The organism is Spirillospora sp. NPDC048911 (assembly GCF_043198015.1).
Lineage (GTDB): Bacteria > Actinomycetota > Actinomycetes > Streptosporangiales > Streptosporangiaceae > Spirillospora.
Window position 1 is genome coordinate 1 of record NZ_JBICUD010000016.1, and the last position, 57,671, is coordinate 57,671.

Annotated in this window: 44 protein-coding genes and 1 pseudogene (1 of these 45 running past the window's edge); 21 read left to right on the forward strand and 24 right to left on the reverse strand. The window is 70.0% G+C overall.

Annotated elements, in window-relative coordinates:
• Together ACGFNU_RS47310 and ACGFNU_RS47315 are read right to left on the reverse strand one after the other, a co-directional pair.
• Positions 1-155: pseudogene (locus ACGFNU_RS47310) on the reverse strand (ABC transporter); the annotation flags it as partial.
• Between the two features lie 170 nt (positions 156-325).
• Positions 326-1,069 carry a CPBP family intramembrane glutamic endopeptidase gene (locus tag ACGFNU_RS47315; protein ID WP_392603318.1) on the reverse strand — a complete coding sequence of 248 codons (744 nt, stop codon included), beginning with the start codon at positions 1,067-1,069 and terminating at the stop codon, positions 326-328.
• A gap of 428 nt (positions 1,070-1,497) precedes the next feature.
• Between ACGFNU_RS47315 and ACGFNU_RS47320 the strand changes: the two genes are divergently transcribed.
• The 9 genes from ACGFNU_RS47320 to ACGFNU_RS47360 all read left to right on the forward strand — a co-directional run bounded on the left by ACGFNU_RS47320 (position 1,498) and on the right by ACGFNU_RS47360 (position 11,489).
• Entirely contained in the window at positions 1,498-2,853 is a 1,356-nt protein-coding gene (locus tag ACGFNU_RS47320; protein ID WP_392603319.1) for an MBL fold metallo-hydrolase RNA specificity domain-containing protein, read from the forward strand.
• 53 nt (positions 2,854-2,906) lie between these two features.
• Positions 2,907-3,281 (forward strand): hypothetical protein, encoded by a 375-nt coding sequence (locus ACGFNU_RS47325; protein WP_392603320.1) that lies wholly within the window; start codon positions 2,907-2,909, stop codon positions 3,279-3,281.
• A gap of 126 nt (positions 3,282-3,407) precedes the next feature.
• Complete coding sequence (locus ACGFNU_RS47330) at positions 3,408-4,511, forward strand: 3-oxoacyl-ACP synthase III family protein (protein ID WP_392603321.1); 1,104 nt, start codon at positions 3,408-3,410, stop codon at positions 4,509-4,511.
• Positions 4,495-5,373 carry a 3-oxoacyl-[acyl-carrier-protein] synthase III C-terminal domain-containing protein gene (locus ACGFNU_RS47335; protein WP_392603322.1) on the forward strand — a complete coding sequence of 293 codons (879 nt, stop codon included), beginning with the start codon at positions 4,495-4,497 and terminating at the stop codon, positions 5,371-5,373. Before ACGFNU_RS47330 ends, ACGFNU_RS47335 begins: the two co-directional genes overlap by 17 nt.
• 97 nt (positions 5,374-5,470) lie before the next feature.
• Positions 5,471-6,880, forward strand: coding sequence for a wax ester/triacylglycerol synthase family O-acyltransferase (locus tag ACGFNU_RS47340; protein WP_392603323.1), 1,410 nt, complete (start codon positions 5,471-5,473; stop codon positions 6,878-6,880).
• Positions 6,877-9,279, forward strand: a complete 2,403-nt coding sequence (locus tag ACGFNU_RS47345; protein WP_392603324.1) for a glycoside hydrolase family 65 protein — start codon at positions 6,877-6,879, stop codon at positions 9,277-9,279. The genes ACGFNU_RS47340 and ACGFNU_RS47345 overlap by 4 nt, the downstream gene beginning before the upstream one ends.
• Before the next feature lie 178 nt (positions 9,280-9,457).
• Positions 9,458-9,859, forward strand: coding sequence for an Hsp20/alpha crystallin family protein (locus tag ACGFNU_RS47350; protein WP_392603325.1), 402 nt, complete (start codon positions 9,458-9,460; stop codon positions 9,857-9,859).
• Positions 9,856-10,536, forward strand: a complete 681-nt coding sequence (locus ACGFNU_RS47355; RefSeq protein WP_392603326.1) for a CBS domain-containing protein — start codon at positions 9,856-9,858, stop codon at positions 10,534-10,536. Before ACGFNU_RS47350 ends, ACGFNU_RS47355 begins: the two co-directional genes overlap by 4 nt.
• A gap of 245 nt (positions 10,537-10,781) precedes the next feature.
• Positions 10,782-11,489 (forward strand): 4'-phosphopantetheinyl transferase family protein, encoded by a 708-nt coding sequence (locus ACGFNU_RS47360; protein ID WP_392603327.1) that lies wholly within the window; start codon positions 10,782-10,784, stop codon positions 11,487-11,489.
• On the opposite strand, the gene ACGFNU_RS47365 is transcribed toward ACGFNU_RS47360, so the two are convergent.
• The 3 genes from ACGFNU_RS47365 to ACGFNU_RS47375 are packed head-to-tail and all read right to left on the reverse strand — an operon-like array spanning position 11,486 to position 26,217.
• A complete protein-coding gene (locus ACGFNU_RS47365) occupies positions 11,486-17,029 on the reverse strand; it encodes a carboxyl transferase domain-containing protein (protein ID WP_392603328.1) in 5,544 nt (1,847 codons plus the stop codon). The genes ACGFNU_RS47360 and ACGFNU_RS47365 overlap by 4 nt on opposite strands.
• 1 nt (position 17,030) lies before the next feature.
• On the reverse strand, positions 17,031-24,530 hold the full coding sequence (locus ACGFNU_RS47370) for an SDR family NAD(P)-dependent oxidoreductase (protein ID WP_392603329.1): 7,500 nt from the start codon (positions 24,528-24,530) through the stop codon (positions 17,031-17,033).
• 16 nt (positions 24,531-24,546) lie between these two features.
• Positions 24,547-26,217 (reverse strand): acyl-CoA dehydrogenase family protein, encoded by a 1,671-nt coding sequence (locus ACGFNU_RS47375; RefSeq protein WP_392603330.1) that lies wholly within the window; start codon positions 26,215-26,217, stop codon positions 24,547-24,549.
• Positions 26,218-26,607: 390 nt separating this feature from the next.
• Between ACGFNU_RS47375 and ACGFNU_RS47380 the strand changes: the two genes are divergently transcribed.
• The 3 genes from ACGFNU_RS47380 to ACGFNU_RS47390 all read left to right on the forward strand — a co-directional run bounded on the left by ACGFNU_RS47380 (position 26,608) and on the right by ACGFNU_RS47390 (position 27,518).
• The gene (locus ACGFNU_RS47380) at positions 26,608-26,826 is read left to right on the forward strand and encodes a hypothetical protein (RefSeq protein WP_392603331.1); all 219 of its coding nucleotides are present in this window, start codon (positions 26,608-26,610) and stop codon (positions 26,824-26,826) included.
• A gap of 3 nt (positions 26,827-26,829) precedes the next feature.
• Positions 26,830-26,997 carry a hypothetical protein gene (locus ACGFNU_RS47385; RefSeq protein ID WP_392603332.1) on the forward strand — a complete coding sequence of 56 codons (168 nt, stop codon included), beginning with the start codon at positions 26,830-26,832 and terminating at the stop codon, positions 26,995-26,997.
• A gap of 194 nt (positions 26,998-27,191) precedes the next feature.
• The gene (locus ACGFNU_RS47390) at positions 27,192-27,518 is read left to right on the forward strand and encodes an anti-sigma factor antagonist (RefSeq protein WP_392603333.1); all 327 of its coding nucleotides are present in this window, start codon (positions 27,192-27,194) and stop codon (positions 27,516-27,518) included.
• A 551-nt stretch (positions 27,519-28,069) separates the two neighbouring features.
• On the opposite strand, the gene ACGFNU_RS47395 is transcribed toward ACGFNU_RS47390, so the two are convergent.
• Both ACGFNU_RS47395 and ACGFNU_RS47400 read right to left on the reverse strand, forming a co-directional pair.
• Complete coding sequence (locus ACGFNU_RS47395) at positions 28,070-29,869, reverse strand: SulP family inorganic anion transporter (protein WP_392603334.1); 1,800 nt, start codon at positions 29,867-29,869, stop codon at positions 28,070-28,072.
• A gap of 14 nt (positions 29,870-29,883) precedes the next feature.
• Entirely contained in the window at positions 29,884-30,228 is a 345-nt protein-coding gene (locus tag ACGFNU_RS47400) for an ArsR/SmtB family transcription factor (RefSeq protein WP_392603335.1), read from the reverse strand.
• An 818-nt stretch (positions 30,229-31,046) separates the two neighbouring features.
• Between ACGFNU_RS47400 and ACGFNU_RS47405 the strand changes: the two genes are divergently transcribed.
• Positions 31,047-31,373: an STAS domain-containing protein gene (locus ACGFNU_RS47405; protein ID WP_392603463.1), complete on the forward strand. Its 327-nt coding sequence runs from the start codon at positions 31,047-31,049 to the stop codon at positions 31,371-31,373.
• Here ACGFNU_RS47405 and cydC read toward each other — a convergent pair.
• The 4 genes from cydC to ACGFNU_RS47425 are packed head-to-tail and all read right to left on the reverse strand — an operon-like array spanning position 31,280 to position 37,577.
• Positions 31,280-33,373 (reverse strand): thiol reductant ABC exporter subunit CydC, encoded by a 2,094-nt coding sequence (gene cydC / locus ACGFNU_RS47410; protein ID WP_392603336.1) that lies wholly within the window; start codon positions 33,371-33,373, stop codon positions 31,280-31,282. The genes ACGFNU_RS47405 and cydC overlap by 94 nt on opposite strands.
• Positions 33,370-35,061 carry a thiol reductant ABC exporter subunit CydD gene (gene cydD, locus ACGFNU_RS47415; protein WP_392603337.1) on the reverse strand — a complete coding sequence of 564 codons (1,692 nt, stop codon included), beginning with the start codon at positions 35,059-35,061 and terminating at the stop codon, positions 33,370-33,372. The genes cydC and cydD overlap by 4 nt, the downstream gene beginning before the upstream one ends.
• Positions 35,058-36,173 (reverse strand): cytochrome d ubiquinol oxidase subunit II, encoded by a 1,116-nt coding sequence (cydB, locus tag ACGFNU_RS47420; protein ID WP_392603338.1) that lies wholly within the window; start codon positions 36,171-36,173, stop codon positions 35,058-35,060. Before cydB ends, cydD begins: the two co-directional genes overlap by 4 nt.
• A 15-nt stretch (positions 36,174-36,188) precedes the next feature.
• Entirely contained in the window at positions 36,189-37,577 is a 1,389-nt protein-coding gene (locus tag ACGFNU_RS47425; RefSeq protein ID WP_392603339.1) for a cytochrome ubiquinol oxidase subunit I, read from the reverse strand.
• 220 nt (positions 37,578-37,797) lie between these two features.
• Here ACGFNU_RS47425 and ACGFNU_RS47430 point away from each other — a divergent pair, with 220 nt between their 5' ends.
• Together ACGFNU_RS47430 and ACGFNU_RS47435 are read left to right on the forward strand one after the other, a co-directional pair.
• The gene (locus ACGFNU_RS47430; RefSeq protein ID WP_392603340.1) at positions 37,798-38,235 is read left to right on the forward strand and encodes a pyridoxamine 5'-phosphate oxidase family protein; all 438 of its coding nucleotides are present in this window, start codon (positions 37,798-37,800) and stop codon (positions 38,233-38,235) included.
• A 139-nt stretch (positions 38,236-38,374) separates the two neighbouring features.
• A complete protein-coding gene (locus ACGFNU_RS47435) occupies positions 38,375-39,094 on the forward strand; it encodes a DUF6544 family protein (protein WP_392603341.1) in 720 nt (239 codons plus the stop codon).
• A gap of 59 nt (positions 39,095-39,153) precedes the next feature.
• Here the strand turns inward: ACGFNU_RS47435 and ACGFNU_RS47440 are convergent, their stop codons facing one another.
• From ACGFNU_RS47440 to ACGFNU_RS47465, 6 genes are all read right to left on the reverse strand, one after another.
• Entirely contained in the window at positions 39,154-40,125 is a 972-nt protein-coding gene (locus ACGFNU_RS47440) for an Acg family FMN-binding oxidoreductase (RefSeq protein WP_392603342.1), read from the reverse strand.
• Between the two features lie 161 nt (positions 40,126-40,286).
• Positions 40,287-40,451, reverse strand: a complete 165-nt coding sequence (locus tag ACGFNU_RS47445; RefSeq protein WP_392603343.1) for a hypothetical protein — start codon at positions 40,449-40,451, stop codon at positions 40,287-40,289.
• 17 nt (positions 40,452-40,468) lie between these two features.
• Complete coding sequence (locus tag ACGFNU_RS47450; RefSeq protein ID WP_392603344.1) at positions 40,469-41,674, reverse strand: NAD(P)/FAD-dependent oxidoreductase; 1,206 nt, start codon at positions 41,672-41,674, stop codon at positions 40,469-40,471.
• Positions 41,675-41,875: 201 nt separating this feature from the next.
• A complete protein-coding gene (locus ACGFNU_RS47455; protein WP_392603345.1) occupies positions 41,876-42,247 on the reverse strand; it encodes a type II CAAX prenyl endopeptidase Rce1 family protein in 372 nt (123 codons plus the stop codon).
• Entirely contained in the window at positions 42,202-42,507 is a 306-nt protein-coding gene (locus tag ACGFNU_RS47460) for a hypothetical protein (RefSeq protein WP_392603346.1), read from the reverse strand. The genes ACGFNU_RS47455 and ACGFNU_RS47460 overlap by 46 nt, the downstream gene beginning before the upstream one ends.
• A gap of 8 nt (positions 42,508-42,515) precedes the next feature.
• Positions 42,516-42,716, reverse strand: coding sequence for a DUF1918 domain-containing protein (locus ACGFNU_RS47465; RefSeq protein ID WP_392603347.1), 201 nt, complete (start codon positions 42,714-42,716; stop codon positions 42,516-42,518).
• Between the two features lie 215 nt (positions 42,717-42,931).
• On the opposite strand from ACGFNU_RS47465, the gene ACGFNU_RS47470 reads away from it, so the two are divergent.
• The 3 genes from ACGFNU_RS47470 (at position 42,932) to ACGFNU_RS47480 (ending at position 47,667) form a co-directional block, all read left to right on the forward strand.
• Positions 42,932-43,642, forward strand: coding sequence for a CBS domain-containing protein (locus ACGFNU_RS47470; RefSeq protein WP_392603348.1), 711 nt, complete (start codon positions 42,932-42,934; stop codon positions 43,640-43,642).
• 48 nt (positions 43,643-43,690) lie between these two features.
• Entirely contained in the window at positions 43,691-44,683 is a 993-nt protein-coding gene (gene gap, locus ACGFNU_RS47475) for a type I glyceraldehyde-3-phosphate dehydrogenase (RefSeq protein ID WP_392603349.1), read from the forward strand.
• A 281-nt stretch (positions 44,684-44,964) separates the two neighbouring features.
• Entirely contained in the window at positions 44,965-47,667 is a 2,703-nt protein-coding gene (locus ACGFNU_RS47480; RefSeq protein WP_392603350.1) for a cation-translocating P-type ATPase, read from the forward strand.
• A gap of 69 nt (positions 47,668-47,736) precedes the next feature.
• On the opposite strand, the gene ACGFNU_RS47485 is transcribed toward ACGFNU_RS47480, so the two are convergent.
• From ACGFNU_RS47485 to ACGFNU_RS47500, 4 genes are all read right to left on the reverse strand, one after another.
• Positions 47,737-48,567 carry a universal stress protein gene (locus tag ACGFNU_RS47485; protein WP_392603351.1) on the reverse strand — a complete coding sequence of 277 codons (831 nt, stop codon included), beginning with the start codon at positions 48,565-48,567 and terminating at the stop codon, positions 47,737-47,739.
• Between the two features lie 292 nt (positions 48,568-48,859).
• Positions 48,860-49,537: a phosphoribosyltransferase gene (locus ACGFNU_RS47490; RefSeq protein WP_392603352.1), complete on the reverse strand. Its 678-nt coding sequence runs from the start codon at positions 49,535-49,537 to the stop codon at positions 48,860-48,862.
• 178 nt (positions 49,538-49,715) lie between these two features.
• Positions 49,716-49,979, reverse strand: coding sequence for a DUF1876 domain-containing protein (locus ACGFNU_RS47495; RefSeq protein ID WP_392603353.1), 264 nt, complete (start codon positions 49,977-49,979; stop codon positions 49,716-49,718).
• A 23-nt stretch (positions 49,980-50,002) separates the two neighbouring features.
• Positions 50,003-50,701, reverse strand: a complete 699-nt coding sequence (locus ACGFNU_RS47500) for a hypothetical protein (RefSeq protein WP_392603354.1) — start codon at positions 50,699-50,701, stop codon at positions 50,003-50,005.
• Between the two features lie 233 nt (positions 50,702-50,934).
• Here ACGFNU_RS47500 and ACGFNU_RS47505 point away from each other — a divergent pair, with 233 nt between their 5' ends.
• Both ACGFNU_RS47505 and ACGFNU_RS47510 read left to right on the forward strand, forming a co-directional pair.
• A complete protein-coding gene (locus ACGFNU_RS47505) occupies positions 50,935-51,084 on the forward strand; it encodes a polysaccharide deacetylase family protein (protein ID WP_392603355.1) in 150 nt (49 codons plus the stop codon).
• A 303-nt stretch (positions 51,085-51,387) separates the two neighbouring features.
• Positions 51,388-52,527 (forward strand): site-2 protease family protein, encoded by a 1,140-nt coding sequence (locus tag ACGFNU_RS47510; RefSeq protein WP_392603356.1) that lies wholly within the window; start codon positions 51,388-51,390, stop codon positions 52,525-52,527.
• Between the two features lie 35 nt (positions 52,528-52,562).
• Here the strand turns inward: ACGFNU_RS47510 and ACGFNU_RS47515 are convergent, their stop codons facing one another.
• The 3 genes from ACGFNU_RS47515 to ACGFNU_RS47525 all read right to left on the reverse strand — a co-directional run bounded on the left by ACGFNU_RS47515 (position 52,563) and on the right by ACGFNU_RS47525 (position 55,935).
• Complete coding sequence (locus tag ACGFNU_RS47515) at positions 52,563-53,591, reverse strand: hypothetical protein (protein ID WP_392603357.1); 1,029 nt, start codon at positions 53,589-53,591, stop codon at positions 52,563-52,565.
• 495 nt (positions 53,592-54,086) lie between these two features.
• Positions 54,087-54,974, reverse strand: a complete 888-nt coding sequence (locus ACGFNU_RS47520; RefSeq protein ID WP_392603358.1) for a universal stress protein — start codon at positions 54,972-54,974, stop codon at positions 54,087-54,089.
• A 91-nt stretch (positions 54,975-55,065) separates the two neighbouring features.
• Positions 55,066-55,935, reverse strand: a complete 870-nt coding sequence (locus ACGFNU_RS47525) for a universal stress protein (protein WP_392603359.1) — start codon at positions 55,933-55,935, stop codon at positions 55,066-55,068.
• A gap of 224 nt (positions 55,936-56,159) precedes the next feature.
• On the opposite strand from ACGFNU_RS47525, the gene ACGFNU_RS47530 reads away from it, so the two are divergent.
• Positions 56,160-57,671, forward strand: the 5' portion of a protein-coding gene (locus ACGFNU_RS47530; RefSeq protein WP_392603360.1) for a heavy metal translocating P-type ATPase. 867 nt of this gene lie beyond the right edge of the window; 1,512 of the gene's 2,379 nt are visible here — the first part of the coding sequence; its start codon is at positions 56,160-56,162; its stop codon lies beyond the right edge, outside the window.

Below are 57,671 nucleotides of genomic sequence, written 5' to 3' on the forward strand. Positions count from 1 at the left end.
CCGTGCACCTCCCCGGTCGAGACGGTCAGGTCCAGACCGTCGAGCGCCCGGGTCCGCCCGAACGTCTTCACCAGCCCGGAGATCGCGATGGCGGCGGAAGGCTTGACGGAGGCCAGGCTTCCCGACTCGGATCGCGAAGAGGATCTTCTCAACATGAACCCAAAGATCCGCCGCCGCCGGGACCGCTGCAAGAGACCTTGGTCCCGAGATCACGCCTTGAACCCGCACCGAGGTTGATCCAGACGATCGGTCAACGGAAGGAGCCTCGTCATCGCGCCGCCCGACTTCATCGTTCTGGCCGACATCGAGGGCAACGGCTTCTGCGTCATTGATTGTGGCCATTGACCGCACGCCGGTCATCCGCTGAGCAGGAGCGGTGAATTGCCCACCGCATGGCGACGATGCACGGAATCAGGTTACGGGTCACCACGTACAGGACCGTCGTCAGCACGGTCCCTACCGCGACAACGGTCAGGGCGCTGGCCCAGCCCGATCCCGGGATGTGGCTGGCGACGAAGACGGTATAGGAGGCGGCGGCGGCGAAGGCGGTGCTGCCGGTCAACTCGGTGACCCGTTCGATGAGAAGCCCGCGGAAGAACAGCTCCTCGACGATCGCCGCATTGATGATCAGATGAGCGAGTTGCCAGGTGTTGAGCGACTCGATGATCTGGTCGGTCCTGGTGGACTCGTCAGTCCCTCCGCCGGTCAGCAGGCTGTGCAGGATGATGCCCACCATCATGACCGGCAACGCCAGCGACGCGGCGATCAGCAGATGCTTTCTACGCGGCTTCCGTATGCCCAGCGACGACAGCGGGCGCCGCTCGATGGTCAGCACGAAAACCAAGAGCAGCGCGGCGGCGACCCACCGCAACACCAGCGTGGCGACGAACCACGCGGCGTCGCTGGTGTCGTCGGCCAGCAGGCCCATGCTCCGCAGCGCTTCGGCGATCGGGTCGGTGAGCGGTTGTCCGATTGTCGGTACGAACCACAGCAGCACGCCCACGGCGACAGCCGCCGCAGGCCAAATCCGGGAGCGGGCCGGCTCATCATCGGCATCCGGTACCGACATGCGGCACCCTCCTGGCTCTGGCAACGTGATCGCCCACCATAGAGAGCACGGGCGCCACCAGGACAGGCCATTGGCATAACCCGGCCAGTCAGGGCCGCCACCCCCTGCGGCTGACGCTGCTTATCGTCCCGCGACCCCGGGCCACGGGGATCCCTCTCACCCGATCCTGACCCCACGGCCGCTCGGAGAAGATCTCTCGTGGCCCGGGTGTTGCGAGAGCGGGCCGAAGGTCCTTTGCGGCTCAGGCCTCTCGTCCCTGTCCTTGGTGATCGTTCAAGGGCGATGGTGGAAGTGCCTAGGGAGGCGGGACATGCAGAAGAGACAGCAGGTGAGCGTCAGCTCGAACGGACCGACGGACCCGGTCGCGGAGTTGCGGCGCGCGGACGCAAGGGTGCGGCCAGGCCAAAGAGTTCTCCTGGCGGTCTGACATGAGCACGCTGACATTCCTTGGCGCCACGGGTGCCGTCACGGGTAGCAAGTTCCTGTTCGGCGACGTGCTCTTGGATTGCGGGCTGTATCAGGGGGCGATGCGGCGCGAGAACTGGCGGCCGCTCGGCGTACCGGTGGACGCGATGAGCGCCGTGGTGCTCAGCCACGCCCACCTGGACCACTGCGGATACCTTCCCGTTCTTGTGCGCGATGGGTTCCGTGGTCCGGTCTACGCGACGGCGCACACGTCCGAGCTGGCCGCGATCGTCCTGCGGGACAGCGCCAAACTCCTGGCTGACGAGGCCAGGCTGGCCAACAGGCAGGGGTGGTCCAAGCATCGTCCGGCGCTTCCCCTCTACACCGAGGACGACGTGGCGCGAGCCCTCGCACGCATCGTGCCCATCGAGGTGGGCGACACAGAAGCGCTGCAAGGCGGCGGAAGCCTGCACCTTCATCACGCCGGGCACATCCTCGGGTCGGCCTGGACGGAGGTCACCGCGCCCGACGGCCGCAGGATCGTGCACAGCGGTGACCTCGGCCGCCCCGGCCATCCGCTCCTGCGGCCACCGGAGCCGTTCGAGGGAGCGGACGCTCTCCTTGTTGAGTCCACCTACGGTGACGGGCGTCACGACGACGAGACCGGGGAGCGTGTATTCGCCGAGGCCATCACCCGGACACTCGATCGTGGTGGGTCGGTGGTGATCCCGGCGTTCGCCGTGGACCGGACCGAGGTCGTGCTGTTCCATCTGAACCGGATGCGCAGGGCAGGACAGCTCCCCCAGGTGCCGATCTACGTCGACAGTCCCATGGCGCTGGCCGCCCGCGAGGTCTATCTCAAGGCCATCAGCGAGGGCGCGCCAGAGTTGCGCGAGGGCCTCGGGCCGGAGGTGCTGATCCCCGAACCCCTGTACGAGCTGCACACCGCGGACGAGTCGTGCCTGGTCAACCGCCCGGGAGTGCCATCGATCATCATCTCGGCCTCGGGCATGGCCACCGGCGGCCGCGTCCTGCATCATCTCGCCGCGTTGCTGCCCGACCCGCGCACCACCGTGCTCATAGTCGGCTTCGCCGCGGTGGGCACCCGGGCCCGCAGCCTCGTCGAGGGCGCCCGGTCGGTGAAGATCCACGGCAGGTACGTACCGGTCCGCGCCGAGGTGGTGAACGTGCCCGGCTTCTCCGTGCACGCCGACGCCGACGAGATCATCGGCTGGCTCCGGCAGGCCACCGAACCACCGGCGACAACCTACGTGGTGCATGGAGAAACCGGCTCGTCCGCTCGACTGCGCGATCGGATCATCGACGAGCTCGGCTGGCACGCCGTCGTCCCACGGCTCGGCGAACGGGTCCTGGTGTGAAGCGACCAGTTCGCCACCCTCATCCGAAACAACTCACTAGATCAGGAGATCCCATGCGACACCATGCGCAAGCCTCGCGCCCGGCCCGCGACGTCATTGAGGCGCCGACGCCGATCACGTTCACTCTGACCGGTGACGTCACCGAGGAGGAGGTCGACCGGGCCCGCGAGGTCTTCAACCGGGTTCTGGCCCACGCCCACGAGCCGGTCCTGTACGTCCGGGTCACGCTGACCAAGCTCGCCGAGCCCGCTCCCCCGCGAGGTGCCCTGGCGTCGCTGCGGGCCGACGTCAACGGCCGGGTGCACAACGCCCACGCCGCCGCCGGCAACCTGCACGAGGCGATCGCGATGACCGCCGACCGGCTCGCCATCCGGCTCGAGCGGACCTCGCGTGACTGGGAGGCCCGGCGCGGCCACCATCATCGCTGAAACGGAGGCATGACCCCGCCGGCGCGGGCCGGTGGTCGCGCCACGCGGGGACCTTTGGCCCTGACCCTCGCCCGTCCGGATCCGCATGCTCGAAGTAGTGGACCTCGGAAATGTAGGGACAGAGCGATGCCGACAACCTGGCTCATGATGGAACAGGGAGCCGCCGGGCTGGCCGCGCCTCACATTGCCAGATTCGAGAGCGTGGGCCGCTGCCTGCCCGGCACCCGGCTGGCGACCAGCGAGCTCATGGCCTCCACCCGCCACCGCACCGGCATCGATCTCGAACGGCTCACGGGTATCCGTGAACGCCGGGTCTCCGGCGGGCACGAGACCTCGCTGTCGCTCGCGATCGGCGCCGCCGCCGACTGCCTTGCGCGATCACGTCGGCGAGCGGAGGATCTGCAGGCGGTCGTGAACTGCAGTATCACCAAGTACGGCGACGGCCTGACACAACGGGTCGAACCGGCCATGAGCCTGGCCGTCGCCCGCGCGATCGGCGCCGAGCATGCCGTCACCTTCGACATCTCCAACGCCTGCGCGGGCATGCTCACCGGGGTCTTCGTGGTGGCCAACCGGATCCGGCGGGGTGAGATCGACTGCGGCATGGTCGTGAGCGGCGAGTACATCTCGCGGCTCGGGGTCAACGCGGCGGCTCACGTGCGCAACATCATGAGCCGTGAGCTCCCGTCGCTGACGCTCGGGGACGCCGGAGCGGCGGTCATTCTGGGCCGCGCTCCGGAGGGCTGCGACGGCATCGAGGCGATGGGGTTCACCACCGTGGCCAGGCACAGCAGGCTCTGCCTCGCCTCTCCCGCCAAGCACGACCCTGGTGCCCGGATGTTCACCAAGGCTCGAAGCCTCCAGCGCGCCGCGATCGCGGACGTTCCCGTGCTTTTGCAGGAGGCGCTGGACTCGGTCGGCCTGAGCGTCGGGGACGTCCAGCACCTCATCCCGCATCAGACGTCGGTGCGCGCCATCCGCAAAGGGATGCGGGTGATCCGTGAGTCGCTGGGCGGTGAGCCCTCGAAGCAGACGGTGGTCACGGTCGACCGGTACGGCAACACCGCCTCGACCACACATTTCGTCGCGCTCGCCGAAGAACTGCGGGCGGGTCGTATCGAAGCGGGCGACAGGGTGGCTCTGGTGGCTTTGGCCTCAGGGCTGGAAATCGGGTTCGCCCTGTTCACCGCGGACGAGGAACTGGTGAAGAGTCATGGCGACGACGATTGAAGCCGCCGCGTTCGTCCCGGGACGCCGGCACACTTGGCGAGGACAGCGGGAGCTGGCCGACACGGCCATCAAAAGGTCGGTCTCGCAGGCCGGCCTGGTCCCCGGCGACGTCGACCTGCTGATCAACACGGGTCTCTACCACGAGCGCAACCTGGGCGAACCGGCCATGGCCGCCCTGATCCAGCAGGATGTCGGCGCGAATCCGGAGGACCCGCACGCGGGCGGCCACGGGACCTTCTCGTTCGATGTGGCCAACGGCACCTGCGGGCCCCTCACGGCTTTGCAGATCGCCGACGGCTTCCTCCGCGCCGGGACGATCAAGCACGCGGTCATCGTGGCCGGCGACGCCAGGCCGGACCGCCGGCCGCGCAGCCGCTTCCCGTTCAGGGCGGGCGGTGCCGCCGCCGTGTGCCGATGGGCCGCCGACGGTACGGGGGTGGCCGGGTTCCACTGGGAGAACGCTCCCGAGGGCGATGATCTGTTCCGCGCCGACGTGGTGTTCGAACGAGGTCGCAACGCGCTGCGGATCGAGCACGATCCGCGCTTCGGCGACCAGGCGGCGGCGTTGGCAGCCAAGGCGGCGAGCGCGCTGCTCGCCGAACTGGACACCGGGATCGGGACGATCGATCTCGTGGTGCCGAGCCCGCTCGCTCCACCCTTTCTGTACGCCCTCCCGGCGTACCTGGGGATCGCCCCGGAGCGTCTCGTCAATCCTCCAGGCGGGAGCGGACACCATACGGCGAGCCTGCTGATCGCCCTGGCGGCGGCCGAAGCGACCGGACGCCTGCGCGACGCCCACCGCGTCCTGCTGGTGTGCGCCTCCGCCGGGATCACCGCGGGAGCCGCACTGCTGGTCAGGTGACCAAGGGTCCCGAAGGACAGGGCCTCCGTCCCTACGCGGCGGAGCCGCGCAGGGCGACCCTGAAGGCAGGACGACAGCGGCCGGAAGGTGGCCAGCCATGGAACGCATGAACGCACTGGACGCAGGCATGTTCTTCGCCGAGACCGAACGCGCGCCTCTGAACATCGCGTCGATCACCGTGCTGGAGGGACCACCGCCGGCCTACGACGACCTGGTGGACACCATCCGGGCCCGGATGCCGCGGTTGCCCCGCTACCGGCAACGGGTCCGGACGGTACCGTTCAATCTCGGCCTTCCGGTCTGGATCGACGATCCGGATTTCCGGCTTTCCCACCACGTCCGGCACACCGCCCTGCCCCGGCCCGGCGGGCGCCGGGAACTGGGCAGCCTGGTCGGGCGGATCATGTCCCAGCGGCTGGACCTCTCCCGGCCGCTGTGGGAGATGTGGATGGTCGAGGGGCTCGCCCACGGCCGCTGGGCCGTGATCAGCAAGGTCCATCACTGCGTGGTGGACGGCGTCGGTGCCAGCGACCTCATCGGTGAGATCTTCGATCTGGAGGCCCGCCCTCCGGAACCGCGGCGTATCCCCGAGGTGAAGAGCGAACCTCCTCCGTCCGCCCTCGCCCTGACGCTGGACGGGCTGGGCCAGGCCGCCGTACGACCGGTGAGAGCGATTGCACGGCTTGCCCTGCGACCGTCTCCTTCCAGAGCCTTCGGCACGCTACGTGAGGTCCGCGACTTCACCGAAGGGCTTCCTCACACCGTCGAGCAGATCACCCACCACGGCGTGGCCTCACTGTCCGGGCCCGCCGGGCGCCATCGCCGCTGGTCCTGGCTGGAGGTCGACCTCGACGAGGTCAAGGCGATCCGCGTCGCCTTGGGCGGCACCGTCAATGACGTGGTGCTGGCGGCCGTGACGCATGGATTCCGTGCGCTGCTCTCGGCGCGCGGCGAGTTGACCGATCAGACGCTGGTGCGTTCTCTGGTGCCGGTGTCCGTCCGCGGCTCTGACGAGCAGGGCGACCTGGGCAACCACGTGTCGGCATTGATCGTCACGCTGCCCTGCGGGGAACCGGATCCGGCCCGGCGTCTGGAGGTCCTGCGGACCGAGATGGACACGCACAAGCACACTCACCAGGCGGTGAGCGCCGACGCGGTGGTCCGGCTCGCCGGGTCGGCGCCCACGATGTTGTCGCCGGCGACCCGCGTCATCATGAGCGCGCTGACACCGATGTTCCAGACCGTCACGACGAACGTCCCGGGTCCGCAGTTCCCCCTGTACGCGCTGGGGCGCAAGGTGGTCGCCCTCTATCCCTACGTGCCCCTCGCGGCGGGGGCCGGCATCTCGGTCGGGGTCTTCTCCTACCTGGGACGCCTGTACTTCGGCATCACCGGCGACTTCGACACCGTCCCCGATATCGAGACGCTGACCGCCGGTATCGAGGCGGGTTTCTCCGAGCTCACCGACCTCGCCGCGCCGGCCGAGACCGAGGGAGCGGCCCGATGACACGCTGGCGTCTCACTTATGACGGGTACGCCCCGGAGGCCGAGAGGCTGCGGGAAGCGCTGTGCACCCTGGGCAACGGCCACTTCGCCACGCGCGGCGCCGCGCCGGAGTCGGCCGCCGGCGACGTGCATCACCCGGGCACCTACCTTGCCGGATGCTATGACCGGCAGCTGTCGGAGGTCGCCGGGCGCGTCGTCGACAACAATGACCTGGTCAACGCGCCAGATTGGTTGCCGTTGACATTCCGGATAGAGGAGGGCGGCTGGTTCTCGCTCGACTCCGCTCTGGCGGAGAGGCGCCTGCATGTCTACCGGCAGGAACTCGACATGCGACGCGGTGTCCTCACTCGCCTTTTCCAGTACTCCGATGCGGACGGGCGCACGACGCGGGTGAGCCAGCGGCGCATCGTCTCCATGGAGGATCCTCACCTCGCCGCACTCGAGACCACGTTCGTCGCGGAGAACTGGCACGGACGGTTGGAAGTGCGATCCGCCCTGGACGGCCGAGTCTCCAACACCGGCGTGGCCCGCTACCGCGACCTCAACGAGCGTCACCTGACACCGGAGGCCGCTGAGGAGAGCGTCCCCGAGACCATCTGGCTACGCTGCCGTACCGCATCCTCCGGGGTCAGCATCGCGGTCGCCGCCCGTACCCGGTGCACCCTCCCCGCGAAGCGGACCGTGCTCGTCGAGACCGGCTGGATCGCCCACGACCTCGGCATCGACGTCGCTGAAGGAGCGCAGGTCACCGTGGAGAAGATCGTGTCGATCTTCACTTCGCGCGACCGGGCCATGGAGGAGTGCTCCCATGCCGCCCGGGTCCGGGTCGAGCGTGCGGACGACTTCGACCGGCTGCTGCAACGGCAGACTCTGGCCTGGGACCGGCTGTGGCACCGTTGCCAGATCGGCGTCGACCACGACGATGTGCAGACGGTGCTCAACCTGCACATGTTCCACCTGCTGCAGACGGCTTCAGAGCACACCGTGGAACTCGACGCCGGCGTACCGGCACGCGGCCTTCACGGCGAGGCCTACCGCGGGCATGTTTTCTGGGACGAGTTGTTCATCCTTCCGTTCCTGGCCATGCGCTTCCCCGAGATCGCCCGAGCGCTCCTCCTCTACCGCTGGCGGCGGCTCCCAGAGGCACGCTGGGCGGCTCGCCAGAACGGCTGCCGTGGCGCCCTGTTCCCCTGGCAGAGCGCCGGTGACGGCCGCGAAGAGACCCAGCGGATGCATCTCAACCCGCGATCGGGACATTGGCTGCCCGACAACTCCCACCTGCAGCGCCATGTCGGCCTCGCCATCGCCTACAACGTCTGGCGCTTCTACGAGGCGACCGGGGACCTGGAGTTCCTGGCCGAGTACGGCGCCGAGACGCTCCTGGAGATCGCGCTCTACTTCGCCGACATCACCACCTACAACCGGACACTGGACGCCTACGAGATCCGCGGTGTGATGGGGCCGGACGAGTACCACGACGGCTATCCCGACCGTTCCGAGCCCGGCCTGGACAACAACGCCTACACCAACGTCATGGCCGTATGGGTGATGCGGCGCGCACTCGAGGTGCTGGACGTGCTGCCCTCCTATCGCACCGCCGAACTGCGCGAGCAGCTCGAAATCGGCCGCGAGGAGATCACCCGTTTCGAGGACGTCAGCCGCAAGATACGGGTGCCGTACCACGACGGGGTGATCAGCCAGTTCGACGGCTACGGGGAGCTCGCCGAGCTCGACTGGGAGGGATACCGGCGCACCTATGGCGACATCCGGCGGCTCGACCGCATCCTCGAGGCCGAGGGAGACACCCCGAACCGTTACAAGGCGTCCAAGCAGGCCGACGTGCTCATGCTGTTCTACCTGCTGACGCATGACGAGCTGAAGAGCATCTTCCAACGCCTCGGCCACCCGTACGAATCCGAGTTGATGCGGCGCACCATCGACTACTACATGGCCCGCACGAGCCACGGCTCGACGCTGAGCGCGCTGGTGCACGCCTGGCTCCTCGCCCGCACCGACGGCGAGGACTCCTGGCGGTTGTTCCTCGACACCCTCCACAGCGATCTGATGGACACCCAGCACGGCACCACCGCCGAGGGCGTCCACCTGGGCGCCATGGCCGGCACCGTCGACCTCGTCCAACGCTGCTACGCCGGGATCTCCACCCGCGGCGACACGCTCCTCATCAACCCGCGCCTTCCAGTCGGAATCGGCGAGCTCGAACTCGGCCTGCGCTATCGCGGGCACTGGGGCATCGACGTCACCTGCCAGCGCGACCTTCTCCGGGTGACCCTCCAAGCGGGAGCCGCCAAGCCCATCGAGCTCAAGCACGACGGCCTCACGGTCACGATCCCGCCGGGCGGCACCTGGGAAACCCCTCTCGTGGACGGCCATACTCCGTGAACTACACGTCTCTGGCCCTCCGCCTCGGGCGGAGGTCAGCACATCGGAGATCTGGCGCATTGCCGCGAGCCATGGTTTCGGGACCGAAGGTCCCCTTGACGAGGACGTCGGGCCCTATCGACGGGACCGTTAAAGGCGTGCACTAGAGGTGTAAGGGTTCCACTCTTGAGGAGACATGATGAGCACGCTGGAATTCCTGGAGCCCCGTAGCCTGCTGCCTGAGACGGCCGGTTGTCTCGAAGCGCCGTTCGCCGTGCTCCGGACTCCCGCCGGACTGCCGGTTCGCCTGGAGCACCGCACCGAAGGCGGGGACTACGTGATGCGCGCCGAGCTCTGCGGCCTCGTCCCGGAGGACCTGGAGATCACCGTCACCGACAACGTGCTGGGGATCCACGCCGAAGACCACGTGCCCGAGCATGAAGGATTTGGACCTGAGGCCGGTTTCGGCTCGTTCACCTGGTCGCTGGTCCTTCCCACCGGCATCGACGTCGACGCCGTCCGGGCCAAGTACGACCAGGGCGTGCTGACCGTGAAGGTCGCCGTCGCCGACACGGTCGCGCCGTACGGAGGCATCCGATGACTACCACCGTTGAGGCGGTCATGACCGCCGACGTCGTCGTGGTACCGGAGACCGCGTCGTTCAAACAGATCGTTCACGTGCTGCGCGTCTACGGCGTGAACGCCGCGCCGGTGCTGGGAGCGGACGGAACGGTGACCGGGGTGGTGTCGGCGACCGACCTGCTGCTCAAGGAGGCCGACCCCGACGCCGCCGAGGACTCGCCTCTGTTCGCAGGACCGCGTCGCCGCAAGGAGATCCGCAAATCGGCCGGCACGGTCGCGGCCGACCTCATGACCTCTCCCGCGATCACCATCGCCCCCACGGCGCCGGTCGAGCAGGCGGCGCGGGTCATGCGGCGCGAGCACGTCAGCAGGCTGCCCGTCATCGATCAGAAGAGCGGCCGGCTGGTGGGAATCGTGAGCCGCGCCGACCTGCTGCGTGTCTACAGCCGTCCCGACCGCGACATCCACGACGACGTTGTCAGGAACGTCATCGTCGGGCGGTTCGGGTGGGAGGCCGAGCGCTACGCCGTCACCGTCAAGCAAGGACAGGTCACGGTCGAAGGCGACCTCGAGCGGCGTTCGCAGATCCCGGCGTTGCTCCACGCGATCCGCCGTGTCGAGGGCGTGGTCGCGGCCGAGGCTCGCTTGAACTGGACAGTCGACGACACCTACATCCAGCACTACCCCATGTATTGAGGCCGGCATGCGAGAACCCTCTACATTGACCGCTGACACATACGATCCGGCAGCGTGGCTGTCCGACCCCATCAAGTGCGGTTGGCGACCCCCGGGCCGCTTTCGCTCTTCGCCGCAGGCCACGCTGACGTACACGGTGGTGACTCTGGAGCAGTTGCGGCGCAGCCACCTTGCGGCGCTGGCGGCGTACAGGTCCGAGCAGCGCGAGCATCAGGCGGGCCGTCGCCGCTGAGCCGGAGGCCACGATGCAGCTGAGCTGGCTCGCGCGGGGACGGGTTCACCTGCCCTCGGGCGAAGGTTGGTTGTCGGAAGGAGAGCTCCGGCGCGCGCGCGGGATGCGCTTCACCAAACGGCGCGATGAATTCCTCATCGCGCGGTGGACGGCCAAGCAGGCCATCGGGCGGATCTGCTCGTCCGGCACCGAGCCCGCACGCATCGAGATCCGCCATCATCGGAGTGGTGCTCCTGAGGCGTACGGAAACGGGTGCCCGCTCGACGTCAGCATCTCGCTCACCGACCGGGCCGATTGGGCGGTCTGCCTACTTGGCCCGCCTCACGTGCGCATCGGCTGCGACCTCGAACTCGTTGAGGCGCGCAGCACTGCGTTCGTCCAGGATTACTTCACCGGTGCCGAACGGCGTCGCATCGCGGGTGACGACTTGGCCGCCAACCTCTTCTGGTCGGCGAAGGAGAGCGCGCTGAAGGTGCTGCGGACGGGACTGCGCCGGGACACTCGATCGGTGGAGGTCACCGTCGATGATCCGCCGTCCGGCGGCGGCTGGGCGCCGCTCACGGTGCGGGCCGTCGAGGGAAGGGTCTTCCCCGGGTGGTGGATCCGATTCGGCGACTTCCTGCTCACAGTCGCCGCTGACCAGGAGACACCACATCCCTGTTCCCTCGATGAGCCGCCGGCCCTCGCCTCCGCAGTCCCGACCCACGGCTGGCTTTCCTAGCGGTGCCCCATCCGTGCGGCCGCCCAGGCCGCGATTCCGCGTTCGACGGCGTCGATGATGTAGGGGCGCAGGTTGCGGGCCTTGATGATGCGGTCCACGGAGCCGACGTCCAGGGCTCTGCGGATGCTGTGCGTGCGGTCGAACTCGGTGGCCACCTCGCGGAGCTTCTCGGCTCGTACCGCCTCGTAGGTCTCGTGCAGCTCGGCGCGGGAGACACCGGCGGCGTGCTCACGCAGCACGGCGACGCGCGGGTCGTGTTCGGTCCGGGACCGGACGTCGCGGGCGAACACCACGGCCGCCGCGGGGGCGCCGCCGATGACCGAGGCGTACGAGCCCTCGACCGCGGCGATCTCCAGTCCCGGGTTGAGACTCTTGGAGAAGACCACGAAGGCTCCGCCGTGGTAGCGGGAGACGACCACGAAGACGATCGGGCCGGCGAAGTTGGTGACCGCACGGCCGATCTCGGCGCCGTACTCCAACTGCCACCGCCGCATCGACTCTGGCGAGCCGTCGAAGCCCGAGAGGTTGGCCAGGACGACGACGGGCCGGTTGCCGCTGGCCGCGTTGATCGCGCGGGCCGCCTTGCGGGAGGACTGCGGGAACAGCGTCCCGGACGTCCAGGCGGTCGGCCCATCGGCCGGTACGAAGCCGTGCCGGGTCACGGAGCGCGACTCCAGCCCGAGCATGCAGACCGGGGCGCCGCCGACGTGGACGTCCCAGACTACGACCGTTTCGGCACCGGACCAGCGTCCCCAGCGTTCCAGGGGCTCGGCGTCGGTGTCGGCGACGGCGCGCATCACCGAGCGGATGTCGAAGGGCTTCTTGCGTTCGGGATTGTGCTCGGCGGAGAAGATGTCGCCCACGGTGGCGAACTCCGGGCCGGAGTGCGGCGTGGTTCGGACGTCTCTGTCGGTGGGGTCGGCGGTAGGGCGCCGCCGGGGGATCTGCTCGCTGGGCACGATGTAGGTGTGCTCGTAGTGCCGGAGCAGGATCCGGCAGGCGTCGGCCAGGTTGCGGGCGCCGTACTGGGCCTGGCCGTTGGGGCCCATGATGCGCTCCAGGCCGCCGATGCCGGTGTTGTCGTCGGCGGAGACGCCGCCGGAGAAGTCCAGCGCCTGCTTGCCGGTCAGCACCATGGCACTGCCCGGGATCATGATGAGGACGCCGCGGGTGTGCATCAGCATTGTGGCTTCGGCGTTCCAGTACGGCTGGGCGCCGACGTTGACGCCGGTGACGACGATGTTGATCTCTCCCCCGGCCTGCGTGAACTCGATCAGCCGGCGCAGCACCGCGCCGATCCAGTCCATGTTCTCGGTGCCGCTGTCCATGGCGATCCGCGCGCCGGAGGAGAGGGCGAACCACTCCACCGGGACGCGCAGGCGTTCGGCCAGGTCCAGCGCGGCCAGGATGCGGGTGCATTCGGGTTCGGCGAGCGAGCCGAGGCTGCGGGTCGGATCGCCGAGGATCGCGACCCGGGTCATCCCCTCGGGGGTCTCCGGTGTGCGGTTGGTGATCAGGCCGACGACCAGGTTGGCGGTGTTGTGCCCCTCCGGCCGGTCGACCGGGACTAGGACGCCGTCCCCGTTCAGGTCGTGCTCGGCGAAGTCGCCCGGCGGAAAGTCCGCGGGCGTGCCCTCCGGAGGCGCGAGCATGCGGATGATCTCGAACGGGTAAGGCGCGCCGAACCGCCGGGCCCGCAGCACCTTGCGCCGGTATTCGGTGAGCGGTCTGATCGGCGCCTCCTCGACGCGCAGCTCTCGCACGGTGAGATGGTCGTCGTCCAGGCCCTCGATGTGCAGGACGGCCTCACGCAGCCCGTCACCATCAGGGATACGGACGCGGAGCAGGACCTTCTCCAGCCCGACGCCCGTGGCAAGGGGCACGAAGGGCCGGGCCAGATCCCGCCAGCGTTCCTTCGGCACGTCCCACGGCGGCCGTACATAGAGCACGATGCGATTGGACTGCGGACGTTCACGTGCTGGCAGTCCCGCCATGGCCGCGCGCATGGCGGCGAGCGCCTGCAGCCCGATCCGTTCGAGCCGCGGCAGTGAGACCACACGGCCGCCGTCGAGGACGGGGGTGAGGTCGCGGACTTCGGCGAGGGCGAACAGCCGGACGTCGGCCGGGTTGTCGTGGGCGACGCCGCGGAAGAGGTAGACGTCCTCGGCTGACCGGAGGCGTTCCAGCGCGAAGTTTGAGAGCCGCCACAACTCGGCGCGTTCGGCGATCATCGGATGCAGGTTGCGGTAGAGCCGGTCCTCCGCGAATCCACCCGCGGTGTCCGGGCGATACGAGAAGTGCTGGGTCCGGCTGTGCTCGGCGGCCCGGCCGCGCTCGCTCGTCACCGTGATGTCCAGGCGATCCAGCGGGCGCCCGAAGTCGCACCGGGCGAGAAGTGCGGCAAGCTCGACCGCCATCGCGTCCGCGCCGGGTCGTTCGCCCGGCCGCCAGGTCACGAGGTCCACGATGATCTGCCGGTCGCCGCCGGCATCGCGCAGGTGCGCGGCGATGCCGGCGGCGGCGGCCGGAAGATCGGACAGCGGGAGGTACGCGACGACCAGATGGAACGGGGAACCTTCATGGATGAAGTCGGCCGATCCCAGCAAGGTTCCGCTGTGGTCGCCGAAGCGGATCTCGTCCAGTTCGCGGGTCCGGTAGAAGCGGCGGATGTAGACCTCGACGAGCGTCTCGCGGAACCGCGGTCCTGCCTCGGCCCAGCGGCGGAGCAGCGGACCGCGCATCGGCTGCGGGCAGCGAACCAGCCGTTCGACGAGTACGTCACGGTCGGATCGATCGGGCTCGGCCGCGAGCTCGTCGAGATGGCCCTCCATCTCGACGTACACGGCCGCCAGCGCCCTCTCGTGCAGCGGTTCGTCGAAGTGACGGAAGCGCACGTCCCTGGCCAGGTCCGCCACAATCGGATATCGCGTCTGCGCGGCGGCGGCCAGCCGGTCCAACAGCTCCCGTGCGGCGGGCTCGCGCGCGCCGGGATCGGTTGCGTCCAGCCGGCGTTCGAGCAGCGCCAGGACCGCGGGAACGAGTTCGTCCGCGCGGTGGAAGGACCGGAACATCCAGACGACGGCCTCCTCCAGCCGCCGCGTCCGGTCCAGCGAGGTCACGCCGTACCTGCCCAGGACCTTCGCGAGCCGCCCCCGGAAATCGGGTGGCAGGCCCGCGCGGTCGGGGTCGAGCCACTGCAGATACGACAGCACGTACTCCTGGGCGCTCGCGCTCTCCAACCCGTCGGTCACGGGCTCCGGCTGCGGCCGGTAGAGACCGCTGACGTCGGCGAAGAGGTCGAGGAAGGCGTCCTCGGCGGCGCGCAGGTCGGGATCTTCCGGCACCGCCCGGCCGCTGACGGCCCGCTGGTCCGCCATGACGCGGCGTACGGCCTCCGAAGGCAGGTCGAACCCCAGCAGGTAGCCGCGCAGCGTGTCGTACACCGAACGATGGTCGCGGCCGTCGGCTGCCCCGGCCGGGCCTGCCAGCGTGGAGAAGTCCAGAAGAGGAATCTCGTCATCGGCGTCCGGGGACGCGGTGCCGGTTCCGGTCCGGGTCAACCGGACGAGCGGCTGACCCGCCATCACCTGGGTGTTCTCGGTGACCTCCACGCCCGACACCTGGCCCGCGTGGGGCGCGGTGAGCACCGACTCCATCTTCATGCTCTCCAGCACGACGAGCGGCGCGCCCCGCTCGACCTGGTCCCCCGGCCGTACTCGGACGCCGACCACGAAGGCCGGGAACGAGGCGCGCACGAGCCCGCCGTCGTCCCGCTCGACGCGGTGCGCGCCGTCCCTGACGTCGATCAGGAACGATCCGCTCTGCGGAACGGCGAGGACGCGGTGCCGTTCTCCGCCCGCCGCCAGCCGCCGCTCGAATGGCCCGAACCGTTCCACTCGGGCCTCGACCTCGCCGGTCCCGGTGGCGAGCCGGTACACGCCCGGCCGTGTCCGGAAGACCGTGAGGGCGTACGACCGGCCGCGGTAACGGAGGCGGACCCGGTGGCCCGCGTCGTCGGGCGCCTCCGGCCGCCCGCGTGCCGCCATCGCGCGGAACGAGGCGACCTCGGCGGCGTGCGCCTCGTCGTAGGCCTCCACGGCGGCCTGAACGACGGCGAGCGGGGCCGGTTCGGGCACATGGCGACTCTCGGCGACGGCGCGATCGAGCCAGCGGTTGTCGAACGTACCGTCGCGCACCTCCGGTGTGCCGAGCAGCCACAGCAGGAACGACCTGTTGGTGGTGCCGCCCTCGATGACGACCGCGGACGAGGCGAGCGCGCGCCGCAGCCGTGCCAGCGCCTCATCGCGGTCCCGGCCCCAGGCGACCACCTTGGCGATCATGGAGTCGAACGCGGCGGCCACCGTGTCCCCCTCTATGATCCCGGTGTCCACCCGGATGCCGGGACCGGCGGGCGGGCGCCACAGCAGGACCCGGCCCGGGGCCGGGGCGAACCCGCGCTCGGGGTCCTCGGCGCACAGCCGCGCCTCAACGGCATGGCCGCGCGGGCGCGGCGGAGCGCCGGTCAGGCGGCCGCCCCGGGCGACGTGCAGCTGGAGTTTGACGAGGTCGATCCCGGCCGTCGCCTCGGTGACCGGGTGCTCGACCTGGAGGCGGGTGTTGACCTCCATGAACAGGAACCGGCCCGTCTCCGGATCGACCAGGAACTCCACGGTGCCGGCGCTGCGGTACCCCGCTGCCGAAGCGATCCGGACGGCCGCCGCCTCGATGGCATCACGGTCCGCCGGGCGCAGGACGGTGGAGGCCGACTCCTCGATGACCTTCTGGTTGCGCCGCTGGACGCTGCAGTCGCGCAGCCCTGCCGCCCAGGTCGTGCCATGCCCGTCGGCGATGATCTGCACTTCGACGTGCCGGGCCCGCGGGAGCAGCTTCTCCACGAACACCGCCGGGTCACCGAACGCCAGCGCGGCCTCCTCCCGTGCCGCGGCGAGCGCCGTGGCGACCCCGGACCGTTCAGTGACGATCCTGATGCCGCGGCCGCCGCCGCCCGCCGCGGCCTTCAGCAGCACCGGGTAGCCGAGCCGGTCGGCGTGGGCCGCCGCCTCGGCGGCGTCGGCCACCGGCCCGCCACTCCAGGGCAGCACCGGCACGTCCGCCTTCTCGGCCAGGCGCTTGGCCGCGATCTTGTCGCCGAGCAGCCGGATCGTGTCGCTGCCCGGTCCCACGAAGACGACGCCCGCTTCCTCGCAGCGCCGCGCGAACGAGGCGTGCTCGGCGACGAAGCCCCAGCCGACCCACGCGGCGTCGGCCCGCGCTCTCTTCATCGCCTCGACGACCCGTTCCTCGTCGAGGTAGGCCGACTTGCGGTGCCCGTCGGCCGGGTCGGTGAACGTGGCGGGGCCCAGGCACACCGCCTCGTCGGCCATCCGGACGAACCAGGCGTCGGCGTCCAGGTCGGTGTACAGCACGATCGCGGTGACCGGGTCCCCCGCGCCGTCGCGGTTGAGCTCCGCGACGGCGTCGAGGGCCCGCTTGGCGGGCTCGCCCCGGTTGACGATCGCCAGGCGCCGGATCTGGGCCATCTCAGCTCACCGGACCCAGCCGGCTCCGCAACTCAGCGGAGATCTCGCCCGGCAGCGCGATGGTGCGGTATCCCTCCACGCGCAGGACGACATCGCCCTCCGCGTCCAGAACGACGCAGTCGAAGCCCAACTGCTCAGGGTCGCCCGGCCGGGGAACGATCCTTGCGTGAAGCGGTCCGGGAAGGCCGATCCGGAACATGCGAATCCGTCCGACCCGGTGAGGCAGCGCCAGGCGCCCATGCGACCCGGCCTCCCAGAGCCCGGCCGCCTGGAAGCACAGCTCGACCAACCGCGGCGACAGGGTCAGGTGCGGCTCATCCTGATCGGTCACGGCAGGCAGGTCGCCGGCCATGCGGGCCGCCGCGCCTTCCCCGTGCCGCCAGGCGGCGAAGACCACCTGGAACGCTGGACCGTGGAAGTACAGGTCGTAGACGTCCTCCTTGTGCACGACGGTCTCGCCATCCTGCACCGGGTCCTCCTGTTCTGGATCCGGTGCATGCTCGGTGAGCCGTACTGAGCCGGTGAAGTGGACGGTGCGCTGCGGCTCGTCGGAGCCATGCAGGGCGCGCTCGGCCGACAGCGTGCACCTGGCGACCAGGTCGGCGCCGTCGGGACCCACGACCGCGGTGAGCGTCAGTGTCCTGGGCTCGTCCCGGTAGAACTTCAGAGGCGCCAGGAACGCGACGTCCTCCACGGCGGTGACGTGCCATCCGGGTGCGGCCAGCCGCGCCAGCTCGGCGAAGCCCTCGATGCCCATCACCCCTGGCAGCACCGGAGTGCCGTCGATGCGATGGTCGTCGAGGAACGGCTGCCGCGCCGGATCGAGGATCGTCCTGGCCACCAGGCCGGTGTGGACACCGGCCGACTCGACCGTTCCGATCATCGGACCGGTGCCGGTGACCGCCGCCGGGTCGAGCCCGCCCGCCGGGTCGTACTCGCGGCCCAGGACGCCGAGCTCACCGGCGACCAGCACCTCGCCACGTCCGCCGGAAACGAGTTCCTGGCGGATCCAGGGCACGGCGGTCGCCGCGGGCAGCATCTCGATGCCGGCCATCTCCATGATCTTCGGGATGGAACCGCGCGAGGCCATGCCGATGCCCGCCCAGGCGGTCCAGTCCAGCGCGATCGCCCGGGTCTCGGGCCGGGCGCGCCGCAGGCCGCTGGTCAGCTTGCAGAGCAGGTCGTTGGCGGCGCTGTAGTCGGCCTGCCCCGCATTGCCGAACCGTCCGGCGACCGAGCTGAACGCGACAGTGGCGCCGATCGGCAGATCCGCGGCCGATCGCATCAGGTTGAACCAGCCGTCGGCCTTGACGTCGAAGACCAGGTCGAACTCGCGACGCGGTTTGTCGGCCAACGTGTGGCTGATCTCGATCCCGGCGGCATGCAGGAGCACGTCCACCCGTCCGCTCGTCGCGCGCACGTCGTCGACGACCCGTCGCACGGCGTCCGCGTCGGTCAGGTCGACCGGGTGGTAGTGCGCGGTCCCGCCCGCGTCGCGGACGGCCTGGATGGCGGTCGCTGCCGCGCGCAGCCGCTCGTAGCGCGCCATCTCCTTCTCGACCAGGACCGGCGTCGGCCGCTCGCCGCGCTCTTTGAGCCGGGCGGCGATGTCGGCCCTCAGCGCCTCCGGATCGCTCGTGTAGCGGCGCAGGTCGGGGTCGGACGGATCGGGTTCGGGTGTGAGGTCGAGCAGGTGGAAGGTGCCCGCCGAGGCCTTGGCCAGGTCGGCGGTGATAGCGGAGACGATCCCGCCCGCCGCCCCGGTCACCAGGAACACCGTGTTGGCGTCGAGGGCCGTCTCGGCGCCCCCGAAGGGGCGTTCGTCGAGCCCGATCGTCCAGCGGAGGTCGTTCGACCGGCCCACCTCGACGCAGCCGGGGTCGTGCAGGGTCTCCTCGATGAGCGCGTCGGCGATTCCGCTGGTCTTGCGGCTGGGCGGGAAGTCGACCGCCTTCACCAGCGTGCCGGGCCGCTCCCGCTGGTAGGCCTTGGCGAAGCCGGTGACGGCTCCGCCGAGCGGCGCTGACGCGCCCTCCTCGTCGTAGCCGTGCCGCCCGCCGAGCCGGGTCGCGGTCACCAGGAACGGCGACCGCTCGTACAGCGGCCGAACGAGCCCGTACAGGTTCTTCACCCGGCGGCGGAGGGCCTCCCGCCAGGCGGAGAGGTCCATCTCGTCGATCGGGCCCTCGTCGTCGAGCGCGGGCAGCCAGTACACGCCGTGCACGTCGCCGTCCACGGAGAGGCCGGCCGCTGACGGGTCGAGCATGACGACCTCGCAGCCGAGCTTCTGGAGGCGCCCGGCGAGCGCCTTGGCGACGCCGCCCTCGTCGGGCATCACCGCGATACGGCTTCCCTTGCCGAGTGTGATCCCGGTGGGCTTGCACAGCGCGAGGGGCGGCCGGAGCACCGGGACCGGCACCCGTCGCGAGAACGCTCCCGGATCGGGGGTGCCATCGGTGTCGGCCGCCGCCGGCTCATCCGTCGTCTCTGGGACGGCCTGCGGGGAGGCAGCCGCCTTGCGTTCGCGGATCCAGCCGATGACGTGGGTGAGGGTCGGGAAGTCACGCAACCGCAGCTTGTCGTCGCGCTCGATCGAGAACCGCTGACGAACCGCCGCGAACACCTCCGCCTGCTTCACCGTATCCACACCCAGATCCGCCTCCAGATCCAGATCCAACTCCAGCAACTCCGGCGGATACCCCGTCATCTCCGCCACGATCCCCACCACCGTCGCCGTCACCTCATCGGCTTGCGCGGGGACGGGCGCAGCGGGTGCGGCGGGAACGGGCGCCGGTTCGGGCGTGGGCTGGACGGGGGTGGGCGGGGCCTGTGCCGGCTGCGGCTCGAGGGCCGGTCTCCTCGCCGGTGCGGCCGGTGCCTGGGCGAGCTGTGCGTCGTCGACGACGCGCAGCCGCCGCTGGACGACCTCCAGCCGGGCGCCCTCGCGGCCCGTCATGGCGGCGAGCCAGCGGTTCCAGGCGTCCGGGTCGTCGATCCGATACGCGTATCCCAGCTCGTCGGGCGCGCGGTGGCGGCCGTCGGGCATCGGCGTCCAGCGCAGCAGCGACATGGCGATCTGCGAGCCGAAGCCCGCGGCCAGCCGCAGCGCGTGGCGGACGGGGTAGGCGCCGCCCGCCGAGAGGTTGAGCACGCCGAGCTCGGGGTCGGGCTCCTTGAAGTTCGGCACCGGCGGGACGATCCCGGTCTCCAGGGCCTTGATCGCCACGACGTCCTCGATGCCGGCGCCCATGGCGTGGCCGGTGAACGCCTTGGTGTTGGTGATCACGACGGCGTCGGCGTCGCGGCCGAACACGCGCCGCAGCGCGTTGATCTCGGCTGCGGCGCTCCCGCCGCGCGCGGGGGTGTAGGTCTCGTGCGACACGAAGACCGTGGCGGGCGCGATATCGTGCCGGTCCGCCCCGCGCGCCTCCGCCTGCCCGATGACCTCTTCCATGACCTGGCCGATGTGGTCGACGTCCAGGCGGGTGCCGTGGAACGCGCTGTTGGCGGTCACGGCGCCGAGGACCTCGCAGATCGGCCGGACGCCGCGTTCGCGCGCGGCGGCCGCGGACTCGACGACGAACGCCGCCGCGCCCATGCCGACGATCATCCCGTGCCGGCGCCGGTCGAACGGCGTCGCGGCCTCCTCCACCACGTCGTCGGTGGCGGCCGCGCCCGAGGCCAGGAAGCCCGCGCCGACCCACGGCAGCAGCGCGTCGCTGGTCACGTCGTCGGCCGACACCACGATGACGCGGCGGCAGCGGCCGGTGCGGATCCAGTCCCCGGCGACGCAGAGTGCTTGGGTGGTGCTCGCGCACGCCGCGTTCACCTGCGTATTGGGGCCGCGCGCGCCGATGATCTCGGCGAACTGCGAGTGCCCCATCGACAGGCAGCGGAACAGGAAGCGCCGGTCGAACACGTACGGCTCGTCCTCCAGCCGGCGCCGTAGCTCGCGGACGCGGCGGTCGACCTCGGCCGTCGCCGCATCGCCGTCCCGCAGGCGAGCGCGCACGGCCTCCAGGGCGAGCAGCTGCTCGCGGCGGCCCCGGTCGGTGAAGTAGCGCTCCAGGTCTTGGGCGAAGTTGTCGTAGCCGGGGAACGCGGAGGCGAACACGACTCCCGTGTCGTCCCGCAGCGGCTCGGGCAGGCCCCAATGCCCGGGGAGCCGGGTGCCGAGCGTGGTGGTCTTGTACCCGTGGACGAGCGGGAGGCCAGCGTCGCGCAGCGCGTCGAACCCGGCGCCGATCGCCAGCCGGGTAGCGGTGTCCAGGGCGGCGTCCCGGTCGGCGTCCACGCCGAACTCGGTCACGACGTCGAGCGGCGCGCGGCGTCCGGCGAGCTTGATGACGTCGGCCTCGTTGTCGATGGTCTCGAACGTGGGGTCGCCGGACTCGCGCTTGACCAGGCGAGTGATCCGCCGGTCCACCATGCTCCGGCGGTACCGGTGCGGGATGGAGTCGATGAACTGCTGCCCGTCCAGGATCCGCTGCAGGTTGGCGTCGTCGAAGACCCGTTCCACGCCGGGCAGGCCCAGCGCGGCGCCGGTCACCACGACCGGCTCGTCCTCCGGCACGGCATTCGGAGCGGGCGACGGTGCGGTGCCCGTGTAGACCTTGAGGCCCGCTTCGAGGGCACCGGCGAAGATCCGGCCGAGCTGGTCATAGGTGTCGCTGGTCATGGCGGGCCTCATCGGGCGTTCGGGGGAAGCGGAGACGGGTGCGGGTGCCGGCGGCACCGGCTCGGCGGGGCGCAGGCCCAGGCCGGACGCGTACAGGCCGCAGAGCGCCTGGTTGAACGAGACGGCGTCGCCGAACTTGGGGTGGTTGGTGAACAGCTCCAGCACGTCGTCGTGGTGGGCGCCGAGCACGTCGGCGGTGAAACCGTGCAGCGCCTTCTTCGGCCCGACCTCGACGAAGACGCGCGCGCCCGCGTCGTAGAGCGTGCGCAGCCCGTCCACGAACCGCACAGGCGAGGCGACCTGGCGCCCGAGCATGTCGAGGATCGTCTCGACGTCGGCGCCGGCAGGGTAGAAGTCGCCGGTGACGTTGGCGACGATCGGACGCCGCGGTGGACGGATCTCCAGCCGGCGCAGCGCCGCCTTCAGCGGCTCGCCGGCCGGGGCGACGATGGCGGTGTGGAAGGCGTGGCTGACGGGGATGCGCGCGGTGTTGAGGCCGGCGCGGCCGAACTCCTCGATCGCCCGTTCGACGGCGGTGGTCGCGCCGCCGACGACGGCCTGGCCGGTGCTGTTGATGTTGGCGACCACGACGTAGCCGTCGATCCCGGCGATGATCCGTTCGATCTGGTCGAGCGGGCCGAACACCGCCGCCATCGCGCCGTTGTCGCCCATCGAGATGTCGGCCATCTCGCGGCCGCGGGCGCTGACCGCCTCCAGCGCCGCGGAGAAGGTCAGCGCGCCCGCCGCGACGAGGGCGGCGTATTCGCCGAGGCTGTGCCCCATGACCATGTCGGGCCGGACGCCGTACTCGTCCAGCAGCCGCGTCAGCGCGATGTCAGCGGTGAGGACGGCGGGCTGGGTGATCTCGGTCTGGAGCAGCCGGGCCTCCAGCTCGTCCTTCGCGACGCCGCCGGAGAACACATGGGCTGACAGTGGTCGTCCGAGCAGCGGGGTCATGACGCCGTCCGCCTCGTCGAAGGTCCGCGCGACGATGGGCTCGCGGGCCCGCAGTTCGCGCAGCATGTCGACATACTGCGAGCCCTGCCCTGGATACAGGAAGGCGACCTTTGGCGCGGGTCCGCGGCCTAGGAAGACGCCTTGTGAACGCAGCATCCGCCACATGGCCGGGTTGTCCGCCCGGAAGGCCTTGGCGGCCTTCGCGGCCTTGTCCATGAGCTCAGCGGGGTCGCCGTAGTCCAGGACGACCCGTACCGGGGCGTCGGCCAGCTCCGCGGAGGGCGGCGCCGGCGGGACACCCTCGCTCAGCCGGTCCAGGCCCGCGAGTGCCTCCGCGTCATCACCGGCAGCGACCGCCGCGATCCCCCGCGGCGGCGATTTCACGGTGGCGGGAACGTCGGCCGAGGCGAATGAGCGGGGTGCGTCCTCGGCACGATGGCGACCGGGGACGTACTCCTCCAGCACCACGTGGAAGTTGGTGCCACCGAAGCCGAACGCGCTCACCCCGGCGGTCCGGACGGCGCCGTCACCTGGCTGCGGCCATTCACGCAGTTCGGTGTTGACGCGGAACGGCGTGCTGGACCAGTCGACGTTCGGATTGGGATCGTCGAAGTGCAGGCTCGGTGCCAGCACCTTGTCGTGCAGGCTCATGACGGCCTTGAAGGCTCCCGCCGCGCCAGCGGCGGCCTTGAGATGCCCGATGTTCGACTTCACCGAGCCGAGCGCGATCGTCCCCGGCGCGGCCCCAGCCTTCACGAAGACCTCGTTCAGGGCCGCGAGCTCGGTGGCATCGCCGACGCGGGTGGAGGTGCCGTGGGCCTCCAGGTAGGTGGCGCGGGCCGGATCGAGGCCGGCGTCGGCCCAGGCTCGCTCCACGGCGAGCCGCTGCCCGACGGGGTTGGGCGCGGTGATGCCCTTGCCCTTGCCGTCGCTGGAGCCCGCGATGCCGAGCAGCACGGCATAAATCCGGTCGCCGTCGCGTTCGGCGTCGGCCAGCCGCTTGAGCACGAACACCGCGCAGCCCTCGCCCATCACGAAGCCGTCGGCGCCCGCGTCGAACGGGCGTGTCCCGGTCGCCGACAGGGCGCCGATCTTGCAGAACTTCACGAACGCACCGACGCCCATGTTGCGGTCGACGCCTCCGGAGACCGCCACGTCGAAGTCGCCGGCCTGCAAGCCGCGGACGGCCGCGTTCATCGCGGCCAGCCCCGAGGCGCACGCCGCGTCGGTGGTGAAGTTCGGCCCGCGCAGGTTGAGCAGGTTGGCCACGCGACCGGCGACGATGTTGGCCAGCTCGCCGGGCATCGTGTCCTCGTTGATCTCAGGGAATCGCGCGAGGAACGCTTCCCTCGCCTGCGCGAGCACCGTCTCGCGTACGTCGCCGGGCAGGGCCGCGAAGGCCGGGGCCGAGACCAGTTCGCGGGCGAACTCGGGGAAGGCGATCCGCAGATTGCTCTCGTAGTGCTTCTCGCCTCCGATGGCGTTGCCGAGGATCACGGCGGCACGCTCGGGATCGACGTGCCAGTCCGGCCATCCGGCGTCCAGCAGCGCGGCCCGGGACGCCGCCACCGACCATTTCTGCCCCTGGTCGAGCTGCGCGCCGACCGCGGGCGGCACCGGCAACCGCCAGCCCATCGGATCCCACTCGAACTCCCGCACCCAACCGCCGATGCGCGAGTAGGTCTTCTCGGGGGCCACCGGGTCCGGGTCGTAGTAAAGCTCCGGATCCCAGCGTTCGGGCGGGACGTCGCCGATGGAGTAGCGGCCGTCGCGGACGTTCGTCCAGAAGGAGTGCGCGTCGGGGGCGTCGGGCATGATCGCGCCGATGCCGACGACGGCAATCGGGACGCGGGGATTGCCAGTCATGACGTTACCTGCAGATTCAGTTGTCGGCGCGGCCGTACAGGGCGTCCGCGATGAGGTCCATGTCGGCGAGCAGTCCGGCCTGGGCGGCGCGGACGGCGTCGAGCCGAAGCGCGGCGGGCAGACCGCCGTCCTGCCCGGCGGGAAGAGCGCCCGCGACCCAGCGCAGGCCCTCCTCGGCGGTCTTCATGGCGGCCTCGCGTGCCGCCACCCGGCTGATGGTGGCGAGGATGCCCGGCGCGAACCGCCGATCACTCTTCTGCGGCCACTCGCCCGCGGCTGCGGCCGCCGCGCGCCGGGCCAGCGCGGCCGCGCCCTCGGCGGCGGCGATCAGCTCGCCGAGCCGCAGCAGGACGTGCTGGTTGCGGGTGAGCCGCCCGGTGCGGCACGCCTCCATGACGGCGGCCAGGCACTCCAGCGCCAGTGCCGCAACCGGCGCCCCCGTCTCGCCGGGCAGTGCGGCGAGGGCGTGCGCCTCGTCACGGTAGTGGGCTCCCCGGGTCTTCAGGTGGCGCTGCCACCGGTCGCGGGCGATCGTCATCTCCAGGATCTCCGAGGTCCCCTCGTAGATCGTGGTGATCCGCACGTCGCGTTTGATCTTCTCGACCACATAGGGCTTGGTGTAGCCGTAGCCGCCGTGCGCCTGGATCGCCGCCTCGGCCGCCGTGTTCCCCGCCTCGCTGGCCAGGTACTTGGCGATCGCGCCCTCGGTGTTGAGCGCCCCCTCGGCGCCCTCGCCCGCGTCGATGCGCAGCGCGGTCTCCTCGGTGAACGCCCGCGCCGCCTCCAGCCGCACCGCATGCGGAACGATCAGCTTGTGCGTGTACCCCTGCTTGCTGGCGAGCGGCCCACCGGCCTGCACCCGGTCCGCCGAGTAGGCGATCGCCCGGTCGAGCGCCGCCCATCCCCCACCAAGACCGAACGCGGCGACCATCAGCCGGGTGTAGCCGAACACCCGCTGGGCGATCACCAGCCCGCCGCCCTCCTCGCCACCCACCAGGTTCTCCGCCGGGACCACGACGTCGTCCAGGTAGAGCGCCGCGGTGTTGGACAGCCGGATGCCGTGCTTGTCCTCCGGCGGCGCGGCCGAGAAGCCCTCCGTGCCCTTCTCCACCACGAACCACGAAGGTCCCCGGGGAGTGGAGGCGAGAACGGTGCACACGTCGGCGATGGACCCGTTGCTGATCCATTGCTTGCGCCCGTTGATCCGGTAGCCGGTGGTCCGCCCACCGGTCTCCACCGGAACGGCGACGGTGCGCAGGGCGCCGAGGTCGCTGCCGGCCTCGGGCTCGGTCGCCCCGTACGCCAGGAGGATGCCCTCCTTGACGATCCGGCCGAGCCACCACTCCTTCTGCTCGGCGGTACCGCCGAACAGGATCGGATCGCAGCCGAGGAACGTGGCGAACACCGAAGTCGCCAGCCCGATGTCGATCCGGGCCAGGCGCTCGCAGACGCGGTAGGAGTCGAACGCCCCACCGCCCATCCCGCCGTACTCCTCCGGGATGAAGACGAGCTGAACACCAAGATCGTCGCCGCACATGGCACGGACGACCTCTTCGGGGCAGACGTCCTCGCGGTCGAGTTCCAGCCGCCGCTCCTGCGGAAGAACGCCGCCGGTGAACTCGTCGAGTGCGTCGAGCATGAGGTTAAGGGTGCCGAGGTCGAGCCCCCGGCTGTCATCGCTGCTCATAGCCTGATCTCGCCGTCCGAGGGGGATGCGTTCTCCTCGAACGTAGGCAGCCCTCCGTACCCGAGATAGCCCAAAAGGTCCCTGACCGCCAGGACCTTCGACCCGTCCCCCGCCGCTCGCCATGGCCGGATACCTAGAGTGACCACGCGGCCAGGCGATGCCCATCGCACAGCGGCGCCGCGTTGCAGCCGGCCAGATGCAGGCTGGCGCCGCGGTCATGGTCGTTGCTCACTGGCCGTGTCCCGGGGTTCCGAGGGGATCCGGTCCCCCGCCTGGCGGATTCGACCAGGTGAGCCCTGGGTCACGCATGGTCTGATGTGCCAGGGAACACACTGAGGTGTGAATGGGTCAACTGAAGCGGTGGTGTTGCTGGGGTTGGCGCGTCGGCTGTTGACCGGGTTGGAGCAGCCCGCCCCACGGCGGTGCCTGGATGAGCAGCTGGAGCGGTGGCGGGAGGTGGCGCACCAGTGCCGGGAATTGGGCAACTGGGTGGTCCTGGCCACCGCGACGGCGGCCACGACCGATCCGGTGCGGGTGGATGCCGCCGCGGCCGAACGGCACCGGCTGCTGGGCGAGCTGGCGGTCATGCTCGCGGTCAACACCGAATGAGCGGTGGCGATCTGCCAGCCCTACACCACCGAGCCCGGCCGGCACGATCCGTACCTGACCGAGGCGTGGAACACCGCCCGCGACGCGTTGCGGTACATCACGTTGAGTGTGCTGCGGATGCTCACGGTCTCGCACGGCCTGCCCGACACAACCAACGGCCCTGACCATTGACCGCACCGTCGTTGACCGCGCCGCGCGGCGGGTATGGCGCTTGTTGCACAGCCGACCCCGAGCGCATGATTGCGTTTGTGCCGCAGCCCGCTGGGAAAAGCCGGTCCATGACCTCCACCGCCGACTCGGTCGCGTCGGCCCCGCCGCCCCGGCCGTCGGCCGCGCCGCGACGGTGGCCAGACGGAGGTCTGCAGGTGAACGTCGGTCACCGCCATGGCTGGGTGGTGCTGACGTTGCGCGGTGAGCTGGACATCGCCACCGTGCCGGTCCTGCACGAGCACGTCGACGACGCCATACGCGCCGCCGCGGAGCGGGACCTACCGCCCCAGGTCGCGCTGGATCTGATCGCCCTGGTGTTCTGTGACTCCTCCGGGCTGAACCTGCTGATCCGCGCCTGGAAACAGATCACCGCCAGCGGCGGACGGATCCTGCTGCTGCAACCCCGCCGCCGCCTGCGGGAAACGTTGGCATGCGCCGGCTTGGACCGCTACCTCACCATCGCCGCCACCGTGCCGGCTTGACGTCTCACAGCTGACCAGCAGACAGATCCAGCATTTCAGACACCAGCGTGCGGTCCATGTGCGCGTGATGGCTATGCAGGCGCACCGAACCGGGGCACCCTGCCCGACCGGGCGTGGTCTCCGGGGAAGGCGGCCGAGGATCTCCCCGCCATTGTCCTTGCGTGCCATTACCCGCCGATTACGCAGCGCGGGTATGGAGTGTTGCAGACACCAACGCGAAGGAACTCCACATGTCCGCCTCGACCCGCTTGACGACGCTGGCTGTGGCTCTGGCTGCCACCAAGAATCGGCTTCCCCTGCCCGCCACGACCACCGACGTCCCTCCCGCGCCACGCTCATCGGTCAGCGACCGGTTCCGGTGGCGGATCCGCCGAACAGCCACTGCACCGAGTTCGTCGACAACAGACCGACATGGGGCACCTAGGTCTGACCCGCGGGGCAGGCCTTCGGGGCGAGCGTCGCGACTCCGCCTCTCTCCGCTCGAACCGGCTGCCAGGTTGCCCCCTTCCGAGTGATAGGGGCCGAGCAGGGTTCGCATTCCCACCGCACGTTCATGGAGTGGGGGCTTTCGTTGGCGAGTTCTTCTGTGGCTGTCGCGTGGTCGTCTCTTGTGCGGTCGTCGCCTCGCACACACTGTGCGGGAGGCCGTGCTGATGCAGGTGGGAGCGGGCGTGCGCGATCGCGGCGGGTGTGGTGGGGAAGATCAGACCATCGCGGCGCAGGTGGTCGGCGACGCCGAGGGCGGCCAGGACCTGGTCGTGCCGGTGCTTGATGCCGGAGACCAGCACGAGGATGCCGCGGTGTTCCAGACGGGTGATGGCATCGCCCAGGACCTGGGCGCCGGTGGCGTCCATGGTGGTGACGCGCGACATCCGCAAGATGACCACTCGCACGTCGCTGACCTCGGTCAGCTCCAGGAGGAAGCGATGGGCGGCGGCGAAGAACAGCGGGCCGTCCAGCCGGTAGGCGACGATGTGCTCGTCCAACAGCTGCCGTTCTTCGGCGGTGTGGTCGGTGCCGTCGGTGCTGTCGAGGGGGGTTCGGTTGAGCTGGGCGGAACGGGCGACGGCGCGCAGCGCGAGCACGATGGCCAGGCCGACACCGACCGCGACGGCGGTGATCAGGTCGAAGATGACGGTGACGGCGAAGGTTCCGATCAGTACCAGGGCATCGCTGCGGGTGGCGCGCGCCAGTGCGCGCAGCGACGAGACCTCCACCATGCGGATGGTGGTGGCCAGCAGTACTCCGGCCAGCGCGGCGAGCGGGATGCGTGCCACCAGGCCGGCGGCGGCCAGCACGATGACCGCGAGCACAGCGGCGTGGGTCAGGGCAGCCAAGCGTGAGCGGGCTCCGGCGCGGACGTTGACGGCGGTGCGGGCGATCGCCGCGGTGGCGGGCACGCCGCCCAGCAGCGGCGCGGCCAGGTTGGCGATGCCCTGACCGAACAGCTCTCGGTCGGGGTCGTGTTTTTGGCCGACGCTCATCGCGTCGGCGACGCTGGCGCACAGCAGGCTCTCCAGAGCCGCCAGCGCCGCCACGGCCAGCGCCGAAGGCACCAGCGCGGCCGCGGCACCGGTGTCCCAGAACGACCATGACGGGGTGGGCAGCCCGGCGGGCAGCGCCCCGATCGTAGCCACCTTCAGCGACGCCGCCTGCGCCACGATGGTGGCCAGCACGATTCCGGCAAGCGAGAACGGGATCCCGGGCCGGATCCGGGAACCGGCCAGCATCAGCGCGGCGACCGCGATCGCCATCACCGGCGCGGCCGCCGAGGGATGCGCGAGAAAACGGGCCAGGGCCTGCCCGGCCACCTGCCATACCTTCTCACCATGGACCCCGGCGGCCCCGAGCGCGGCTGGTATCTGCTGCAGCGCGATGACCACGGCGATGCCGGCGGTGAACCCCTCGATCACCGGCGTCGGCAGCAACGCCGCGAACCGCCCGGCACGCAAAGCCGCCAGTCCCACCAGGACCAGCCCGGCCATCAGTCCGACCATCAGCACGCCCTGGGCGCCGTAGCGCGCCACGATCGGCACCAGCACCACCGTCATCGCACCGGTCGGGCCCGACACCTGCAGGTTGCTGCCACCGAACACCGCCGCCAGCGCGCCCGCGACGATGGCGGTCACCAAGCCCGCTTGCGCACCCAGCCCCGAACTGACCCCGAACGCCAGCGCCAGCGGCAGCGCCACCACCGCCACGATCAACCCGGCCACCAGATCCCGGCCCGGCTCCCGCCGCGCCGCACTCCAGTCCGACCGCCCCGGCAACAGGCCGCCCAGCCTCCCACCCAGCCCAGCGGCCAGTCGGCGCGCCAGTCGCTGCCGCAGCCCGCGGGATGCCCCTTGCATCTGAACGGATGCGGTCACGCGCTCTTGTCCGTCGACTCGCTGCGCAGCTCGGCCAGCAGCTCACCCTGGCCGGCCAGCAGTTCGGTGAGGATCCGCCGGGCCGCCCGCATCAGATCCGACACGTCCCCGCCCGCCAGCTCGTACACCACCGTCAAACCCTCCCGACGGGCGGCCACGATCCCCGCGCGCCGCAACACCGCCAACTGCTGGGACAGGCTGGAGGCCTCCACCTCGATCGCAGTCAGCAGATCGCGCACCGGAGTCGGCCCTTCACACAACAACTCCAGCACCCGGATCCGCACCGGATGCCCCAGGGTTTTGAACAACTCGGCTTTCGCCTGATACAGCGGGATCGGCATCACGCGCCCCCCGTCGGCCCAGCATCCCGCCGGCCGTCGGCCTGATCGTCACATGCCGACCCGCCACGCACGGGCTCATCAGGCACGGGCTCGTCACGCCGGAGCTCGTCAGGCAGCGCGACGCCGTGCGTGGCGGCTAGGCGCTCCAACTCCTCAAGCCCACCGGCATGCGTGAGGACCGCGTGCTCGTCACCATGCTCGCGCGCGGCCTCCAACGCTCGCCGCGTCGCCCCCAGGCGCCGACGCAACACACTCTGGAAGTCAGGCACCTTCCCCCCGTCCACTGTCCTCGACCTCGCCGGTCTCGGCGGTCTCGACGTCTGCACACAAGTCAGGAACACCAGCCTCCGCGACGGCGTGCGGAGCTCGATCCGCCAACCCCAACACCCGCCGTGGCCGCTCAAGATCAGGACCGGCGCTGCCGTATTTCAACATCCGCGCGGCCCTACACCTGACTCACCTGACGGATTGCCATCTTAGCCAATTGAAGAAATCTTCAAAACCGCAACCGGGCGAACGCACGGTGCAGACAGGACCACGACCGAAACCCGGAAGCCACCGGACCACGCGCATGATCGACCGTCGGCAACCCGGTCGAATATGCCAGCTCCCATCCCGCTGGAACGACCACAGACCCATCAGTGGAGGAATGGGGGACCTTCGGCTCTAGGGAGCACGCTCACCGAGCGGAAAGCTCAGGTGTTGCAGATATGAGGTCCATGAGGCGAGAGGGCGGCATGATGAGCTTCACAACGTCTTCCATGGCGAGTCGACGACCATTCGAGGCGTCCACAGACGTCCTCGCTGGTTCGGTGGCGATGCTCTCGGCCCGTGGCGAACTCGACCTTGCCACCGCAGGCTCGTTCCGCGACCTGCTAGTGGAAACGATCGGTAAGGGTTGCCCGAACGTCGTGGTCGACATGTCCGGTGTCACCTTCTGTGACTCCCAGGGCCTCAGCGCTCTCCTCGCCGGGGGCGCAGCATGCCGAGGCCATGGATGGCGGGCTCACCCTTCTCGATCTGCATCCGCGAGTGGCGAAGGTCCTCCGCCTTACTGGGCTCGACCAGAGGCTGCGCCTTGCCGCGACTCCGAACCCACACGCAGGCCATTGAGGTCACCGGTTTTGTCAGAACGATCGCCGTAGAGGCGCGATCCGGCCTCTGTGACGTGGTCGGCTGGATCCGACATCCAGCATGACCGTGTAGGACCGCAGCAGGCACCGTCGGCCGTTCTGCCATCTGCGTTCATTCGACGATCGCCGCTTGGCATTGTCCTTCTCCTTGCTGATCCGCTCCTTCGGATGATCACCAGTTCGGAGCTCCAGCATCGGCCTGGCCGCTCGGTGATGAGCGGATGGAGGTCACCGGTCGGTGGAGGGTTCCCGGCCTGCGGCGTTCGACTGCCGGAGGTACAGGTCGTGGTAGAGCCCGGGGCGTCGCAGGAGGTCGGCGTGGGTGCCGCGCTGAATGGTCCGGCCGTGGTCGAGGACGATGATCTCGTCAGCGTGGTCGAGCCCGTGAGGTCGTGGGTGATCAGCAGGACGGCGCGGTTCTGACCGGGGCTGAGCAGGTCGGCGGTCAGTTCGGCCCGGGTGTGCGGGTCCAGGTGTGCGGTGGGTTCGTCGAGGATGAGCACGGGTGGGTCTGCGAGCAAGGCGCGGGCGAGGGCCAGGCGCTGCCGTTCGCCTCCTGACATGGCGGCGCCGTGCACGCCGACGAGGGTGTCCCAGCCGTCCGGGAGGGTCTGGATCCAGGGCAGGAGGCGCGCGCGGGCGGCGGCCTGGTTGAGCTCTCGGTCGATGGCATGGGGTTTGGCCAGTTTCAGGTTTTCGCGGATCGTGGTGTCGAACACGTGCGGGTCCTGCGGGCATCCGCCGATGACCCGTCGGACGTCGTCGGAACGGTAGGCGGTCAGGTCGCGGTCGTTGAGGGTCGCGCTGCCGCCGTCGGACGCGAGGAAACGCAGGAGGAGCGCGGCGACCGTGCTCTTGCCCGCGCCGCTGGGGCCCACGAGCACGACGCGGCGTCCCGGGCGGAGGTCGAGGGTGAAATCGTCCAGAGCGAGGGGACCTTGCGGCTCGTACCGCGCGCTGACGCCGCGCATGCGCACATGGACAGGCCGGTCGGGCGCAGGAAGTGGCCGAGCTGGTTCCGAGACGGGGTCGGGTGTGTCCAGGAGCGAGGTGATGCGGCCCGCCGCGGCCCGGGTGCGAGCGAGCTGGACGGCTGCGGCGGGCAAGGTGCTTACGGTCTCGAATGCGGCCAGCGCGGTCAGGACGAGGACGGCGAGGGGAACCCGTCCGAGCGTGCCGTTCTTGACCGCCGCGACGCCGAGCAGCAGGACGCCCCAGAGCGTAAGGCCGGTGGCCAGTGTGCCGAGACCGCTGCCGAGTGCCTCGACGAAGGCGGCCCGCCTGGTGCGGGCGGTGAGTTCGGCGTCGGCTCGGGCGACCGCGGTGAGAGCGGCTTCCTGTGCGCCGAAGGCGTGCAGGTCGGCCGCGCCTGAGAGGGCGTCGGTGACGCGGGTGGCGAGTTCGCCTCGGACGGAGGCGGCGCGGGCGGTGGAACGGCCCGCGAGCACGGCCGACCCGAGGGGCACCAGGGCACCGGCGATCAGGAGGCCGAGGGCGAGTACGCCGGCGGCCGGGGCGAGCAGGAAGGCGCACGCCGTCGCCGCGCCCGCTCCGGCGAGGGCGGCTGCCGCGGTGGGGATCAGGCCGCGTACGACCAGGTCCTGGGTGGCGTCGACGTCTGAGACCAGGCGGGTGAGCAGGTCGCCGGAACGGTATTCGCGCAGTCCGGCGGGGGCCAGGCGCGCCAGCCGCCGGTAGATCCGCACCCGTGCGTCGCCGAGCATCCGGAAGGCGACGTCGTGCCCGGTGAGCCGTTCGGCGTAGCGCAGGACGCCGCGGCTGACGCCGAGCGCGCGGACGGCGACCACGGCGATCGTCAGCGCGGTCACCGGAGGGTGCTCGGCGGCTCTGGCGATGAGGAAACCGGAGGCCGCGAGCAGGGCGACGCCCGCGCCGGTCGTTGCGGCGCCGGCGAGCACGGCCAGCGCCAGTCTGCCCCGCATCGGTCCGGCGAGGGCGATCAGGCGCAGCATCGGGTGGCGGCCGCGGGCGGTGACGGTCTGGATGGTCATGGCGTTCCGCTTCCGATCATGGCCGGGGTCCTGCGTTCGGTGAGGCGGCCGGCGTCGAGCTCGATCACCCGGTCGGCCGCCGCGGTCCAGGCGTGGTCGTGGGTGGCGAGGACGACCGTGCGGCCGGCCATGAGCCGTTCCACGGTGTGCCTGATCGCGTCGGCGTTCTCGGCGTCGAGGGTGGCCGTCGGCTCGTCCAGCAGCAGCAGCGGCGCATCGCGCAGGAACGCTCGGGCCAAAGCGACCCGTTGCCGTTGTCCGCTGGACAGCCGCGTCCCGCGCTCCCCCAGGTCGGTCTGGTAGCCGTCCGGCAGCGCTTCGACGAACTCCGCGGCACCGGCCAGAGACGCGGCTTGGCGGACGGCGTCGTCGTCGGCTCCGGGGTCGCCGAGCCTGATGTTGTCGGCGACGGTTCCCGCGAAGAGGTAGGGATTCTGCGGCACCCAGGCGATGTTCCTCCGCCACTCCTCGACGGGGACGCCGGTGAAGCTCGTGTGCCCCGAGGCCGGTTCGGCGAAGCGGAGCAGCAGCCCGAGGAGCGTGCTCTTCCCAGCGCCGCTCGCGCCCATGACCACGACATGCTCGCCGGACGCCACCGACAGCGACACGTTCTCCAGCGCCGGTGCGTCACGGCCCGGGAAAGCGACGGAGACGTTCTTCAGTGAGAAGCCGTCAGAGGCGACGTCGTGCGCAGATCCCTGCGGTGCCGGGGCCGGCGGCACCGCCTTGTCCGGCACCGGGGTTTCGAGCACCTCGAAGACGCGTCCGGCTGCGGTGACGCCCTCCATGCTGGCGTGGAACTGAGCGCCGACGTTGCGCAGCGGCAGGTAGGCCTCGGGGGCGAGCAGCAACACCAGCAGCGCCGTCTCGTACGGAAGCCCGCCGCCCAGCAGCCGCAGGCCCACCTCGACGGCGACCAGCGCCACCGCCAGGGTCGCCAGGAGCTCCAGGACCAGCGCGGACAGGAACGCCACCCGCAGCGTCCGCATGGTCGCCCGCCGGTGCGCGTCGGTCACGTCCTTGATCAGCGACGCCTGCGCCGCCGCCCTGTTGAAGATCTTGAGCGTGGGCAGGCCCGCGACGACATCGAGGAAATGGCCGCCGAGGCGCTCCAGCAGCGCCCATTGCCGCTCGGTCCGCGCCCGCGTGTGCAGGCCCACCAGGATCATGAAGACCGGTATGAGCGGCAGCGTCGCCGCGATGACTCCCGCCGACAGCGGATCGGCGCCCGACACAATGGCCAGGACCGCGATCGGGACGAGGACGGCGAGCACGAGCTGGGGCAGAAAGCGGGCGAAGTAGGCGTCGAGGGCGTCCAGGCCGCGGGTAGCGAGCGTGACGATCTCGCCGGGACGCCGCGCCGCGAGCCATCCCGGGCCGAGCCGCAGCGTGTGCTCGACCAGGCGGCCGCGCAGCTGCGACTTGACCGTCGCCGCCGCCCGGAGGGCCAGTGCCTCCCCCGCCGCGACCGTCAGCGCGCGCATCACAACGACACCGAGCAGCGCGGCCAGCGGAAGGCCGAGGGCCTCGACGCCCGCGCCACCGAAGGCACCGGCGAGCAGATGAGCGAGCAGCACCGCCTGGGCGAGCACCAGCCCCGTCGTGATGAGCCCCATGATCGCCGCGCCCGCGAGGTGGACGCGCGCGCCGCTCGCATGGCGCAGCAGCCGGGGGTCGACGGGCTTCACTTCCCGTCCCCCGACCCGGTGCGGCCGTCGGCGGCATCGTCGGCGACACGGCCCTGCCCGCTCCGGACTCGCCCCCGCCGGGCCTTGGCCGGCAGCCCTGCCGGAGCGGCGATGGAGTCGCGGGTCAGCCGCTTGCGGAAGACCCAGTAGCTCCACGCCTGGTAAGCCAGCACCACGGGGGTGAAGACCACGGCCACCCAGGTCATGACGGTGAGGGTGTAGGAGGTGGACGCGGCGTTGTGCACCGTGAGGCTGAACGCGGGGTCGGTGGTGGAGGGCATCACCGCGGGCCACAGGTCGCCGAAGAGCGTGGCGACCGTCGCGACGATGGCCAGCGCGGTGCCGGTGAACGCCCAGCCCTCGCGGCCGCGCACCGCCGCCACGCAGCCGCCGACCAGTGCCGCCGCGGCGACCGCGGCGACGGGCCACGTGCCGGCCTTGCCGTGATCGACTTGAGTCAGCAGCAGGAACACCGCCGCCGTGACGGCCACAGGCAGCCAGATCCGATTGATGAGCGCGCGGGCCCTCCAGCGGACCTCGCCCTCGGACTTCAGGGCCAGGAAGACCGCGCCGTGCAGCGTGAAGACCGCCAGCGTGGTCAGCCCGCCGAGCAGGCCGTAGGGGTTGAGAAGGGTGAACAAGTTTCCGGTGTAGTGGTGCCCGGCGTCGATCGGGACCCCGCGCACGATGTTGGCGAACGCCACGCCCCACAGGAACGCCGGGACCACCGAGCCCCAGAAGATCGCACGGTCCCAGTTGCGGCGCCACCGGTCATCGTCGATCTTTCCCCGGTATTCGAACGCGAGGCCGCGCACGATCAGGGCGACGAGGATCAGCAGCAGCGGCAGGTAGAAGCCGCTGAACAGCGTGGCGTACCACTCGGGGAAGGCGGCGAACGTGGCGCCGCCCGCCACCAGCAGCCACACCTCGTTGCCGTCCCACACCGGCCCGATCGTGTTGATCATGACGCGGCGGTCGGTCTCACCGTGCGGATCCCGGCGGGGCGCCAGCACCGGCAGCAGCACCCCGACCCCGAAGTCGAAGCCTTCGAGAACGAAGTAGCCGGTCCAGAGCACGGCGATAAGCAGGAACCAGATGGTGGTGAGTTCCATGGAAGGGTCTCCGGATCAGTACGAGAAGGCGGGCATGGGCTCGTCGTCGCGGGGCGTCTGGTCCTCCGGCGGCGGCCCCTGCCGCGCGTACCGGACCATGAGCGTCCCGGCCACCACCGCCAGCGCCGCGTACAGCAGGGTGAACACCGTGAGCGAGGTGATGACGCTCGCGCTGCCGACGGTCGGTGAGACGCCGTCACGGGTCTGCAGCACTCCGGCGACCACCCAGGGCTGCCGCCCCATCTCGGTGAAGATCCAACCCATGGAGTTGGCCAGGAACGGCAGCGCGATCGCGGCGACCGCCATCCGCGGGAACCAGCGTCCGGCCGGGAAACGGCCGCGGCGCGTCAGCCAGAGCCCGCCCAAAGCCAGCAGCGTGGCGAGAAGACCGAACCCGATCATCAGCCGGAAGCTCCAGTAGGTCACGGGAATGACCGGCTTGTAACTGCCGGGCCCGTACAGCTGCTCGTACTGGCGCTGGACGTCGTTGATGCCCTCCACCGTTCCGTCCGGGTCGGCCGTCGCCATGAACGACAGCAGGTGCGGAACCCGCACACTCCACAGTTCGCTGCCGCCGTCCAGCGAGCCGATCGTGAACAGCGAGAACGACGCGGGCCCGGAGGTCTCGTAGAGCGCCTCGGCGGCGGCCATCTTCATCGGCTGCTGCTCGGTCATGACGCGGGCCTGGATGTCGCCCGACACGGTGACGCCGATCGCGGCGAGGAGCGAGACGACCAGCCCGAGGCGCAGCGCCGGCCGGAACACCTCGGCATCCCGGCGGCGGGCCAGGTGCCAGGCGCTGACACCGATGAGGAACATCCCGCCGGTGATGAACGCGCCGAAGATGACGTGCGGGTAGGTGATCAGCGCGGTCGAGTTGGTCAGGACCTTCCAGATGCTGGTGAGCTCGGCCCGCCGTGTCTCGGGGTTGATCCGGTAGCCGACGGGGTGCTGCATCCAGGAGTTGGCCGCCAGGATGAAATAGGCCGAGACGTTGGTGCCGATCGCCGCCAGCCAGATGGTGGCCAGGTGCAGCCGGGGCGACAGCTTGTCCCAGCCGAAGATCCACAAGCCGAGGAACGTCGACTCCAGGAAGAAGGCCAGCAGCCCCTCCATCGCCAGCGGCGCCCCGAACACATCACCCACGAACCGCGAATAGTCCGACCAGTTCATGCCGAACTGGAACTCCTGCACGATCCCGGTCACCACACCGATCGCAAAGTTGATCAGCAGCAGCTTCCCGAAGAACTTGGTCATCCGCAGGTAGGCCGGCTTCTTCTTGACGTGCCAGGCGGTCTGCATGCCCGCCACCAGAATCGACAGCCCGATGGTCAGCGGCACGAAGATGAAGTGGTAGACCGTCGTGATCCCGAACTGCCACCGCGCCAGATCCAACGCGTTCACGAACTCTCCCATCGCAGTGGTGGACCTCAGTGAAGCCTCCCTCACCGGCCCGCCCGAAGATCAGGCCCATACGGCCCCACCACCTGGGACTTAAGTCCCGAGAACCGACCTCCGTGCGGCCGAAGGTCCGCAGCGCTCCGGGACCTTCACGCACGTACGGCACGGCCCGCCAGGACGTTCGCCTCTGCCGGGCGCATCGGACTAGGCGGACCCTGGAGGTATGAAGATCGATGGGAACGGGCTGGAGGTGCTCGGCGACGCCGAATGCCTCGCCCTGATGCAGACCATGCCGATCGGGCGCGTGGTATTCACCGAACAAGCGCTGCCCGCCGTCCAACCGGTCAACTTCGTCCCCGACGGGAACTCCGTCGTCATCCGCACCGCGCCCGGATCCAAACTCGCCGCCGCCACCCGCGGCGCCATCGTCGCCTTCGAAACCGACGACTACGACCCCGAGACCGGCACCGGCTGGTCCGTCACCGCGATCGGCCAAGCCCGCGTCGTACGCGACCCCGCAGAGCTCGCCCGGCTGTCCCGCCTGCCGCTGCAGCCCTGGTCACCCGAGCCGAAAGACCACTTCATCCGCATCCCCTGCGACCGGCTCACCGGGCGCCGGATCATCCCGGTCACTCCCGGCAGCGACGGGCGAGCGGCCTGACCGCTGCGCCCGCGCCGTTCGAAGGGCGAGTGGGCACGAGCATCGAGAATCTCGGAGGCACGCAATGAGAACGGTCCTCTCCCCGGATACCGCTCCCAGCCCCGCGCCGAACCTGACCGACCGAGCCAAGCGAGACTGGATGCGCCTTGAGGCGCCCACCGGCCCAGTGCCCCTCTTCACGCCCGCGCGCGTACAGCATCTTCCGCCGCCGGCGCGCCGCTGGCTCATCCACGCCATCCAGCCGGACACCCCGCTGCTCACCACGACCAGGCTGAGCATGCACGGCCGGATCCGCATCGGCGCCTGGTGGAGGTTCCAGGCCGAGCAGATCCTGAGGCCTCCCACGGGCTTCGTCTGGGCCGCGACCACCCACCTGGCCGGCGTGCCGGTCACGGGATTCGACCGCTACACCGACGGAGCCGGACAGATGCGCTGGCGGCTGCTGGGCGCACTACCGCTGATCTCCGCCGCAGGCCCCGACACCACCCGCAGCGCCGCAGGCAGACTCGCCGCCGAGTTCGTTCTCTCCCCGGCATCGGCGCTGGCGCCCTGGATCACCTGGGAGCCAATCGACGACCATCAAGCGCTCGCACGCGTGACCATCGGCCCCCGCACCCACCTGGTGACGGTGACGGTCGCCGCTTCCGGAGCGCTCACCTCGGTGTCCCTCCCCCGCTGGGGAAACCCGGACGGACATGCCCACCGCCAGCACACCTTCGGCGTGAAGGTCTACTCGGAGACGACCTTCGACGGCTTCACCATTCCCTCCTACGCCACCGCGGGATGGTGGCACGGCACCGATCGGTGGGCGGACGGACAGTTCATCCGCTTCCGCGTCGACCACGCCTCCTTCAGGTAGGACGCTGAGCCGGGATGACGCCACCGGCGACAGGCCGGTCCCCGCTCAGGTTCCCCCGCTCAGGCCGTTTCAAAGACCGCGGTGACGGGACGGCGAGGCGCGGAGGGGGCGGGTGGGCCATAGCCGAAGCGGATGATGATCTGCAGGTGCGACCCGGTGCGCTGGCCGGGTCTGGGCCGGCGCATGTCCTTCACATCCACGGGCTGACTGAACAGGGACGTCGCCACACCGTGCGCGGTAGCGGTCAGCAGGACCCGTTGCAGGGCCTGACCCGCCGCGAGCCACGATCTCGGATCATCGCCGTGAGCGACCAGAGCCGCCAGTTGCGGACGGCGCTCAAACCGGGCGCCGGGGCGCGGCGAATGCCACCAGTCCAGCCCGAAGTCGCGCATGGGGAGCTCGCCCGGGCCCGGCCGGGGCCCGAAGGCATAGCGCGGCACTCCGTCGAGACGGTGCCGGTCGGCCGTCCACCGGTCGAGTTCGGAGCGGTACTCCGGGTCGGAGACGAGCTCTTTCTCGGCGTCCCGAACGACCTCCAGGACGGCGGAGGCCACATCGCGCTCGATCTGCCACAACTGCGCGTTCTCCGACTCCGCCGCTGCGATCATCTGTTTGACGACGTCGTCCGGAACCTGCCGCTCCTGGAACGGCTGCCGGTTGCTCCGGCGCCGGGCGATCGCCGCGTACAGGCTGCTTTCGCCGGACGACACGAAGGCCGGTTCTGCCGCACGGACTTCGGCCAGCAGCATCCCGTCGCCGTGCTCGCCACCCGCGACGAGCGTCACCTCGGGCGTGGCTCCGGCGGAGGCCAGCGCCAGCCGCACGTTCAGGAGCGCCGCCCCGCAGCTCACCACCATCGCCCGTCCACGCGGATCCATGACCGGCAACCGTCGCCGGCCGTCGGCGTGGAGTTCCAGGACGCCGTCACGCAGCACGAACCGCCAGGGCTGGGTGTTGTGCACCGAGGGCGCGAGCACCGCCGCAGTGATCACCCGGCGCACCAGTTCGGGCCTGTGCAGGGGGTTCGACATGGGCACCTCCGAGTTCGATACCCGTAGCCTTTCTCGCCCAGAGCGCCCTGCAGCAGAGACCTTCGTCCCGAAGGCACCTGCGAGACGTCCTTCGTCAGCCCGGCTGTGAACGGCGCGTGAACGGTCAAGACCCCAAAGGCGGCATCGGGCGCAGGCACGGGTCAGGCGAGGGCGAGAACGGTCAGGACCATCCGGGCCGTCCGACCGCCCTCCAGTTCGGCGATCGAAAGGGCGGTGGTTCCGCAGACGTACATCCGGGCCGGGCTGATCAGCGGCAGCGCCGCACCGCCGATCCGCGGGGCCGGGACGGGGCGGTCGTGGCTCATCGGCGCCTCCTGCGCTATCAGGGCAAGCGGACGTAGCCGTTGCGGGACTTCCAGAGGAAGTACTTCTCGAAGGCCAGCTTGGCGGCGTGCGCCTGGGGCCCTGGGATGAGCACGCCCGCCTTGCGCGGCGGCAGCATGCGGTCTGCGAGGATCATGACGCCGTTGTTGCCCGCGTCCATGACGCAGACGGCGGGGATCTCCCCGAAGCCCTTGTGGCGCGTCTGCTCGCGGCCGCGGATGCGGGCGGCGATGTTGTCCGCCGCGACCCGGGCCTGCACCTCGGTCGGGAAGCCGGTCTTGGGAACACCGACGGGGATCGCGGTCGTCCACGGGACTGTCACCGCCGCGGCGACGCCGACCGCGTAGACGTCGGGGTGGACGATCGACTGGTAGGTGTCGTGGACGGCCACGAAGCCCTTCTCGTCCGCCAGGCCCGGTGTCGCGGCGACGACCTCCTGCCCGAGGAACGGCGGGATGATCATCGCATAGGCGAAGTCGATCCTGCCGCCGTCCGACAGCGCCAGCTTGCCGGGCGTGGCCTCCTCCATCGCCGTCCCGGTGACCGCCTGGATGCCCTCCTTCTTGAGGAACATCTTCAGCAGCCGCTCGCCGCCCGGCAGCCCGCCGATGCCGAAGTGCCCGAGGAAGGGCTCGGCCGTCACGTACGTCAGCGGCACACGCTTGTTCAGCCCGGCCTTCTTCAGCTGGTAGGCGGTGTTGAACAGGAACTCGTACGCGGCGCCGAAACAGCCCGCACCCTGCGTCGCGCCGATCACCACCGGGCCGGGATCGTCCAGGAACGCGCGCCAGCCCTCACCGGCCTCGGCGGCCGTCTCCAGCGTCGTGATGGTGTGGACGCCGTTGCCGGGCTCCAGACCGGGCAGGACGTCCATGTCGTTGCGGTAGCCGGTCGCGATGACGAGATAGTCGTAGCCGTAGGTTCCCGCCGTCGTGACGACCCGCTTGATCCCCGGATCGATCGACGTGGCCGCGGCGTGGACGAATTCGACGCCGTGCCGGTCGAACGTCGGCTCCAGCGGGAAGGTGATGTCGGCCTCGGCGCGCTTGCCGAACGGCACCCAGATCAGCGACGGGTTGAACAGGAAGCGGTCGGACGCCGACATGACCGTGACGTCCACGTCACCGTCCAGCCCGTGCTTGACGGCCAGGGCTGCGGTTAGACCACCAAAGTTCCCTCCCAGTACGAGCACTTTCTTGCGCATCGTCATCACCTTCTCCGGCTGGTCCGCACTTCCATCCTCGCGAGGGCTGCGCGAAGGCGTCATGTGCGAAGGTCACGCGCTGCCGGGACGTTCGGCCTTGAACCCCCTGCGGTCGGGAGGGACGAGCTCGCTGCCCGTTGGCCACGGAGACGGGCGGCGATAGCTCGTCACTTCCGTGCGAGGCTCAGCTCCCGGTGGTGTTCAGCCTGCCCATGCCTCGAAGGCTCCGCTCATCATGCCGATCAGGAATCCGACCAGCGTGGCGGGGCTGAAGCCCCGGAAGGACTCGACGACCCAGAACAACGGAAGGTGCCATAGAGCCCACACCCCTGCCACCACGATGGTCGCGGGCATCGGTGCCATGCGTTCCTGGACGCGGGACTGCAGGAAGCCGCGCCAGCCGGTCTCCTCGCCGAGCCCGGTTATCAGGACGAGCACTGCGACACCCACGGCACCGCTGAGAGCTGGAAAACCATTCACCCGCCCCAACTCGACCGCCGCCGGCCAGTCACCGGTGACGGTCCCTCTCACGGCGTAGGCCGCGACTGCAAGCGCGAGCGGGCTGAGCACCACCGCCCACCATGAGCGACCATCCGCCAGGAGACCATGCTGCGCGCCAGCGTGACCAGTCCGAGCCGGCCGTCCACAGCGGACGCCACGAGCAGAGCGGCCAGCATCGGTCCGAGCAGGCCCGGCAGGTGGGTCGGGCTCGCCCCCGTCACCACGACGTGCCCGCCCAGCGCCAGCGGAAGCCACCAGACCCAGCTGAGGGCATAGGCGACCACGACGAACGTGACGATGGGGCGCCGGCTGGACGTCTCCTCCCGACGCACCGCAAGCCTCACGAAGGTTTGTCGGCGAGGTGTTCGATGACGGCGTCGGACGAGGGGAAGAACAGGCTCTCGTGGCCATCGTCGTCCCATCGCACCACGTACGGCGGTGCTCCGTCCTTACCGTGCACTTCGATGATCTCGGCTTTGCGATCGGGCTCGCCCAAGCAATGCGACTTGATGACGAGCTGATCGCCTGCTTCCGCATGCATCAGAATCCTCCCGGGTCGTTGGCCTGGACTTTCATCGTCACGCGTGCGGATGCCCCTGCCCAGGGCCGAACGTCCGTCCCGGCATGCGTCCCCCTCCTCGGATCGAAGCGTGGACAAGGGACCTTGGTCCCGCTCTCAAGGGACTTCGAGCGCTGGTCGCGGGTGCGCGTCCGGCAGACGCTGTGATCGAAGCCCGCAGCGAACAGGAGGCTCCGATGTCGCGGTCGACGGTGAGAGAGTTCATGACCGACGAGGTCGTGACGGCACGCCCGGACACGTCCTTTCGTGAACTGGTCGAGAAACTCGAAGAGCGGCAGATCAGCGGTCTGCCGGTCGTCGATGACGAGAGCCACGTGCTGGGCGTCGTATCGGAGATCGACCTCCTGAAGAAGGAGGCGGCCCAGCCCCTGGCCGCTGAGACGCGAAGGGTGGCCAGGCCACCGTGGCGGACCAGGCACGGGCGGCTGGAGCAGGCACGTGCCGACGGCCGCACGGCCGGAGAGGTGATGAGCACTCCCCCGGTGACCGTCGGCCCGGAGACGAAGGTCGTCGAAGCGGCGCGGCTGCTCACGCGACACGGCTACAAGCGGCTCCCGGTCGTGGACGACGCGGGCCGGCTGATCGGCATCGTCAGCCGTGCCGATCTGCTGCGCGTCTACCTCAGACCCGATACCGCGATCCGCGACGAGGTCATCGGAGAAGTGATCGTCCGAAGCCTCTGGCAGGACCCCGACAAGGTCGACGTCGAGGTCGACGACGGCGAGGTGACCCTGCGCGGGCGGGTCGAGCAGTCCAGTCTCGTCCCGATCGCCGAGAAGCTGACCGCCGCGATCGACGGCGTCGTCGACGTGCGCAACGAGCTGGCCTTCGAACGCGACGACTCCGCCGACAAACTCGACCCGCAGACCCTGCGGCACTGGCGATGACCCCCTGCCCCGCCGATCGGCGGGTGCGATCCCCACTCAGGAGAAGAAATGACATCCGCTGTAGGCATCAACGGCTTCGGCCGTATCGGCCGCAACTACCTGCGCCTGGCCCTGGAACGCGGTCAGCACGTTGCTGCGATCAACGACATCACCGACACCGCCACTCTCGCGCACCTGCTGATGTACGACTCCACCTACGGACGGCTCGACCAGGCCGTGGAGCACGACGACACCGCGCTGATCATCGGTGGAAACCGCATCCCGGTGACCTCCCACGCCGATCCCGCCGACCTGGACTGGTGCGCGCACGGCGCCGAGATCGTCATCGAGTCCACCGGCCGCTTCCGGCGCCGCGACGACGCCGCGGCGCACCTCAAGGCCGGCGCGCACCGGGTGATCATCTCCGCGCCCGGCAAGGACGCCGACGCCACCATCGTCATGGGCGTCAACGAGGGGATCTTCGACCCGCAGCGCCACATGATCATCTCCAACGCCTCATGCACCACCAACTGCGTCGCCCCCATGGCCAAGGTGCTCCACGACGCGTTCGGCGTCGCTAAGGGATACATGACCACCATCCACGGCTACACCAACGACCAGAACCTCCTCGACTCCCCCCACAAAGACCTGCACCGCGCCCGCTCCGCCGCCGTCAACCTCATCCCCACCAGCACCGGCGCCGCCCGCTCCGTCGGCGTCGTGATCCCCGAGCTGGCCGGCCGGTTCGACGGCATGGCGCTGCGCGTGCCGGTCGAGGACGGCTCCCTGGTCGACCTCGCCTGCCTGCTGGAACGCCCCGCCTCCACCGACGAGATCAATGAAGCCTTCGCCAGCGCCGCATCCGGGCCACTGAGCGGGATCGTCCGCTACAACACCCACCCGATCGTGTCCCGCGACATCATCCGCGACCCCGCCTCCTGCGTCTTCGACGCCCCGCTCACCCAGTCCAGCGGCGACCTGGTGAAGATCTTCGGCTGGTACGACAACGAATGGAGCTACACCTGCCGGCTCGCCGACCTCATCGACCACATCACCGCCTAGCCGCGTCACGCTACCGGCCCTCCGCACCGCTCCGGCGGCGCGGGGGGCTTTCGCACGCTCCGGAGCGATGGAGATCTCGAGGGACTTTCGTCTTCGCGATCAGGGACTTCAGGCCGCTGGTGGCCCCTCCCGTAGTGCTGGAGGCTTCGAGCACAGTGTTCGAAGGCGCAGAGAGGCACGGCCATGCAGCGCATACAGGAGACCAAGGCCCCGGTGAAGCCGCGCCAGGAGCATCCGCTCGACCTGCGCACACCGTCCGGGCGACGCCTGCCCTACTGACCATGGACCGCCCATCGATTCCCTCGGCGAAGACTGACACACCGGATCTGGTCGCGGACCCGCGCGAGCCGCTGCCGTTGTTGCGCAAGGAGTTGCGGACCGGCCCCGGCGGACTTTCGGAACGAGAGGCCGCGCGGCGGCTGGCGGTGTACGGGCCCAACCAGGTTCATCGCCGCGAACGGCCATCGCTGGTCCGTGAGCTCACCCGTCAGCTGACCCATCCGCTGGCGTTGTTGCTGTGGGCCGCGGGCGTACTGGCGTTCGTGGCGGGGATGGCGGTGCTGGGCTGGGCCATCCTGGCGGTCGTCGCGGTGAACGCGGCGTTCGCGCTGATGCAGGAACGCCAGGCCGAACGAGCCGTGGAGGCATTGGCGGCGTACCTGCCTGAGCGCGCCCACGTGATCCGCGACCGACGGTCCCGGGCGGTGAACGCGGCGGAGATCGTGCCCGGCGACCTGATCGTTCTGGAGGAGGGCGACAAAGTCCCCGCCGATGCTCGGTTGACCGACGGGGCGGTGGAGATCGACCTGTCGATGCTGACGGGCGAGTCGGCGCCGGTCGAGCGGGTCGCGGGGCCGGCCGAGGACGGCGTGGCGCTGCTGCACGACCCCAACCTGGTGTTCTCCGGGACGACCTGCGCCGGCGGGCAGGCCACGGGCATCGTCTTCGCCACCGGCGGACGCACCGAGCTGGGCCGGATCGCGGCGCTGAGCCAGCGTGCCGGGCGCCGGGACAGCCCGTTGGAGATCCAGGTCAAGCGGGTCGCCTGGCTCATCGCGGCGGTGGCCGTCGGGATGGGCATGGTCTTCCTGGCGATCGGCGCGCTGGTGGGGCTACCCCTGACGGACGCGCTGACGTTCGCGATCGGGTTGCTGGTCGCCAACGTCCCGGAAGGTCTGCTCCCGACCATCACCCTGGCGCTCGCGGTCGGCGTCCGGCTCCTGGCACGCGAGGGCGCGGTGATCAAGCGGCTCAGCGCGGTGGAGACGCTGGGCGCGACGAACGTCATCTGCACCGACAAGACCGGGACGCTGACCCGCAACCGCATGCGGCTGCACACCGTCTGGATTCCGGCTGACGACATCACCGGCGAGCCGGACGGCGCCCGTCCGTCGCCGGAGCTGGCTCAGATCATGATCGATTGCAGCACGGTCTCCTACGGTGAGGACGGCCTTCAGGGAGACCCGACCGAGGTCGCCCTCGTCGAAGGGGCTGGTGACGAGGATCTGCGGACCGTGCCCGGAGTCTCCGGGCTGGACGAGCTGCTCATCGGCCGGGACGCGCGGACCAGGGCGGTCTTTCGTTTCGATCCCCGGCTACGGCTGATGTCGACGGTCACCGAGGGCGCGAGCGGGCTCAGGGTCAACGTCAAGGGCGCGCCGGAGGCCGTCCTGAGCCGGAGCGTTCTGACCGAAGACGAACGCGCGACCACGATGGCGGCGGTCGAACGGCTGGCCCGGCGCGGGTTGCGTGTCCTGGCGATCGCGATCCGCAACCTGGACGCGGGCGCGATGATGCCGACAGGCCGACAGGAAGCCGAAACCGGTCTGCGCCTCGTCGGTCTGGTGGGGCTCTTCGATCCGCCTCGCCCCGAGGTGCCCGACGCAGTCCGACGCTGTCATGACGCCGGGGTGCGCATCCACGTGGTGACCGGCGACAACGGGGCCACCGCCGCGGCCGTGGCCCGCCAGGTCGGCATCGGCGTCCCGCGCCTGGAGGTCGTCGCCGAGGCCGAGCGGCTCACCGATGAGCACCTGGACGACCTGCTGACCGGCGACGCCGAGATCGTCTTCGCCCGCTCGTCCCCCGAGACCAAACTCAAGATCGCCGACGCGCTGCGGGCGCACGGGCAGATCGTCGCGATGACCGGAGACGGCGTCAACGACGCCCCCGCCCTACACCAGGCCCACATCGGGGTGGCGATGGGACGCTCGGGCACCGACGTCGCTCGCGAGGCCGCCACGATGGTGCTGACCGACGACAACTTCGCCACCATCGTCACCGCGATCGAATCGGGCCGCCGCGTCTACGACAACGTCCGCAAGTTCATCCTCTACATCTTCGCCCACGCCGTCCCCGAGATCGTGCCTTTCCTGATCTTCGCTCTCAGCGGCGGGCTCGTGCCCCTGCCTCTGACCGTGCTGCAGATCCTCGCCATAGATTTGGGCACCGAGACCGTTCCCGCGCTGGCGCTGGGCCGCGAACCCGCCGAGCCCGGCCTCATGAACCGCCCGCCGCGCAGCTCTTCCAAGGGCGTCATCTCCCGCGACATGCTGATCCGCGCCTGGGGTTACCTCGGTCTGGTCTCCGCCGCCCTGGTGATGCTCGCCTTCTTCTACGTGCTCTGGCGAGCGGGATGGCATCCCGGAGACCCCACCGGTCCCGGCGAGGCACTGCATCACGCCTACCTGACGGCCACCACCGCCACGTTCGCCGGACTGGTCACCTGCCAGGTCGGCACCGCGCTGGCCGCCCGCACCGATCACGCGTCGCTGCGCCAGGTCGGTCTCACCACCAACCGGCTCCTTCTCGGCGGCATCGTGTTCGAACTCGTCTTCACCGCCGCGCTGATCTACCTGCCGCCGTTCCAGCGGCTGTTCGGCACCGCGGCCCTGCCACTGGACGTCGTTCTCCTCATCATCACGTTCCCCGTGATCGTGTGGGGCACCGACGAGCTGCGCCGCTGGACTCGCCGCCGGCGCTGACCTAGGGCCATCGCAGTGGAAACAAGCCGCCCCACGCGCATCGGGGCGGGCTGCTCTCCGGGCGTGACGTCACCTTTCGGGGACGATCGCCACAGGGCAGCGGGAGTGATGCAGTACGGCGTGGTCGGTACGTCCCAGTGCGATCGCCGACGGGCCACGCCGCGGACGCGCCCCCACGACGACCATGTGGGCATGCTCCGAAGCCTCGGTGAGCGCGCGAGCCGGCGTGCGATCCGATATCAGCGGCTTCACCCGGACGTCTGGATACTGCGACGACCAGCCAGCCAGCGCCTCCGACAGCTCCATGTCCTGGATGACGCGATCGTGCGGAGCGGCGAACTCCACTCCCGTGGCATGGACGGCGACGAGCCACGCACCCCGCAATGAGGCCTCCGCGAACGCCCAGCCGAGCAGCCGGCTCTCGGCCGGCCGTTCCGCCACGCCCACGACGATCTCGTCCGGTGCGTTCGAGGGATAGGCGGCGGATCGGGGCACCACGAGCACCGGGCACCGCGCGTGCGCGGCGACATGGAGTCCCACCGACCCGAACATCAGCCCCTCCATCCCGCCCTGTCCCCGTGAGCCGACGGCGACCAAGGCCGCGCGGTCGCTTTCGGAGACAAGCGCGTGACCGGGCTCCTGCGTCACCAGACGGGTAGTGACGGTCAGATCCGGCGCCTGCTTGAGGACGTACTGCCGTGCCTCCTCCAGCAGATCCCTCCGCTCGGCGACCAGCCATTCACGTTCCTTGGCGGGAATCGCTCCATCGGGAGCGGCGGCCCGCGAGCCGTGAACGAGACAAATCGGAAGGCCGTGGAGGAGGGCATGCTCGGCCGCCCAGTCCAGGGCGTGCCACGCATGAGCGGAGCCGTCAATACCGACGACGACCGGTCCAGTCATGATCGTCACTTCCCCGAGGTCAGAGGTCAGCGCTTCGATGTCGGCGCTCTCACCCTCAGGACACCAGTGGAACGGCTTTCGGCGTAGAGCCGAAGGTCCCGCGGAGCGCCCCTGGAGGAGCGCCAGAGAAAGGGATCATCGGGCGCGGGTGATGACCACCGGACAGTCCGAGTGATGCACCACACCGTGGCTCACCCGACCCAAGTCTCGGGACGCCGAACCATCTGCGGTCGTGCTCACCCACCACACAAGGCTCGCCGTCGTGGACGCGTCACAGCATCGAATCGGGCTTCTACTCGGGCACGGACCGGCGAGCGGCCGGGTCATTGGTGTGGTTCGCCGTGGCGAGGAGATTCACGATCGTCTCGTCCGGAACCGGTGAGAAGTCGAGGTAGTAACCGCCGACCGCGTAGAAGAAGATCGGCGTCATCGGACACACCACTTCGTCGGCCACGCGCTGCGTGCGCAGCGCCTTCACCGCATCCGGAGCTCCGACAGGCGCGGCGAGGAGCAAGCGCCCCGCTCCCCGGGCACGAGCAGCCCGGCAGGCCGCCCGAGTCGTCGTCCCTGTGGCCACGCCGTCATCGACCACGACCACTGTCCGGCCGTCGAGGCTCAGCCGCGGCCTGCCGGACCGTAGCCGGCGCGCACGCGCCTCCAACTCCGCGCGTTCCCGCCGCTCGACCACCGCAACTTCAGCATCCGTGATGCCGGCTTCGCGGATGACGTCGGCGTTGAGAACGCGCACCCCGTCCTCGGCGATGGCGCCCATCGCCGACTCAGGGCAGAACGGCACACCCAGCTTGCGGACCACGATGACATCAAGAGGTGCGCCCAGCAGCCTGGCCACCTCATAGGCGACGGGAACGCCGCCACGTGGCAGCCCGAGCACCACCACATCGTTCCCGGCTAGGTCGGGAAGCCTGGCCTCAAGCCGCCTGCCCGCCTCACTCCTGTCGGTGTACAACATCGCCGGTCCCCCCTCATCCGATCGGCTGATGCCAACCTCCCGCCGGGCGCGCCACGGCTGAAGGGTCCTTCGGCCTCCTGATCAGCGCCATTGGGCTCTTCCACGGGTATGGAGGACGGCCCGGCTGAAGGGCACCGGACTTCTATCGGTGCCCTTCGTCCGTGACCTCGCCGACCGACTAAGTGCGCCGCCTCGCAGGGCCGGAGAGTTGGGCGATGTCGCTGCTGGCGACGGAGTGCAGGTGGTGCGCCAGGTCTTCCAGGGCCCGGCTCACCGCCAGCTCGTCGCCGATCTCGGGGACGGGGCGGTCCACCGGGTTACGGCGAGCGCTCCCCTTGCCGGTGACGCGTGTGCTCGCGCCGGTGAACAGCACGGCACGAGCGTTGGTGGTGGTGTCGTCCTCCTCGATGTAGATCTCGACCGACCAGGTCTTGGCCTCCATCTCGGTCTCCTCTCGGGTCGTGTTCAGTCACCGGAGCCGGCGGTGACGCGCGGCCGGTCGGCGTTGGCCGGTTCGGCCTGCAGGCGTCGGCGCAGGTTCTGGAACTGGCGGTGCTGCATGATGAAATGAGCCGGCTCGCCGAGCGCGACCGCGGTGATCCGGTCGAGGACGCGCGGCTTGCCGCGCCCTCGGGTCCGGACGACGAGCCGGGTCTGCCCGCCCTCCACCGGCTGGAGGTGAAAGGCCCAGATTCCTTCGGTGTACGCGGACGGGTAGGTGCCGCGGGGGTCGAAGGGCTTGCCGGTGGGTATCTGGAGGTCGTCCTGCAACACCAGTGTGCGGGGCTCGTCCAGCATCGCGACCGTGAACCAGGACGCCTCGTTCGGCACGGTGACCATTCGGTCGCCCGCCTTGACGTTCTGCCACTCGGAGACGATCCGTTCGGCGCTGCGATGTCCGATGTTGTCGAGCCGGTCCCAGCTGTACCAGCCCGCGCGGCCATGGCCCATCTGCACCAGCCAAGGCCACACCCGCTCGGGCGGAGCGGGCAGGGTGACGGCCATCGTGCTCTGCCCTGTCGCCTCCGGGATCAGTTCGTCACCCGGATAGGCACGATTCGCCTCTTCGCTGGTCGCTCCCCAGCGCAGCAGCCGCGGACGTACCAGTGCCGCATAGAACCCGGCCGCGGCGACGACGGGCAGGACCATACGAAAACCGATCATGATGGATCCTCCTTCGATCGGTGAACCGGACAACCAGCACATCAACGTCGCGGCCCGCGAGACAGAGGCGAAAGTCCGTCACGCAGGCAAGGCACACCTGCATCCGGCAGGACGTCCGTCCTTGTCTGCGATCTACGTCTCGAATTCGCGGCCGATCACGTCCGCGGTCCTGGCCGTCATCACCACGTGCCCGCAACCAGCGGATCGACGACCATCCAAGTGCTTTCTCCGGGGTGGTCGGCAACCACTCCGACAACCACCCCGACTTCACCAAGATCAGCGACGCGACCGCGCGCACCGAGGTGACCGCCGCCCGCACCGCAATCCTCCACACCAACGGCGCCGAGCCACGGCCGCTGTTCCGCTTCCCCTACGGCGTCTAAACCGGCTCCGACATCATCACCCTGCTCAACGGCCTGGGATACGTCCCCATCGGCTGGAGCGTGGACTCACTCGGATGGAAGGGCACCTCCGGCGGCCAGACCGTCGCCAAGGTGGTCGACCGCGTCCTGGCCGCGGCCAAGCCCGGCATGATCGTCTTGATGCACCTGGGCGACAACCCCGACGCTCACCGGCCCACCCGGTCAGGACCAAAGACCTGCGGTCAGGACCATCGGACCTGTGGGAACTCGCGGACGACGGCGGTCTCATGGAAGGAGAGGCCGGCAAGGCCCGAGGAGGCCCCGATGAAACAGACGCTCAAGCTCGGCAAAGTAGCGGGCATCGCGATCGGGGCGAACTGGTCCGTGCTGGCCATCTTGGGCCTCATCGTCGCCGCCCTCGCCGAATCGGTCCTGCCGCGTGCGGCGCCGGGCGCTTCGTCGGCCGCATACTGGGCCGTCGCATTGCCGGTCGCGACGCTCTTCTTCGCATCGCTGCTCGCCCATGAACTCTCCCATGCCCTGGTCGCCCGTCACCACGGAGTCTCTGTGCAGTCGGTCACCCTCTGGGCGCTCGGCGGGGTCACCGAGACGTCAGGCAGCCCTCCCAATCCGCGCGCCGACCTGCACATCGCGAGCGCCGGCCCGCTGGCCAGCCTTGCCACAGCGCTGGTGTTCTCCGCCGTGGGGATGGGGGCGGCCGCGATCGGCGCGCCCGCCCTGGCCACTGCCGGGCCGATGTGGCTTGTGATCATGAACGTTGCGCTGGCGGTGTTCAACCTGCTGCCAGGCGCCCCTCTGGACGGCGGACGCATCCTTCGCGCCCTGCTCTGGAAGCGGTACGGGGACCGTGACCGCGCCGAGCACGCCGCGACGAAGGCCGGAGGGTGGCTCGGCTACGGCCTCATCGCACTGGGCATCGCCCAGTTGCTGATCGCCGGCTGGCTCGGCGGGCTCTGGCTGACGTTCCTCGGGTGGTTCATCGCATCGGCCGCCGCGAACGAGGACATCGCAACATCCGTCAAGTCCGCGGCACAGGACCTCCGGGTGGATGACCTGATGACACCGCAACCGGCTTACGGGGCGGTATGGCAGCCGATCCGCTCCTTTGTGGCCGAAGCGGTGGTGCTCTCACGTCAGTCGGTATTCCCTGTGGTCGACCTCATGGGGACGCCGCACGGCGTCGTGACGGTGAACATGCTCGCCCGCATCTCACCGGAGCGGAGCCTCCACCCGCTAGGGGAGATCATGCTTCCCCTGCCGCCCGGCCATGTCGACGCCCCGGACGACCCCGCCGCTCCCCTCCTGACACGAATGCCGGTGGGAAGCGAGTTGATTTCGGTCGTGGTGGCCGATGGCAGGGTCGTCGGAATGGTCACCACGGAAGACCTCCAGCGCCTCGTCCAGCGGGAGGGGCTTCGGAAGACCGTCACCGAAGGCGTGTGATCGCACCGCCCATGGTGGCGGCGCGCTGGGAAACGCTACTCCGCCGTCGAGCGCGTGCTGTCCTGTTCCAACGGCTCGTGTCCCCACTTGCCCAGGTCCTCACCCCGCAGCGGATTGAGAGTGGAGGGCACGACCTGCACATTCAGATGCCCGCTTCGTATTCCGTCGGCGCTGAGCCCCGCTGCGCTCCACTCAACCGTCAGCTCCGAGCCGACTTCGGATGTGACCAGCAACGGCACTCGCGGCAGTTCCAGAGCCTCCCTGGGCCGCAGATCCACGGGATCGAACTCGAGTTGCAGGCCGGTAGAGATCTCCCGCGCTCCCCACCCGCAGAAACCCTCCAGTCCAAGGACGAACGGCAACCGGATTTCAGGCGTGTAAGGGATGAGCCGGTCGAACGCCAGTACGGGCTCCTTGGGAGCACCGTACGGGCGCGGTGGCCGAGGGAGCTCGAACTTGGGGAGCTCCTCGTCGACGGGTCCTGGACAGGCGAGATGACCCTCTGCTTGCACCGTTACGGTGACTCGCACGTCCCGAAACGGCCTATCGACCTGGTTCGCCAGCGTCAAGGAGAGACCGCTTGGAGGATGCCGCAACAACTCGGCGAGAAGCCTCTCCACGAAGCACTCCTGAAGACGCTCCAGGTGTGAATCGATCTCGGCGACGTACTCCTCCCTCGTGCGGGATTCCCAGTTCATCACCCCGAGCGGATGGCGGGCGGCGAGAAGCCGCTCGCGATGTTGCGCGAGGTGAAGCTTGACGTGCTCCGAAAACGCGGCGGACTGCTGGATCTCCTGCGGCGCTGCGAGAACCTCGACATCGAGACGATTCTGCGTGGCGGCGAATCGCTGTTGAAGCATCCGCCAATCCTCCGGTGCGGCCCTCAGCGTCCGGGCATTCTTGCGGATGAACACCGTGTGTTCCGCGTGCGCGTATTTTTCGCCCTCCTTCGGACTTGGCAACGACCTTCGGAGATAGTGGATCGGGTCGCCATAGTTGGGCGGGTCGACCACCACGATGAGCACATCTTTGTCGTCCAGGGCGACATATTCGGCATGCCACACAAGATCCGGGCCGAGGTATGGCGTGAGGTACTGCGCCAGGTCGTTGTGATCGATCGAGTCGACCCCGCGAACCTGCCCCGGCTAACGCCGACCACAAGGTAGCCGTGCCCCCGGCCCACTTGGCGGCTTCGTCTGGTGACCGGTTCGCGAAGCCCAGCGTGTGCTTGACCAACTGCACTCGCGCCTGGTCGGTATCCAGAGGCAACCAGCTCTTCCATTCGATCCACGGGATTCGTGTGGGCCGGCGTCACGCACCGCCCTAGCCAGACGCGTCAGCTGGGATGGAAGGAGGAAAAGGCGGGATGCGTCGAGAGAAAACGCCACATCACGAGGCTAGTCCTTCGTCTGCGACGCGGCCGGTGAATTTTCGGAGAGGGCACGGCCACAGAAAGTAAGGCGGCCGTGGACGACGCGTAGGTGCGCCCGGCACGTGGTGGCCGCCTGGAAGACGTACTACAGCGTCGTGTGCGACCTGTGCGCCAGGTCGGTGCCGGCTCAGCCTGTTCGCTGATCGGATTGTCCCGGTTCGCACAGGGGCTGGACGACCGCGACGGCGCAGGGGACGTGCTGAAGGACCGCGCTGCTCGTCGCGCCGAGGCAGAGTTGTTCGAGACCGCCCAGGCCGCGGTTGCCGACCACAACGAGGGCGGCGTTCTCGGCTGCTTCGAAGAGAGCTTGCCGCGGGGGCTTGAGCAGCAGCGACGTCCAGGCGTCCACCTGCGGATACCTGACCCGCCATGGGGCGACTTGGCATTCCAGCCGGGCGCCGCACACTCGCCGCAGCTTGTCCTCGTCGTCGAATAGGCTCAGGTCGCAGTCCGGCGCCGCCGTCGGTTCCCAGCATCCGTAGACGGCCCGCAGCCGCCGGTCCCGCAGGGCCGCCTCTTCGAACGCGAAGGCCAGCGCCGCGTCCGCTCCGACCGACCCGTCCACGCCGACGACCACTTCACCGTCTCCGTACCTGGACTCGGCACCGCGCACCACGACGATGGGACGGCGCGCACGCGCCGGGAGCCGCAGAGCGGTCGAGCCCACAGGGAGTGCGTCCTGTTCGTGGGAGCCGATGACGACGAGGGCGGCGTCCTCGGTGAGATGCATGAGCGCGGCATACGCCGGTCCGTCCAGGAGGCGCTTGCTCACCTTGACCCCGGGTGCGAACCGTTCGGCCAGTGTCACTCCATGGTCGAGGACGTGCTCGCCCATGCGCTTGACGATCGCGGTGCCCTCGATGTCGATGTGGCTGATCGGGAACGGCCACCGCCAGGCGTGGCACACCGTCAGCGGCAGGTGCCGCAGTCCGGCCTCCCGAGCGCCCCACCTGAGCGCGTTCTCGCTTTCCGTGGTGCCGTCATATCCGACGAGCACGTACGAACCGATGCTCATCCGACTCACCTACTTCCCGCTACCTCCATTGCACGCCCGTCCGGGAGAGGGGCCTAGGGTCGAAGGTCCTGATGGCCACGGCCGATGGAAGTCAACCGATCTGCGGAGGCACCACGGCGACCGGGCAGTGGGAGTGGTGCAGCATGGCATGGCTCACCGAGCCGAGCATCAGCCCGGCGAAGCCGCCGCGCCCGCGCGAGCCGACCACCAGAAGGTCGGCGCGGGCCGACGCACCCGCAAGGGCCTTCGCGGGCCGCGCATGCAGAACCTCGTGGACGACCTCCACGTCGGGGAATTCCTCCTGCCAGCCCGCGATGGTCTCGTGCAGGGTGCGTTCCTCCTCCTTCGTCACGATCTCCGGGTCGTACGCCAGCGGCTGCATGTCGCCGGGCTCCGTCGAGACGGGATGCGGCCATGCGAGCACCGCGCGCAGGCGGGCCTTGCGCAAGGCCGCCTCCTCGAAGGCGAAACTGACGGCCGCTGCGCAGCTCGACGACCCGTCCACGCCAAGGACCACCTCACCCTGGGGCGGGTGCTCCTCTCTGCGGACCACGACCGTCGGGCAACGCGCGTGCGAGACGACCTGAAGGGCAACCGACCCGGCCAGCATTCCGGCCAGTCCGCCCATCCCGCGGCTCCCGACCACGAGCATGACCGCGCCGCGCGCCTCGTCGATGAGGGCCGCGGCGGCCTGCCCGTCGGTGGTGTCTCCGGAGACGCGGACTTCGGGTGCGCGGTCCCGGGCTCGGGTGATACTCCGGTCGGTGATCGGCTGGGCTCCGCCCAGCAGCCACTCGTGCACCACTCCGATCCGGGCGCCCACGGGGGTGTCGGATACCCACGGCGCGATCGCGTACACGATGCGGAGCGCGGTGTTCCGGCGGCTCGCCTCCTCGGCGGCCCAGTCGACGGCGGCAAGGCTGTTGTCGGATCCGTCGATCCCCACAACGATCTCGTTCATGGGCCAGGTCCTTTCCTGCGGCACCTGCCCGGCACGGGCGGGGCGATACGGTCCCTCTGAGTCCAGCCTGGAACCGATCCCGGCCACGGTCATCGACCGCAGGTCACCAGTTCCAAGGACCTTCGGCTCTCGAGGGCCTCCCGGGCCTTGAAGCGACTCAAAGAGGCCCGGCCCAGGACTTATGGCCCTGGTAGAGGAGGCATGGCCCGCCGAGCGTGTTGTGCATGACCGGCAGATATTCCGAGCGTCGTCAGGCCCGCCAGGACTCGCGGCGCCTGGCACAGCGCGTCCTCCATCCGGTCGCTGCCCGGTCACAGGAGATCCTTTTAGGTTCGGCGACGGTCGGGCTTGCCGCGGGAGGGCTCGCGCGCCTGCTGGGGTTTCCGGGCACCGCCGAGCTGCTCTGGGGTGTCGTCACGGCCGTCGCGCTGATGCCCGCGTCCTGGTGGGCGCTCGCCGGGCTCTTGCGGCGCCGGTTCGGCAGCGATGTGATCGCCGTGCTGGCTCTCGGCGGGTCGTTGGCGGTGGGCGAGTTCCTGGCCGGGGCGGTCATCGGTGTGATGCTGACCGGCGGCAGCCTGATGGAACGGCGGGCCTCCCGGCGAGCGCGCCAGGACCTCACCGCTCTGCTGTCGCTGGTCCCGCGCGAGGCGCACCGCGTGACCGATGAGGGGCCGGTACGCATCGCGGCCGCCGAGGTCGAACCCGGTGACCTCCTGCTGGTACGGCCTGGTGAGGTCGTCCCGGTGGACGGACGGGTAGAGGAAGGCCCGGCGGTGCTGGACGAGTCCACCCTGACCGGCGAGCCGCTGCCGGTGGAACACCGCATCGGCGATGACGTGCGCAGCGGCGCGATCAACTCCGCCGGGCCGTTCACCTTGAGGGCCACCGCCGACGCGGAATCCAGCGCCTACGCCGGCATCGTGCGGCTCACCGAGCAGGCCGCCGCGCAGACCTCCCCGTTCGTGCGTCTGGCCGACCGGTACGCCGCGATGTTCCTGCCGCTGACGCTCGCGCTGGCCGGCGCGGCCTGGCTCGCGACCGGTGATCCGGTGCGGGCGGTGGCCGTGCTGGTCGTGGCGACCCCCTGTCCGCTCATCCTGGCCGCCCCCATAGCGATCGCCTCCGGCCTGTCGCGGTGCGCCCGCCGCGGAGTGGTCGTCAAGGGCGGCGGCGCGCTGGAGCGGCTCGCCCGGGCGCACGTTCTGCTCTTCGACAAGACCGGGACCGTGACCGCCGGACGCCCCACGCTGATCGAGGTGAAACCCAAGGTCCGGGAATCGCCCGATCGGGTGCTCGCACTCGCGGCGTCACTGGACCAGTTCTCACCGCATGTGCTCGCGTCCGCCATCGTGCGCGCCGCCCGAGACCGCGGATTGCCTCTTGACGCCCCCTCGGACGTGCGTGAGCAGCCGGGGCACGGCACCGCGGGCCTCGTGGGCGACCGCAGGGTCTGTGTGGGGAAGGCGGACTGGGCGGAACGCGGCGCCCCGGTCTGGGTCGCTCGCATACGTAATCGTGCCGCTGCCCGCGGGGCCATCACGGTCTTCGTCGGGATCGACGGAGAGCTCGCCGGGGCGTTGCTGCTGCAGGACCGGATCCGCATCGACGCGACCCGCACCTTCCGGCTGCTCCGGCGAGCAGGGATCGATCGCGCCGTCATGGTCACCGGCGACCGGCGGGCCGCGGCCGCCCCCATCGCCGACCTGGTCGGCGCCGACGCCGTGCACGCCGAC

What these genes read in the sequence shown, in the direction of transcription:
- ACGFNU_RS47315 (WP_392603318.1), bottom strand. Translation starts at nt 1,069, where the DNA reads ATGTCGGTACCGGATGCCGATGATGAGCCGGCCCGCTCCCGGATTTGG.
- ACGFNU_RS47320 (WP_392603319.1), top strand. Translation starts at nt 1,498, where the DNA reads ATGAGCACGCTGACATTCCTTGGCGCCACGGGTGCCGTCACGGGTAGC.
- ACGFNU_RS47325 (WP_392603320.1), top strand. Translation starts at nt 2,907, where the DNA reads ATGCGACACCATGCGCAAGCCTCGCGCCCGGCCCGCGACGTCATTGAG.
- ACGFNU_RS47330 (WP_392603321.1), top strand. Translation starts at nt 3,408, where the DNA reads ATGCCGACAACCTGGCTCATGATGGAACAGGGAGCCGCCGGGCTGGCC.
- ACGFNU_RS47335 (WP_392603322.1), top strand. Translation starts at nt 4,495, where the DNA reads ATGGCGACGACGATTGAAGCCGCCGCGTTCGTCCCGGGACGCCGGCAC.
- ACGFNU_RS47340 (WP_392603323.1), top strand. Translation starts at nt 5,471, where the DNA reads ATGGAACGCATGAACGCACTGGACGCAGGCATGTTCTTCGCCGAGACC.
- ACGFNU_RS47345 (WP_392603324.1), top strand. Translation starts at nt 6,877, where the DNA reads ATGACACGCTGGCGTCTCACTTATGACGGGTACGCCCCGGAGGCCGAG.
- ACGFNU_RS47350 (WP_392603325.1), top strand. Translation starts at nt 9,458, where the DNA reads ATGAGCACGCTGGAATTCCTGGAGCCCCGTAGCCTGCTGCCTGAGACG.
- ACGFNU_RS47355 (WP_392603326.1), top strand. Translation starts at nt 9,856, where the DNA reads ATGACTACCACCGTTGAGGCGGTCATGACCGCCGACGTCGTCGTGGTA.
- ACGFNU_RS47360 (WP_392603327.1), top strand. Translation starts at nt 10,782, where the DNA reads ATGCAGCTGAGCTGGCTCGCGCGGGGACGGGTTCACCTGCCCTCGGGC.
- ACGFNU_RS47365 (WP_392603328.1), bottom strand. Translation starts at nt 17,029, where the DNA reads ATGGCCCAGATCCGGCGCCTGGCGATCGTCAACCGGGGCGAGCCCGCC.
- ACGFNU_RS47370 (WP_392603329.1), bottom strand. Translation starts at nt 24,530, where the DNA reads ATGACTGGCAATCCCCGCGTCCCGATTGCCGTCGTCGGCATCGGCGCG.
- ACGFNU_RS47375 (WP_392603330.1), bottom strand. Translation starts at nt 26,217, where the DNA reads ATGAGCAGCGATGACAGCCGGGGGCTCGACCTCGGCACCCTTAACCTC.
- ACGFNU_RS47395 (WP_392603334.1), bottom strand. Translation starts at nt 29,869, where the DNA reads ATGCAAGGGGCATCCCGCGGGCTGCGGCAGCGACTGGCGCGCCGACTG.
- ACGFNU_RS47400 (WP_392603335.1), bottom strand. Translation starts at nt 30,228, where the DNA reads ATGCCGATCCCGCTGTATCAGGCGAAAGCCGAGTTGTTCAAAACCCTG.
- ACGFNU_RS47405 (WP_392603463.1), top strand. Translation starts at nt 31,047, where the DNA reads ATGCTCTCGGCCCGTGGCGAACTCGACCTTGCCACCGCAGGCTCGTTC.
- cydC (WP_392603336.1), bottom strand. Translation starts at nt 33,373, where the DNA reads ATGACCATCCAGACCGTCACCGCCCGCGGCCGCCACCCGATGCTGCGC.
- cydB (WP_392603338.1), bottom strand. Translation starts at nt 36,173, where the DNA reads ATGGAACTCACCACCATCTGGTTCCTGCTTATCGCCGTGCTCTGGACC.
- ACGFNU_RS47430 (WP_392603340.1), top strand. Translation starts at nt 37,798, where the DNA reads ATGAAGATCGATGGGAACGGGCTGGAGGTGCTCGGCGACGCCGAATGC.
- ACGFNU_RS47435 (WP_392603341.1), top strand. Translation starts at nt 38,375, where the DNA reads ATGCGCCTTGAGGCGCCCACCGGCCCAGTGCCCCTCTTCACGCCCGCG.
- ACGFNU_RS47440 (WP_392603342.1), bottom strand. Translation starts at nt 40,125, where the DNA reads ATGTCGAACCCCCTGCACAGGCCCGAACTGGTGCGCCGGGTGATCACT.
- ACGFNU_RS47445 (WP_392603343.1), bottom strand. Translation starts at nt 40,451, where the DNA reads ATGAGCCACGACCGCCCCGTCCCGGCCCCGCGGATCGGCGGTGCGGCG.
- ACGFNU_RS47450 (WP_392603344.1), bottom strand. Translation starts at nt 41,674, where the DNA reads ATGCGCAAGAAAGTGCTCGTACTGGGAGGGAACTTTGGTGGTCTAACC.
- ACGFNU_RS47465 (WP_392603347.1), bottom strand. Translation starts at nt 42,716, where the DNA reads ATGCATGCGGAAGCAGGCGATCAGCTCGTCATCAAGTCGCATTGCTTG.
- ACGFNU_RS47470 (WP_392603348.1), top strand. Translation starts at nt 42,932, where the DNA reads ATGTCGCGGTCGACGGTGAGAGAGTTCATGACCGACGAGGTCGTGACG.
- gap (WP_392603349.1), top strand. Translation starts at nt 43,691, where the DNA reads ATGACATCCGCTGTAGGCATCAACGGCTTCGGCCGTATCGGCCGCAAC.
- ACGFNU_RS47480 (WP_392603350.1), top strand. Translation starts at nt 44,965, where the DNA reads ATGGACCGCCCATCGATTCCCTCGGCGAAGACTGACACACCGGATCTG.
- ACGFNU_RS47485 (WP_392603351.1), bottom strand. Translation starts at nt 48,567, where the DNA reads ATGACTGGACCGGTCGTCGTCGGTATTGACGGCTCCGCTCATGCGTGG.
- ACGFNU_RS47490 (WP_392603352.1), bottom strand. Translation starts at nt 49,537, where the DNA reads ATGTTGTACACCGACAGGAGTGAGGCGGGCAGGCGGCTTGAGGCCAGG.
- ACGFNU_RS47495 (WP_392603353.1), bottom strand. Translation starts at nt 49,979, where the DNA reads ATGGAGGCCAAGACCTGGTCGGTCGAGATCTACATCGAGGAGGACGAC.
- ACGFNU_RS47500 (WP_392603354.1), bottom strand. Translation starts at nt 50,701, where the DNA reads ATGATCGGTTTTCGTATGGTCCTGCCCGTCGTCGCCGCGGCCGGGTTC.
- ACGFNU_RS47510 (WP_392603356.1), top strand. Translation starts at nt 51,388, where the DNA reads ATGAAACAGACGCTCAAGCTCGGCAAAGTAGCGGGCATCGCGATCGGG.
- ACGFNU_RS47520 (WP_392603358.1), bottom strand. Translation starts at nt 54,974, where the DNA reads ATGAGCATCGGTTCGTACGTGCTCGTCGGATATGACGGCACCACGGAA.
- ACGFNU_RS47525 (WP_392603359.1), bottom strand. Translation starts at nt 55,935, where the DNA reads ATGAACGAGATCGTTGTGGGGATCGACGGATCCGACAACAGCCTTGCC.